The sequence below is a fragment of the Flavobacterium profundi genome, assembly GCF_006491645.1.
Lineage (GTDB): Bacteria > Bacteroidota > Bacteroidia > Flavobacteriales > Flavobacteriaceae > Flavobacterium > Flavobacterium profundi.
Window position 1 is genome coordinate 115,344 of the sequence record NZ_VDCZ01000003.1, and the last position, 57,671, is coordinate 173,014.

51 protein-coding genes and 3 tRNA genes (1 of these 54 only partly in view) are annotated in these 57,671 nt (G+C 31.8%); 13 read left to right on the plus strand and 41 right to left on the minus strand.

Features of this window, described 5'->3' with window-relative positions:
* The first annotated feature begins 274 nt into the window (after nt 1-274).
* The 3 genes from FHG05_RS05665 (at nt 275) to FHG05_RS05675 (ending at nt 2,494) form a co-directional block, all read left to right on the plus strand.
* Entirely contained in the window at nt 275-1,192 is a 918-nt protein-coding gene (locus FHG05_RS05665) for a hypothetical protein (protein WP_140997048.1), read from the plus strand.
* Nucleotides 1,193-1,488: 296 nt separating this feature from the next.
* Nucleotides 1,489-2,007: a contractile injection system tape measure protein gene (locus tag FHG05_RS05670; RefSeq protein ID WP_140997049.1), complete on the plus strand. Its 519-nt coding sequence runs from the start codon at nt 1,489-1,491 to the stop codon at nt 2,005-2,007.
* Nucleotides 2,008-2,083: 76 nt separating this feature from the next.
* Nucleotides 2,084-2,494, plus strand: a complete 411-nt coding sequence (locus tag FHG05_RS05675; protein ID WP_140997050.1) for a hypothetical protein — start codon at nt 2,084-2,086, stop codon at nt 2,492-2,494.
* 70 nt (nt 2,495-2,564) lie between these two features.
* Here the strand turns inward: FHG05_RS05675 and FHG05_RS05680 are convergent, their stop codons facing one another.
* The 6 genes from FHG05_RS05680 to FHG05_RS05705 all read right to left on the minus strand — a co-directional run bounded on the left by FHG05_RS05680 (nt 2,565) and on the right by FHG05_RS05705 (nt 7,175).
* Nucleotides 2,565-3,365, minus strand: a complete 801-nt coding sequence (locus tag FHG05_RS05680) for a hypothetical protein (RefSeq protein ID WP_140997051.1) — start codon at nt 3,363-3,365, stop codon at nt 2,565-2,567.
* Nucleotides 3,366-3,425: 60 nt separating this feature from the next.
* Complete coding sequence (locus FHG05_RS05685) at nt 3,426-4,472, minus strand: ligand-binding sensor domain-containing protein (protein WP_140997052.1); 1,047 nt, start codon at nt 4,470-4,472, stop codon at nt 3,426-3,428.
* 161 nt (nt 4,473-4,633) lie between these two features.
* Entirely contained in the window at nt 4,634-5,464 is an 831-nt protein-coding gene (locus FHG05_RS05690; RefSeq protein ID WP_140997053.1) for a tetratricopeptide repeat protein, read from the minus strand.
* Nucleotides 5,465-5,495: 31 nt separating this feature from the next.
* Entirely contained in the window at nt 5,496-5,912 is a 417-nt protein-coding gene (locus FHG05_RS05695) for a hypothetical protein (RefSeq protein WP_140997054.1), read from the minus strand.
* A 443-nt stretch (nt 5,913-6,355) separates the two neighbouring features.
* Nucleotides 6,356-6,429 (minus strand) — tRNA-Arg (locus tag FHG05_RS05700).
* Nucleotides 6,430-6,536: 107 nt separating this feature from the next.
* A complete protein-coding gene (locus tag FHG05_RS05705) occupies nt 6,537-7,175 on the minus strand; it encodes a response regulator (RefSeq protein ID WP_181369146.1) in 639 nt (212 codons plus the stop codon).
* Between the two features lie 355 nt (nt 7,176-7,530).
* On the opposite strand from FHG05_RS05705, the gene FHG05_RS05710 reads away from it, so the two are divergent.
* Nucleotides 7,531-8,481 carry a hypothetical protein gene (locus FHG05_RS05710; RefSeq protein WP_140997056.1) on the plus strand — a complete coding sequence of 317 codons (951 nt, stop codon included), beginning with the start codon at nt 7,531-7,533 and terminating at the stop codon, nt 8,479-8,481.
* A 164-nt stretch (nt 8,482-8,645) separates the two neighbouring features.
* Nucleotides 8,646-10,541 carry a tetratricopeptide repeat-containing sensor histidine kinase gene (locus tag FHG05_RS05715; protein ID WP_140997057.1) on the plus strand — a complete coding sequence of 632 codons (1,896 nt, stop codon included), beginning with the start codon at nt 8,646-8,648 and terminating at the stop codon, nt 10,539-10,541.
* Nucleotides 10,542-10,613: 72 nt separating this feature from the next.
* Here FHG05_RS05715 and FHG05_RS05720 read toward each other — a convergent pair whose 3' ends face one another.
* The 14 genes from FHG05_RS05720 to mraZ all read right to left on the minus strand — a co-directional run bounded on the left by FHG05_RS05720 (nt 10,614) and on the right by mraZ (nt 26,825).
* Entirely contained in the window at nt 10,614-11,063 is a 450-nt protein-coding gene (locus FHG05_RS05720; RefSeq protein ID WP_140997058.1) for a GatB/YqeY domain-containing protein, read from the minus strand.
* Between the two features lie 178 nt (nt 11,064-11,241).
* Entirely contained in the window at nt 11,242-13,209 is a 1,968-nt protein-coding gene (gene ftsZ / locus FHG05_RS05725) for a cell division protein FtsZ (protein ID WP_140997059.1), read from the minus strand.
* Between the two features lie 11 nt (nt 13,210-13,220).
* Nucleotides 13,221-14,579, minus strand: a complete 1,359-nt coding sequence (gene ftsA / locus FHG05_RS05730; protein ID WP_140997060.1) for a cell division protein FtsA — start codon at nt 14,577-14,579, stop codon at nt 13,221-13,223.
* 9 nt (nt 14,580-14,588) lie between these two features.
* Nucleotides 14,589-15,314, minus strand: coding sequence for a cell division protein FtsQ/DivIB (locus FHG05_RS05735; protein ID WP_140997061.1), 726 nt, complete (start codon nt 15,312-15,314; stop codon nt 14,589-14,591).
* Nucleotides 15,301-16,650: a UDP-N-acetylmuramate--L-alanine ligase gene (murC, locus tag FHG05_RS05740; protein ID WP_140997062.1), complete on the minus strand. Its 1,350-nt coding sequence runs from the start codon at nt 16,648-16,650 to the stop codon at nt 15,301-15,303. The genes FHG05_RS05735 and murC overlap by 14 nt, the downstream gene beginning before the upstream one ends.
* Before the next feature lie 41 nt (nt 16,651-16,691).
* Nucleotides 16,692-17,783, minus strand: a complete 1,092-nt coding sequence (gene murG / locus FHG05_RS05745) for an undecaprenyldiphospho-muramoylpentapeptide beta-N-acetylglucosaminyltransferase (protein WP_140997063.1) — start codon at nt 17,781-17,783, stop codon at nt 16,692-16,694.
* A gap of 1 nt (nt 17,784) precedes the next feature.
* Nucleotides 17,785-19,065, minus strand: coding sequence for an FtsW/RodA/SpoVE family cell cycle protein (locus tag FHG05_RS05750; protein ID WP_140997064.1), 1,281 nt, complete (start codon nt 19,063-19,065; stop codon nt 17,785-17,787).
* Nucleotides 19,066-19,071: 6 nt separating this feature from the next.
* Entirely contained in the window at nt 19,072-20,403 is a 1,332-nt protein-coding gene (gene murD, locus FHG05_RS05755; RefSeq protein WP_140997065.1) for a UDP-N-acetylmuramoyl-L-alanine--D-glutamate ligase, read from the minus strand.
* Between the two features lies 1 nt (nt 20,404).
* Nucleotides 20,405-21,622 (minus strand): phospho-N-acetylmuramoyl-pentapeptide-transferase, encoded by a 1,218-nt coding sequence (gene mraY, locus FHG05_RS05760; RefSeq protein WP_140997066.1) that lies wholly within the window; start codon nt 21,620-21,622, stop codon nt 20,405-20,407.
* A gap of 30 nt (nt 21,623-21,652) precedes the next feature.
* Nucleotides 21,653-23,116, minus strand: coding sequence for a UDP-N-acetylmuramoyl-L-alanyl-D-glutamate--2,6-diaminopimelate ligase (locus tag FHG05_RS05765; protein WP_140997067.1), 1,464 nt, complete (start codon nt 23,114-23,116; stop codon nt 21,653-21,655).
* On the minus strand, nt 23,113-25,095 hold the full coding sequence (locus FHG05_RS05770) for a penicillin-binding protein (RefSeq protein ID WP_140997068.1): 1,983 nt from the start codon (nt 25,093-25,095) through the stop codon (nt 23,113-23,115). The genes FHG05_RS05765 and FHG05_RS05770 overlap by 4 nt, the downstream gene beginning before the upstream one ends.
* Nucleotides 25,086-25,445 carry an FtsL-like putative cell division protein gene (locus tag FHG05_RS05775; RefSeq protein WP_140997069.1) on the minus strand — a complete coding sequence of 120 codons (360 nt, stop codon included), beginning with the start codon at nt 25,443-25,445 and terminating at the stop codon, nt 25,086-25,088. The genes FHG05_RS05770 and FHG05_RS05775 overlap by 10 nt, the downstream gene beginning before the upstream one ends.
* A 26-nt stretch (nt 25,446-25,471) precedes the next feature.
* Nucleotides 25,472-26,380, minus strand: a complete 909-nt coding sequence (gene rsmH, locus FHG05_RS05780) for a 16S rRNA (cytosine(1402)-N(4))-methyltransferase RsmH (protein ID WP_181369147.1) — start codon at nt 26,378-26,380, stop codon at nt 25,472-25,474.
* Nucleotides 26,355-26,825, minus strand: coding sequence for a division/cell wall cluster transcriptional repressor MraZ (gene mraZ, locus FHG05_RS05785; protein ID WP_140997071.1), 471 nt, complete (start codon nt 26,823-26,825; stop codon nt 26,355-26,357). The genes rsmH and mraZ overlap by 26 nt, the downstream gene beginning before the upstream one ends.
* A gap of 362 nt (nt 26,826-27,187) precedes the next feature.
* Between mraZ and FHG05_RS05790 the strand changes: the two genes are divergently transcribed.
* Together FHG05_RS05790 and yihA are read left to right on the plus strand one after the other, a co-directional pair.
* Nucleotides 27,188-27,943 carry an alpha/beta fold hydrolase gene (locus tag FHG05_RS05790; protein ID WP_140997072.1) on the plus strand — a complete coding sequence of 252 codons (756 nt, stop codon included), beginning with the start codon at nt 27,188-27,190 and terminating at the stop codon, nt 27,941-27,943.
* Between the two features lie 38 nt (nt 27,944-27,981).
* Nucleotides 27,982-28,602, plus strand: coding sequence for a ribosome biogenesis GTP-binding protein YihA/YsxC (gene yihA, locus FHG05_RS05795; protein ID WP_140997073.1), 621 nt, complete (start codon nt 27,982-27,984; stop codon nt 28,600-28,602).
* Between the two features lie 37 nt (nt 28,603-28,639).
* On the opposite strand, the gene gldC is transcribed toward yihA, so the two are convergent.
* Both gldC and gldB read right to left on the minus strand, forming a co-directional pair.
* On the minus strand, nt 28,640-28,972 hold the full coding sequence (gldC, locus tag FHG05_RS05800) for a gliding motility protein GldC (protein WP_157504181.1): 333 nt from the start codon (nt 28,970-28,972) through the stop codon (nt 28,640-28,642).
* Entirely contained in the window at nt 28,972-29,928 is a 957-nt protein-coding gene (gldB, locus tag FHG05_RS05805) for a gliding motility lipoprotein GldB (protein WP_140997074.1), read from the minus strand. Before gldB ends, gldC begins: the two co-directional genes overlap by 1 nt.
* 100 nt (nt 29,929-30,028) lie before the next feature.
* Here gldB and nadE point away from each other — a divergent pair, with 100 nt between their 5' ends.
* Entirely contained in the window at nt 30,029-30,835 is an 807-nt protein-coding gene (nadE, locus tag FHG05_RS05810; protein ID WP_140997075.1) for an NAD(+) synthase, read from the plus strand.
* Nucleotides 30,836-30,932: 97 nt separating this feature from the next.
* Entirely contained in the window at nt 30,933-31,562 is a 630-nt protein-coding gene (locus FHG05_RS05815; protein WP_140997076.1) for a response regulator transcription factor, read from the plus strand.
* Here FHG05_RS05815 and dnaG read toward each other — a convergent pair.
* The 10 genes from dnaG to FHG05_RS05865 all read right to left on the minus strand — a co-directional run bounded on the left by dnaG (nt 31,559) and on the right by FHG05_RS05865 (nt 45,108).
* Nucleotides 31,559-33,541 (minus strand): DNA primase, encoded by a 1,983-nt coding sequence (dnaG, locus tag FHG05_RS05820; protein WP_140997077.1) that lies wholly within the window; start codon nt 33,539-33,541, stop codon nt 31,559-31,561. The two genes, FHG05_RS05815 and dnaG, sit on opposite strands and share 4 nt — an antisense overlap.
* Nucleotides 33,542-33,643: 102 nt before the next feature.
* A complete protein-coding gene (locus FHG05_RS05825; protein WP_140997078.1) occupies nt 33,644-34,930 on the minus strand; it encodes a hypothetical protein in 1,287 nt (428 codons plus the stop codon).
* A gap of 280 nt (nt 34,931-35,210) precedes the next feature.
* Nucleotides 35,211-36,494, minus strand: a complete 1,284-nt coding sequence (locus FHG05_RS05830) for a hypothetical protein (RefSeq protein ID WP_140997079.1) — start codon at nt 36,492-36,494, stop codon at nt 35,211-35,213.
* Between the two features lie 351 nt (nt 36,495-36,845).
* A complete protein-coding gene (locus FHG05_RS05835) occupies nt 36,846-38,126 on the minus strand; it encodes a hypothetical protein (protein WP_140997080.1) in 1,281 nt (426 codons plus the stop codon).
* Nucleotides 38,127-38,304: 178 nt separating this feature from the next.
* Nucleotides 38,305-39,408: a hypothetical protein gene (locus FHG05_RS05840; protein ID WP_140997081.1), complete on the minus strand. Its 1,104-nt coding sequence runs from the start codon at nt 39,406-39,408 to the stop codon at nt 38,305-38,307.
* Nucleotides 39,409-39,450: 42 nt separating this feature from the next.
* Nucleotides 39,451-40,188 (minus strand): hypothetical protein, encoded by a 738-nt coding sequence (locus tag FHG05_RS05845; RefSeq protein WP_140997082.1) that lies wholly within the window; start codon nt 40,186-40,188, stop codon nt 39,451-39,453.
* Nucleotides 40,175-40,744, minus strand: a complete 570-nt coding sequence (locus FHG05_RS05850; RefSeq protein WP_140997083.1) for an RNA polymerase sigma factor — start codon at nt 40,742-40,744, stop codon at nt 40,175-40,177. Before FHG05_RS05850 ends, FHG05_RS05845 begins: the two co-directional genes overlap by 14 nt.
* A gap of 346 nt (nt 40,745-41,090) precedes the next feature.
* A complete protein-coding gene (locus FHG05_RS05855) occupies nt 41,091-42,074 on the minus strand; it encodes a polyprenyl synthetase family protein (RefSeq protein WP_140997084.1) in 984 nt (327 codons plus the stop codon).
* Between the two features lie 242 nt (nt 42,075-42,316).
* Complete coding sequence (gene rlmN, locus FHG05_RS05860) at nt 42,317-43,357, minus strand: 23S rRNA (adenine(2503)-C(2))-methyltransferase RlmN (protein ID WP_140997085.1); 1,041 nt, start codon at nt 43,355-43,357, stop codon at nt 42,317-42,319.
* Between the two features lie 50 nt (nt 43,358-43,407).
* Complete coding sequence (locus tag FHG05_RS05865) at nt 43,408-45,108, minus strand: carbamoyltransferase family protein (protein ID WP_140997086.1); 1,701 nt, start codon at nt 45,106-45,108, stop codon at nt 43,408-43,410.
* A 78-nt stretch (nt 45,109-45,186) separates the two neighbouring features.
* On the opposite strand from FHG05_RS05865, the gene FHG05_RS05870 reads away from it, so the two are divergent.
* The gene (locus FHG05_RS05870; RefSeq protein WP_140997087.1) at nt 45,187-45,828 is read left to right on the plus strand and encodes an O-methyltransferase; all 642 of its coding nucleotides are present in this window, start codon (nt 45,187-45,189) and stop codon (nt 45,826-45,828) included.
* A 1-nt stretch (nt 45,829) separates the two neighbouring features.
* Here FHG05_RS05870 and FHG05_RS05875 read toward each other — a convergent pair whose 3' ends face one another.
* The 6 genes from FHG05_RS05875 to FHG05_RS05900 all read right to left on the minus strand — a co-directional run bounded on the left by FHG05_RS05875 (nt 45,830) and on the right by FHG05_RS05900 (nt 51,247).
* Entirely contained in the window at nt 45,830-46,405 is a 576-nt protein-coding gene (locus tag FHG05_RS05875; protein WP_140997088.1) for a phosphatase PAP2 family protein, read from the minus strand.
* Nucleotides 46,405-46,764: a twin-arginine translocase TatA/TatE family subunit gene (locus tag FHG05_RS05880; protein WP_140997089.1), complete on the minus strand. Its 360-nt coding sequence runs from the start codon at nt 46,762-46,764 to the stop codon at nt 46,405-46,407. Before FHG05_RS05880 ends, FHG05_RS05875 begins: the two co-directional genes overlap by 1 nt.
* A gap of 100 nt (nt 46,765-46,864) precedes the next feature.
* Nucleotides 46,865-49,132: a M1 family metallopeptidase gene (locus FHG05_RS05885; protein WP_140997090.1), complete on the minus strand. Its 2,268-nt coding sequence runs from the start codon at nt 49,130-49,132 to the stop codon at nt 46,865-46,867.
* A gap of 16 nt (nt 49,133-49,148) precedes the next feature.
* A complete protein-coding gene (locus tag FHG05_RS05890; protein WP_140997091.1) occupies nt 49,149-49,652 on the minus strand; it encodes a DUF6702 family protein in 504 nt (167 codons plus the stop codon).
* Complete coding sequence (locus FHG05_RS05895) at nt 49,642-50,493, minus strand: peptidase associated/transthyretin-like domain-containing protein (protein ID WP_140997092.1); 852 nt, start codon at nt 50,491-50,493, stop codon at nt 49,642-49,644. Before FHG05_RS05895 ends, FHG05_RS05890 begins: the two co-directional genes overlap by 11 nt.
* Entirely contained in the window at nt 50,480-51,247 is a 768-nt protein-coding gene (locus FHG05_RS05900) for a hypothetical protein (RefSeq protein WP_140997093.1), read from the minus strand. Before FHG05_RS05900 ends, FHG05_RS05895 begins: the two co-directional genes overlap by 14 nt.
* A gap of 115 nt (nt 51,248-51,362) precedes the next feature.
* Between FHG05_RS05900 and pepE the strand changes: the two genes are divergently transcribed.
* Entirely contained in the window at nt 51,363-52,070 is a 708-nt protein-coding gene (pepE, locus tag FHG05_RS05905; protein ID WP_140997094.1) for a dipeptidase PepE, read from the plus strand.
* Between the two features lie 31 nt (nt 52,071-52,101).
* Here pepE and FHG05_RS05910 read toward each other — a convergent pair.
* A tRNA-Gly gene (locus tag FHG05_RS05910) sits at nt 52,102-52,174 on the minus strand.
* A gap of 33 nt (nt 52,175-52,207) precedes the next feature.
* A tRNA-Gly gene (locus tag FHG05_RS05915) sits at nt 52,208-52,280 on the minus strand.
* A 557-nt stretch (nt 52,281-52,837) separates the two neighbouring features.
* Here FHG05_RS05915 and FHG05_RS05920 point away from each other — a divergent pair.
* On the plus strand, nt 52,838-54,421 hold the full coding sequence (locus FHG05_RS05920) for a L,D-transpeptidase family protein (protein ID WP_140997095.1): 1,584 nt from the start codon (nt 52,838-52,840) through the stop codon (nt 54,419-54,421).
* Here FHG05_RS05920 and FHG05_RS05925 read toward each other — a convergent pair.
* Nucleotides 54,410-55,141: a murein L,D-transpeptidase catalytic domain family protein gene (locus FHG05_RS05925; protein ID WP_140997096.1), complete on the minus strand. Its 732-nt coding sequence runs from the start codon at nt 55,139-55,141 to the stop codon at nt 54,410-54,412. The genes FHG05_RS05920 and FHG05_RS05925 overlap by 12 nt on opposite strands.
* A gap of 186 nt (nt 55,142-55,327) precedes the next feature.
* Here FHG05_RS05925 and FHG05_RS05930 point away from each other — a divergent pair, with 186 nt between their 5' ends.
* On the plus strand, nt 55,328-57,671 hold the 5' portion of the coding sequence (locus FHG05_RS05930; RefSeq protein WP_140997097.1) for a DUF5916 domain-containing protein. It continues 89 nt past the right edge of the window; 2,344 of the gene's 2,433 nt are visible here — the first part of the coding sequence; it begins with the start codon at nt 55,328-55,330; the stop codon falls past the right edge of the window.

The following is a 57,671-nucleotide window of genomic DNA, read 5'->3' on the forward strand; positions in this document are numbered from 1 at the left end:
TGAATACTTTGTTGTGGGAAGTGAAGTGAGCTGGAACAGAAAAGTCTTATTTATACTTCCCAGATAAAAATCCTAATCTGTTTAGCATCACTTTTTTAGAAGTAGTTTTGTACATTTGTTCTTATCGCGATAAAGAACAAGAACTAATTCTGAGACAAAGATTGTCCAATTTTGTGGTAGTGTTGATATGGAATTCTGATAGTTCTGATAGTTCTTAAAAAATCTGAAAAAATCTACTAGAATCTGAAAAATCTGAAAAATCTAAATAGAAAATATGGAAAAAGATTACTTTGATGAATACAGAAAATGCATAAGAAAAAAATATGAGCTTGAAAAAAATGGAATTCATGCTAAATTTCTATTTAAGCCTACAGAAGCAAAACTCAGAGACTTATGTATTATGCTTTTTAGAGAGCAGGAGAAAAAAGATGACTTACAAAGTTTTAAATTATATTTTGGTTTTGAATTTTCTATAAACCAAACATCTGAATTGAATAAGAAAGAGCCAATGAATAAATTTAAAACTATTGGCAAATTTTTCATTAATGGTGAATCGTTTCTTCAAGACATCAATGGATTAGACTTAGCCGCTATGTTAGTAGGCTTTGATATAAGACCTTTCAATAAGTTTTCAAGATTTTCATTAAAAGAAATAGAAAATTTTTATAACTCTTTAGAATCTCAAAAACAAGAAAAAGAAGATGATGAAAATGAACCTATAGAACCTATTTTAGTAATTCCAGAAAAACCTGAAGAACCTGAAGAACCAAAACCTCAAATAGTTCCACCCAATCCTAGTTGGTTTCAAAAATATAACGTATCTATTCTTATAGGAACTATAATTCTACTTACAGCTATTATTGGAATTAATTATTTTACTACAGAAAAGGAATGTATGGCATGGATAAAAGACCATTATGAAGAAATAGATTGCAATGCTATTACTGAAAATAAGGAAATAGTTATCGAATCTAAAAAAGAAGATTATTTAAAATATTTTAAAAAAATTATTCCTTGCGATACGACTCAATATGAAAAAAATGGAAAAGCGTGTTTGTGGTATGGAAAATCTGCAAACGGAAATGAATATGAGTTTTTTACTTTTCATGGTCTTCATCCAGAAACAAGAAAAACTTTAAAAGAAGTAACAGCAAACATTATGGATAATTATGGTAAAGGACCTTGCCAATAAATTAAAACCTCTACTTCAAATAAGACCATTATTCTTTTACGATGGTACTTTTTAGTAATAATAGAAATTACAAAAACAGCATAAAGTTGTGTCAGTCAATTTTGTGTCTCATCAAATAACACAAATAGTTTGCCACACTTTTTGTGGCAATGACTTTTTTTAGAAAAAATTTGACACGGAAACTAATAAAACCTCAAAAATCACTAAGTACATCACCTATTTAAAATACAATATTCTTCCTATCTTAGCAGAAAGTAGTTTTTTACAAACAACACTTTCTCACTAAAGTAAATCCTATGGCTCTTGTTCAAGTTTTTCCAACTAAAAATGCAGGAATTGTAATTCTAAATAATTACATTCAAATGTTGTTTAAAAGGTTGCAATTAACAATAGAAGACCAATTTGTAACTCCAACCGCTCAAGAAAAAGCCGTCTTTTGTCTACAATATCTTGCCACTGGACTAACAGATACGGAAGAAATTTTCCTACCGCTAAACAAAATCCTCTGTGGCTTACCCTTAACCACTCCACTTCACAACACAGCTATCACGCTAACCGATACCGAACAACAACTTATGGAAAGTCTATTACAGGCAGTTATTGGTCATTGGCCTGCCATTGGTTCTACTTCTATAGAAGGTTTTAGAGGAAATTGGTTGGTACGTGACGGGAAATTACAAGAAAATGAAGAGTGTTGGGAATTGACGGTTGAAAAGAGAGCCTATGACCTCTTATTGAACCAATCACCCTTTTCCTTTTCTATCCTAAAATTTCCATGGATGCCAAAACCTTTACATGTTACGTGGTCGTATTAACTAGTATGTTAAAATAGAAATTGGGTTTTGAAAAATAATGTGTAATTTCGTTTACCAATGCTAATTTGATTCTGCCATGCAAGACCACTATGCTTTTTCTGATACTGCTTTTGAAGCCCAATTTAAAGCGGGCACTTTTCCAGCCGAATTATTTACACATGAAGCACATTTGCGATTGGCCTGGATTCACATTCACCACTATGGTGTCGCGCAAGCGGAAGAAAACATCGTACAACAATTACAAGATTATGTCGCGCATTTGGGTGCTACAGATAAATTTAATATGACGCTCACCGTTGCGGCGATTAAAGCGGTCGCGCATTTTAAAGCGAAAGCCAACCACACCCATTTTAAGGATTTTATCACAGCCTTTCCTCGTTTGCAAACACATTTTAAGGAACTACTAGCACAGCATTATCAAAAGGTGAGTTATACTTCTGAAGAAGCGAAAAGGGTGTTTGTGGAACCTGACGTGATGGGGTTTTGATGGGTAGAGTATATCTTACAATTAATATATTGAAGTGCTTAAAGGTTATTATAGTAGAAAAATCCTTTATTTACTCCGTTCCCCTTCTTTGATTTTCTCTATCGTTTACTGTAATATTCTCTTTTTCAAGAATAAATATTCCATTGCTATAGTTAAACTGCCCTTGACGTATTGTGTCTATATCAATGTCATGAGAATAACCATAATTATTCCCATATAAATAAACAAGTTGGTTTTTATCTATATCATATTTTATATAGGGACTTTCCTCCATGTCAACACCATTTTCTTGGCAAAACCCAAATGAATTTTCTGGTTTGGATTGAATAATGGGATGTTTTACAATAGAATCCAAAGAAAATGAAATGAGATGTGCTGACTCGCAGTATACGCTTATCACACCTGATCTTCCTCCACTTTCATCTAGAACCAAATATTTATAATCAGGAAGTTTGTAAATAGCTTGAATCGTGTTCAAATCAATGGGTTCAATTTTCTCTTTCGTATTAAGATTGAAATGAACCCAGCTTTTCCAATTGGAATTGCAGTACGCTCCACAACTTTCCATTTCAATGGTAAAAATTTTAAAAGATTTGTCTGGTGCATACGTAACCTTTCCATCAACAATTCGCATTCTATTTTCATACAAAATACTATCTAATTCCTCTTTAGATATTGAATCGATATCTTCAAGATAGTCTCTCACCATTTCGAGTTCATATTTTTCTAAAAGTAATGAATCTGATATGTGCGTAAATGATGTTTCTTCAAAATTAGAATGGCTTACCAAACTCTCTTTTGTCTCTGAAGTTTTACAACTCCAAAAAGAGAAAAAAAGTAAAAGAAAGACTATGTTTTTAATGTGTTTCATGTTAAGGTTAGCAATAGCCTGCCCGCTTGGCAAATACCAGATTAAAAGCAATTTCTTTTTCTATTCTATTTTAAATTTTTCAAATCTCAGTCCGTTATATGTATAAGCTCCGTTTTCGTGTGTTCCAAGCCAAAGGGTACCCTTATTATCTTTGTAAATGCTAAATAGCGTAATGTCTTTTGAGTTATCTTGAACGGCATAATGAGTAATTTTCGTTCCGTCGAATTTCCAAACACCACTTAGATAAGTTACAAACCACAAATTATTTTCGTTGTCTTTTACGGTTGAAAGATACTCATTTAAACCACTTGTATTTTTTCCATCTAAACTACCAATACTTTCGTGTCTTGTATAAAACGTATTACTTTTTAAAGTTTCAGTATCGTAAATACTATAACGGTTTTCGGTATTAAACCAAAAGTCACCATTCTTATCTTCGATGATGGAACGGACTCCGTTTGCTCCTTCATTACGAAATTCGGTCACATCTTCTTCGGTTATCCATTCAAATGATTTTCCATCGTATCGACAAACACCAACTGGGTTAGTTCCAAACCAAATATTTTCTTTACTGTCCTTATAAATGCTGTAGATTCCAAATGGATTAGGTAAATTTGGTGGATGCGGTAGTTGTAGTTCATGTAAAGTCTTACCATCATACCGATAGACTTTGTTTTCAAATTCGTAAGAATTTCGAAACCATATATCTGTAGATTTAAGTTGCCAATTATTACTCAAAACAGGTAGTACTGCTTTAAATACATTTCCGTCAAACTTAACAATCGTATGTTTTGGGTGGTAACTGGCAAAATATAAATTGCCAAATTCGTCCTCTTTTATTTCATCAATTCTATTGTTAGGCAAACCGTGTTCGATTGTATAATTAACCATAGTCTTTCCATCATATTTATAAACACCTGTTTTCCAACTACCAAACCAATAAACACCTTTATTGTCTTGGTAAACAACCATTATATTATTTCCTAGTACTTCTACTATATCTCCTTTTACAAATTGATTTGCGTCTTTTTTCTTATTCCTTGTCTGTCCGTTGCAAGAAGTTAATATAATTAAAATGCTTTGGAATAAAAATAGGTTTAATTTCATTACTAGTCTGATTAAGTATTGGTAAGATTTTTAAAATTACAGATAATGTTTTGTAGTTTTAAGAAATAATGGATTTCAAATTATCAAACCACCTAAAAACACTTCACTTATATAAGCATCAAAACCATTTAATTTACTACCTTTTAACAATTATATATGTTTTATTCTTTCGAAATGTTATGTAATACAAATTTTGCCATTTCTATATTTCCGTAAGTTGAATTAGGGTCGAAAATTACACTAGTTAAAATCTTTGTAGCATTTTCAAATTCCCCGTTTTTATTTATTGCTAATGCTTTATTGATTAACAACACTCCTTTAGTTTCTATATCAGGCTTTTGTTCAAGTCCTTTTTCAATTGCATTTATTCTTTCTTGACCTTCTAAAAATTTTGAATACTCTTTCCAAGCTGGTGCGAAAGAAGGAAATTTCTCAACAAACAATTCAATCATTTCCCTTTTTTCGGATTCATTGCTAATCCATTCTATGTAAAGATAATACTTATAAAGTCCTTTTTGTAACTCTCCCGATTTTTCTCTTTCCAGAGTATGTAATGCTGTTTTGGAAGTGTAAAATCCTTTAGGAGCAACTTGATCCGTTAATTTGTAATATTTTAAAGCATTCTCATAATCATCTTGAAGAAGATAGGTGTAGGCCAAATCATAAAGCGGATAAGCCCAATTTGGTGCTTCTTTATTTGCTTGCTCTAAAAGCGCAATAGCTTTTTGATAATCCCCAGTCTGACCAAATTGTCTTGCTTGATTATGTAAGGACTTAGCTAAATCAGAAACTCCTTCGATACCATAAAATTCGTAATTATAAGTTCCAGTAGCATTTTCTATTTCTTCTTTTGATATTCTATTTCCTTTTTGGTCTGTAAATTCTATTCTCACTTTATTATCTAATTCAGTTTTATTTTTGTTTTTAGTTTCATTTTTACATGAAGACAAAATTCCTATTGCTATTAAAATTCCAACTATTTTATTTTTCATACGATTGGTTTTGCGGCTTGTAAATAACGTTCTATTCAAACTCTACTTTACCATAATTTATTTTTTCAATATCATAAGTAAATCTATTATAAGAATCTACTTCCCATTTACCACCTCGGTAAATAAATGATAAATACTTTCTAGTGTATTTATCAGGATTATAAATTTGAAGATTATCTCCTTCGTTTGGATTATAGTTAAAATCAAAGCAGTTTCTCCGGTTAAGTTCTTCTACCATCTTTTCTGCAGTGAGAGCTTCAGATAAAACATCTTCAGGATAAATTAGCATCCCATCCATAGGGTATTGAGTAAGACCAACATATTTATACAATGTCCATGTATATTTATTTTTGTTCTTTTTTTCTTCTTTTTTTTTATTATGGATAATTGTATTCAATCCATTTGTAATACAAGTACAAAATTTAATTTCATTTACTTTTTCACACATAAAATTTAATATTTAAAGGGCTATCCTAAATACTACATATCTTCTCTATAAACTATCTAATAACATCAATCCATCAAATTTAGGCTTATATAGTGATGTTACATTGATAGTTTTCATTTCTCAAATGTAACTTTTTGATTTTTAAATACTACAAATTATCTATACAAATTGTAAAAAAGAGAGAAAGACTAAATAAGATGAGAATGGTTTCAATAAGTCATTTAAAGCAGGGTTGACTCCGTCTTCCCTGTAAAGCTCCGCTTTGAGAATAAAACAAAAGCTAAAAAAACATTTAAAGTAAACTTAGTATTAGTACTAGTAAGCTGTCACGAAGCAGGGTTGACTTCGTCTTCCCTATAAAGCTCCGCTTTGAGAATACTTTAAAAATAAAAAAAAACAGCTTAAGCGAGCTTGCTGTTTTTCATTTTTAAAGTATTCATTCGTGACCTCGGCAGGGTTCGAACCTGCAACCAACGGAGCCGAAATCCGCCATTCTATCCAGTTGAACTACGAGGCCATTGCCATTGTGGTCGCAAAAATACCAAATTATATGGGCTGTTGTATGGCTTCAACTATTTTTTTATTTCGATTTTACATAGAATATTGATAGTCAGTGGGATATCCTTACCAAGTTACTAAAGCGTTTTCCACAGCATACCGCACTAAACCAACTACATTTTTGGAGCCCGTTTTGCCAAACATACTGCTTCTATGGGTTTCAATCGTACTCACACTTATAAATAGCTTTTCGGAAATTTCTTTGTTGGAATACTCCTTGCAAATCAAATCTAAAATTTCCATTTCTCGAGTGGTTAAATAATTGGAAGACACATTACTTTCCGAACTGTTTTTAATAAGTTCCATCATAATAGCGGTAATTTCACTACTATAATACGTACCTCCATTGACTATCTTTTGTATGGCTTTGCACAATTCTTGCTTGCCTGCAATTTTTAGCATAAAACCTTCAGCACCTGCATTTAAAATTTGCTTTACTTCTTTGCGATCACAATCCATACTCAAAACCAAAATGGGAATCTCAGGTTTGGCTTTTTTAATTTTCAAAATTAAATCTACCCCACTAATGTCGGGCAAATTCAAATCGGTAATCAAAAAGTCAACGTCACTATTTAAAATAATGTCGAGCGCTTCTTTTCCTCGGGTAACCGGTGGCAACAATTCTAATCCTTCGTGGGATTCTAAAATAGAACCAAGTCCGTCTAAAAATAACATGTGGTCGTCTACTAGCAGTGTTTTTAACATTCTTTTACACATAGTTGAAAGATTAAACGTATTCCAATAATAATTTTAGTAAACAGCAGTAATTACATGAGAAAAGAAGATAAATGTTCATAACGCTACTACTAAAGTAGCCTTATGTCTTACTCAAATGTAAGAAATATATCTTATATTTTTTATTCCATTTGGGGCAATTTAATAAGAAAACCCAGAAATTTCTTTGCGGGCAAATGATGAAAAAAACATCTTAGTGTTAAGAAATTATTTTCACATCAAGCACATATCATGGAAAACCACGAGGCAATTTCATGGTAAAACGCTATTCCTTTTTTCGGTATAAAACTTCAATTTTACATCAAACAAATAAATACTTAATAACATGAAAAAACTTTTTTTAAACAAGCTACACCTAGTGTTGGCTTTAGTCGTATTCTCATTGGTGAGTTGTGAAAAAGAAAATGATGACATTACTTTGGATCAAGAGCAAGCAACTGCAACTGTTGAAACTTTAAAAGCTGTATTAGTAGCACCAACCACGCAAGAGTTACCAAAAGCGGTAGGTGACCAACTTAACGAAAGTAAAGCAAACTTGGCTTTATATGCTAACAGCGGAATCGAAATTGCGGAAGTAAAAGTATTAGGAACAATTTCTTCAGACGCAACTTTAAACTTATCAAAAGAAGTGGTTTCGGGTTCTGAAAGTGTAATCGCTTCTGGTGATTTAACACAACCTAATTCGATTACGACAGGAAAATTAAAAAATGTATACGCTGGTAATGAATTAGCAGAAGTACAAAAAAACATCCAAGAAGTAGTAACTAACGAAGTAAAAGTTAACGATCAAGTTCTTGAGATTACTTGGAACATCCAAAATCAAAAAGTAAAAACCTTATGTTTTTACAATAACGATGGAATTGTTTGGGATAACGTAATTGGCGGCTTAATCATTTCAGCTGATGTAACAATTGACGATAGCGAATCATTTGATACGCAATCAAGATTGGCTTCAAGATGGAGAAGTTTAACATGGACAGCGAACTGGCTTTGGGGATCTAAAAGAGGTGAAATGGGTGCTAAAATCACTATTTACTATTCTGGATCAACTGTAAGCAGCACAGACCGTTCTGATTGGGCGTATATTTCTTTAGGTAAAGCAAAAAGCGAAAGCAAAACTACTAAAAACAGTGGTTCGTATGGAAAAATTCAATATGCTTTAGGGCTTTGTACTCCAGTAGGTTCTTTAAGCTTTAACAGCAGCAACTTTACTGTAAGTTTCTCTGGTTTAGGAAGTAATGTAGTAGCAAATGGTACTATAACTTTATATCCATAATACAAAAGGCGTTAAAGAAGGGTTGTCTGATGAGTTATTCATTGGGCAACCCTTTTTGCATTTGTTTTTCAGTATCATTTAAAAATAATATATTTAAACTATAGAAATAAAAACTGCCCCTTAACCTACACTGGTACGTATTCTATCTTTTCAATTACGATGGCATGAAAAAAAAATTGCTTTGGGCACTATTCCTATTCTCTTTCATTGGGTTTACCCAAAAACAAATAGATAAAACAACTTTATACCAACAAATAGACACACTCAGTCATTATATACAAAAGAACCAAATGGGGTTTGCCAATGAAAAAACAGCTGCCATTCAAAAGCAAGCGCTATCCTTTGATCTCAATACCCAATTGGATATTGCGTTCAAATTGAGTTTGTCGTATTTGCATCATAGTTATAATGAGGAGGCCAAAAGAATTCTCTTAGCGAGTGTACCCAAAATTAAAAACTCCACAAATCACGAAATCAACGGAAAACTCTACAAGCAATTGTGTTACATTGGTATGGTAGAATACGACGTCCCATCTGCTACCAAATACTACGAATTAGCAAAAGACAATTTTAGCAAAACAAAAGAACCCAACTTGCGCTACAACTTGGATTTGTTAGTGTTTAAAATGTATTTGAATTTGAAAAAATACGATTCTGCCTTAGAAATTGTTTCCACTTGCTATGCACGAAGTGTGCAATCGAAAGACAGTACCCAAATGATTAATGCCTTCTCTTCCTTAATTGATTATTACAAAGCCGTAAATGATTATAAGAATGTTTTAAAATATGCTAAAAAAGGAGCCGATTTAAGTGCCAATGGATTTCAGAATTCGCATTCTTATTTTTTAGAAGAACAAGCCAATGTATACGTTCATTTGAAAAAGTACGATTCTGCAACACTATTTTTCAAGAAAGCTGATGATGCTGTGGTTAAGGATACGTCTTCCTTTCATAATTATAAAACTTGGCGTATAAATAAATTAGGAGCCGAATTGTATGCGCTTTTGAATAACAAAGAAAATGCCTTGAAATATTTAGCGTTAACGCGTGATTATCCTTTTGAAAATAATTTAAAAGAACAAAGTGAGTATCTTTTTTTTAAAGCCAGTATTTATGAAAAATTAGGAGATTATGATTTGGCTCTCAAAAACCTCAGACTTTATTTGAATTTGAAAGAAAAAATTGATAAAAAAGAAGCCCAACGCTATTTAATCAAATACACTTCTTTGTATGAAAGCATTGAAAAAGAGAAGAAAATCAACGCGTTAATCAAAGAAAACCATGAGAAAGAAAATTTAATTTACAAAAGTGATTTAAAACGGAAATTCATTTTGTTTTACTTTTCGATACTCTTCTTATTCTCCATTTTATCGTTATTGGTTTGGTATCGGTTTAAAACCAAAAAAATTCTCATTAAGGCAGAAAATTTACGCTTTCAGTCGGTGATTGATGCACAAGAGAAAGAACGCATTCGCATTGCTAAAGATTTACACGATGGCTTAGGCCAAAATATATGCGCTATTAAAATGATGTGTTCCAATAGTTTGGACTTAGAAGACCCATCTAATAAAAAACTCACGCATATTATTGATGAAACTTATGAAGAAATCAGAAGTATTTCTCACAACATGATGCCTAGTGTTTTGATTAAAAAAGGATTGGTACCAGCCCTTCAAGAAATGATTCAAAAGATAGAAGACCATAGCAACATCCATTTCGATTTCCAACATGATTTTCCAGATACTATGGAAGAAAATGTAGCCATTTCTATTTATCGTATTGTTCAAGAAGCACTTTCTAACATTGTAAAACATGCCCAAGCCAGCAAGGTAACGATTCGATTAGGGAAAGAGAAAAAAAATTATATCCTATTTATACAAGATAATGGAGTAGGTTCTAAAGAGTTGGCCCAATTTCATTTAAATAGCGATATAGATCATAAATCCCAACCAACAGGCATTGGTTTAAAAAATATTTTATCGCGTACCAAAATGATTGAAGGAACTATTTTTATAGACAGTATTCTTAATGAAGGTACTACTTTGAAAATTATTTTTTAAAAATAAAAAAGGTATAAAATACCATTTAAAACAGTACGTTATACCTTTATATATCATTTGAAAGTAAAAGAATTATACCAATAATTTCTTTACAATTCCAGAAATTACTTTTCCTTCCGCCTGACCTCCAATTTGTGCAGATGCTAAGCCCATTACTTTACCCATAGCAGCAATTCCATTAGCACCTGTTTCAGCGATAATTTTTGAAATGATTGCTTCAATTTCAGCTTCTGATAACTGAGCTGGTAAAAACTTCTCAATTACTGCAATTTGTGCCAATTCTGGTTCTGCTAAATCTGCACGCCCTTGATTGGTATAAATTTCAGCACTGTCTTTACGCATTTTCACCAAACGTTGTAATAATTTAATTTCATCCGCTTCAGACAAACCTTCTGATGCTCCTGCTTCTGTTTTGGCTAATATAATAGCTGCTTTAATCGCTCTTAATGCTTCTAAGGCAACTGTATCTTTTGCTTTCATGGCTTCTTTCATTTGATCCATGATTTTTGCTTCTAAACTCATATGCTTTTTATTATATGTTGGATGTTATTTTTATTTTATTTTTTTAAGGCATCTCGACTGCGCTCGATGTGACAACCTATGTTAAAGCTATTTTTTGTAAAATCTGTTGCAAAAATAGTAAAAAAAATCCCGAAAATGTTACTTCTCGGGACTAAGGTTAGGTTAGTTATAAGCAGATTTAATCTACGTTATCATGCAAGAATGAATTGTTAGATCGCAATTGTAAATCGTCATTGCTATCTGTCCCTAGTGACATTCTTGATTTTGCATTAGAATCGGTTGGTGCAGAGGTTACATCAATTCCCATTCTTTTATATGCTGGCTCTTTTTCGATTTCATCGATATAAGTTGCACTATTGTTGAACTTATAATTAAATTCTTTCATTTTACGTTTGCGCTCTTCAGAGCGTGCTTTTAGCGTTTCTTCAATCGTCATTTCAAAAGGAGATTCGGTTTCAAAAACAGGTGTTTTTTTAACTTCAGGCTCCGTCTTTTTAACTGCAAAATTCAATTCTTCATCGATTGGTTCTTTTACTTCCGCTACCGGCTTAGAAGATAATAATTCGTCTTCTTTTTGTAAATAATCCTCTAATGAATATTTGATAACGCCTTCTTTATTTACTTCCGTAACTGGCACCACATTAATTGGATCTTTTACCTCCATTTGTTTGGTTTCTTCCGTTAACTGGAATTTCTTCTTAGGCTCTTCTTCTATAGTTTCATTCGCAAATAAATCTAACGAAAAAGAGAATTTATCTTCTTTTACAACAAATTCAGGATCCACAACCTCCATATTTTTAATTTTTGGAGTTATGATTTCAAAAACAGGATCCACCATTTCTTCTTTAGCCGCTACAATTTCAAAAGTAACATCTAAGTTTTTAATCCATTCTGAAGTAGGTACTAAATCCATGGTTGGAGTAACCTCCTGAATTTCAAACTGAATTTCTTTTTCTTCCACTTCCTCATCTAAATTGAAGATCACTTTATCTTCCACTTTAGTTTCCGCTACAGGTTTCTTTTCTTCTTTAGGAGCAGTCGTTTCAAAAACTGGATCATTAACCACCATATTTGAAATGGTTTTGTTGGTTAAGTCGTGTACAATTTTTTGATCGTCTTCTAAAGAGTGAATTATTTTTTTAGGTTCAGAATTTACAATTTCAGCTTGTTGTTCAATATTAAAACCCGTTGCAATAATGGTTACAGCCACAGCATCACCTAAAGTTTCATCTTCACCCACACCCATAATGATGTTGGCATTGAAACCAGCTTCCGCTTGAATGTAATCGTTAATTTCACCAATTTCATCAATGGTAATTTCAGAAGTACCTGAAACAATTAACAACAATACGTTTTTAGCACCGGTAATTTTGTTATCGTTCAACAATGGTGAATCTAATGCGCTCATGATTGCTTCTTTAGCTCTATCTTCTCCAGAAGCTGTTGCAGAACCCATGATTGCCGTACCACTATCTGCTAATACGGTTTTAGCATCTTTTAAATCGATATTTTGAGTATAGTGATGTGTAATAACTTCTGCAATACCTCTAGCCGCAGTTGCTAATACTTCATCCGCTTTTGAAAACCCAGCTTTAAAACCTAAGTTCCCATATACTTCTCTTAATTTATTATTGTTAATTACGATTAAAGAGTCCACTTGTTTGCGCAGTCTTTCTACACCTAACATCGCTTGTTCCGAACGCACTTTTCCTTCAAATTGGAAAGGGATCGTTACGATTCCAACGGTTAAAATGTCTCTTTCTTTCGCTAACTGAGCAATTACAGGAGCAGCACCAGTACCTGTACCTCCACCCATTCCAGCAGTTATAAAAAGCATTTTTGTATTGGTATCCAACATCTTTTCAATGTCCATGATACTTTCTAAGGCAGATTGTTGCCCAACTTCCGGATTAGCACCAGCACCAAGACCTTCAGTCAAACTTACACCCAACTGAATTTTATTTGGCACCGCACTATTTTCAAGTGCTTGCGAATCGGTATTACAAACAATAAAATCTACTCCTTTTATTCCTTGCTTAAACATGTGGTTGATGGCATTACTACCACCTCCTCCTACTCCAATAACTTTGATAACGTTGGATTGGTTTTTCGGTAAATCGAATGATATGCTTTTAAAATCTTCCATAGTTGTACTTTTTATTCTGCGTTATCTAAAAACTCTTTAATTTTTTCTATATACTTGTCAAAAAATGATTTTTTGATTTTGCTTTCTGTGGTTTCTATTTTTTCTACTTCTTTTTCTTCTTCCTGTTCTTCGATTGTTTCTGCCACATTTTTTGGCTCGAAAACAGGCTCTTCTTTTTTCATTTCAACTAAAGGTGTCGCACTTTTCGTATTATTTCGAATACTATTCATTACTAAACCTACCGCTGTAGCATATAACGGACTTGACAATTCTTCATCTGAGTTACCCGCTAAGTGCTCGTTTGGATAACCAATACGAGTATCCATCCCTGTTATGTATTCTACTAATTGTTTGATATGTTGCAACTGAGAACCTCCCCCTGTTAAAACAATACCTGCAATTAGTTTTCTTTTTGGATCTTCGTGTCCGTATAATTTGATTTCCGCATACACTTGCTCAATGATTTCTACTACACGAGCATGAATAATTTTAGACAAGTTCTTTAACGAAATTTCCTTTGGCTCTCTTCCTCTTAATCCAGGAATAGAAACAATTTCATTGTCTTTATTTTCTCCTGGCCAAGCAGAACCAAAACGAACTTTTAATAACTCTGCTTGCTTTTCGATAATCGAACAGCCTTCTTTAATATCTTCTGTAATGACATTTCCTCCAAAAGGGATTACTGCAGTATGTCGAATAATCCCATCTTTAAAAATGGCTAAATCGGTAGTTCCACCACCGATATCAATTAAAGCTACACCTGCTTCTTTTTCTTCCTGACTTAAAACTGCATCGGCAGAAGCCAACGGTTCCAACGTAAGTCCAGACAATTCCAATCCTGCACTTTTTACACAACGTCCTAAATTGCGAATAGATGCCGCTTGTCCAACTACAACATGAAAACTCGATTCTAATCGACCACCATACATTCCGATTGGCTCTTTAATTTCTCCTTGTCCGTCCACTTTAAATTCTTGCGGTAAAACATGGATAATTTCTTCCCCAGGTAGCATGGCTAATTTGTGCACTTGTCCAATTAAAGCATCAATATCCACATCATTAATTACTTCTTCAGCATTGGGTCTACTGATGTAATCACTGTGTTGAATACTACGAATATGTTGTCCTGCAATGCCCACAACAACATCATTTATTTTATATCCCGAATCACTTTCTGCTTCTAAAATAGCTTGTTGAATGGATTGAATTGTTTGCGTAATATTGTTTACAACACCTCTATGAACACCTAAACTTTTGGATTTTCCAACACCTAGAATTTCCAGTTTCCCGTATTCATTTTTCTTACCAATCATCACTACAATTTTTGTAGTTCCGATATCTAATCCTACTGCAATATTATCTTTGTTCATAATTCACTTCTATTTCTTACAAACTACTTGTTCGGTAAACATTACGTTTACTTCTTTATAATTCTTAATCAATGTATCTTTAACCGCATGTTGAAAAAAAGCTTTGTAATTCTTTAATTTCTTTTCAACATATACTGGTTTACCAAAAATTATTTTATAATTATAATTTCTGCTGGTCAAAATAACGCTCCCCGAAGGCAAAACTTTAATTCCTGTGATGTTCTTTTTCAAGAAATCATCTTTGTAAATTTCGTTACACAACAAGACATAATTATCTCTCTCTTTTTCATCAAAAGTGCCCATAAGAATAGGAACTCTTGCAGAAAAGTTTTCAGACAAAGGTATTTCAACACCTTTATTGTCAAGATAATACATCGTATTACCTGACACGTATCGTACAATTGGGGTCTTTTGTGTTATATTAGCATTTAGAGAACCATCTATCGTTGAAAAAATTTCACATTTTTCAATCATCTTGTGATTATTAAGAGCAGTTTCTAAAGACTTCAAATCTACTTCTTCTTTTTTAATAGTTAACGAGCCTCCTAAATTTTGTTTCAACAAGTTATTAACTATTTCGTGAGTTATGAACAAATTTTCTTCTCCACCATAAAAAGAAATAGTAACACTTTTTAACCTCCTTTTCTCATTTCTATGAGATGAAAAAGAGTATAAAAACACCATTACGATGAGTATTACAATTAAGCGTATATTTTGCCAATTAATACTTTTCATGTAATTCTTTTTTTATTTCCTTAACCAATTCACCGATATCTCCAGCGCCAATAGTAACATAGACATCTGCGTCTGTATTTTTTAAATGTATTGCCAAATCTTCCTTGGCTATCAAACACTTATTTTCATTGGTAATCTTATCCAACAACCAAGCTGAAGTTACTCCTTCGATAGGCAATTCTCTTGCTGGATAGATATCCAACAAAATAATTTCATCAAATTGAGACAAACTTTCTGCAAATCCATCAATAAAATCTTTTGTTCTTGAAAACAAATGAGGTTGAAAAGCAGCCACAATTTTTTTATTGGGATACAATTCTCTAACCGCCTGATGCACTGCATTTATCTCTGTAGGATGATGCGCATAATCATCGATATACACTAATTTCTCGGTACGTATTTGAAATGAAAAACGTCTTCTTACTCCTTTGAATGAAGCTAAAGCATCAATTATTTTTTGATTTTCAACCCCATAACTTTTAGCCATAGCGAATGCAATTAAGGCATTGGATAAATTATGATGTCCTGGTAAACCAAATTTAACATTGGTAATCAATTCATTATTCGTTTTTACATCAAAAACATAAAAACCATTTTCTATGCGAATATTTTGAGCCGAATATGCAGCTTCTTCTTGTACACCGATAGTATTTCCTTCCAACGGTAAACCTTTAGCAACAAATAAGTTTTGAGGAGTTACTTTTTGCGCAAACTCCACAAAAGAAGCCTCAATAGAAGCGGTATCTCCATAAATATCTAAATGATCAGCATCCATTGAAGTTACACAGGACAAATTAGGATGTAGATGTAAGAAAGAACGATCAAATTCATCTGCTTCCACAACGGTAACTGTTTTCCCTTCACCAATAAGATTGGAATTGTAATTTTCCACAATTCCACCTAGAAAAGCAGTTACATCTACACCACTTTGAAACAATATATGTCCCAAAATACTTGAAGTTGTTGTTTTTCCGTGTGTTCCTGCTACTGCAAAACAGAAAGTATCTTTGGTTATCAAACCTAAAACAGCAGCTCTTTTCTTTACTTCAAACCCATTTTCAAGGAAATAATTCCATTGTGAATGCGATTTTGGAACAGCTGGTGTGATGACTACCAAAGTAGTTTCTTTATCTAAAAATGGAGTAGCAATTAATTCTAGTTTATCTTCGAAATGAATCGGCATTCCTAAAGCTTCCAATTCATCTGTTAATTGGGTTCTTGTTTTATCATAACCTGCCACATTTTTACCAATATTCATAAAATAACGAGCCAGGGCACTCATTCCAATGCCTCCGATTCCTATGAAATAGATATTTTGTATTTGGTTAAGATTCATTTTTTTTATTTGTTGTTGTTTTTGATTTTTTATTATTTCTTTTAGAGCAATTTTTCTATTTCATCTACAATTTCATTCGTTGCATTTGGCAAGGCCAATTTGTATATTTTCTTACTTAATTTGGCTTGTTTTTCGTCGTTTGAAATAAGGTCGGCAAAGATATTCTTAAAATCGATATCTAGATCTCTTTCTTTCAACAAAATCGCAGCTTTTTTATCCAAAATAGCTTGTGCATTCTTAGTTTGATGATCCTCAGACACATTAGGAGAAGGAATAAAAATTGTTGGCTTCCCTACAATACACAATTCGGATACCGATGAAGCACCAGAACGTGAAATTATGACATCTGCTGCCGCATAAGCAAAGTCCATTTTATCAATAAAAGCAAAAACGTGTACGTTTTCTTTTGTATTAAAATGGTTGTATTCTTCAAAATATAATTTTCCGCACTGCCATATAATTTGGACTCCCAAAGCCAATAGAAAATCAATTTCTTTAGCTATAAGTTGGTTAATTCTTCTCGCACCCAAACTTCCACCTAAAACCAACAAAGTTCTTTTAGTACTATCTAATTCGAAGTAAGTTAATGCTTCAAATCTTTTATCATCACTATTTAATAAATCCTGACGGACTGGATTACCAGTTATGATTAATTTTTCTTTAGGGAAGAATTTTTCTAATCCTTCATATGCTACACAAATGGTATTCGCTTTTTTTGCCAATAATTTATTTGTAATGCCTGGAAAAGAATTTTGTTCTTGAATTAACGTGGGTATACCCAACATAGTTGCCACTTTCAAAACGGCACCACTCGCAAAACCACCAGTCCCAATAACCACATCTGGTTTGAACTTTTTGATGATACGGTACGATTTCCACAAACTAGAAGTTAGTTTAAAAGGAAACATCACATTTTGCAGGGTTATTTTCCTTTGAATTCCAGAAATCCAAAGTCCTTTGATATCATAACCTGCTTGAGGCACTTTTTGCATTTCCATTTTATCTTTGGCACCCACAAATAGAAATTCGGCATCATGAAAACGATATTTTAATTCGTTTGCAATAGCAATTGCAGGATATATATGTCCTCCTGTTCCACCACCACTGATTATAAATTTCAATTTCTTTTCCATATTACTGATTCAAAATGGGTTCTAAAGGGTTAGCCACTTCATTTTCCTCTTCTTTATGTTTACTATCTTCTAATTCTATTTCTTTATCAATAATGCGTTGTAAAGCCTCTTCTCTTTTCTTCTTTTCTGCTTCATCTAAAGCAACTTCAGCTTCTTTTTTGGTTACACTTAAAATAACACCCACAGCTACACAAGTCATCCAAATTGAAGTTCCTCCACTACTAACAAGCGGCAAGGTTTGTCCGGTTACCGGTAATAATTCCACAGCCACAGCCATATTAATTAACGCTTGAAAAACAATTGGAAAACCAAGGCCAATAATTAATAATTTACCAAATAATGTAGGTGCTTTTTGTGCATTTATGATAAACCTAAAAAACAACAACAAGTACAAGAATAGAATTCCTACTGCTCCAAGCAGACCGTATTCCTCTACAATAATGGCAAAAATAAAATCGGATGAAGACTGAGGAAGAAAGTTTTTCTGTACACTTTTTCCAGGACCTAATCCATAAATTCCACCTGAAGCAATGGCAATCTTTGCTTTTTCAATTTGATAATCATCTTCATTGGGTTTATCATCTAGGAATCGTTCGATTCTATTTCCCCAAGTATTTACCCTGCTAAATAATTTATTCGTTGGGAAAGCTTTAGCTAACAATAAAAACAATAATAAAGCTGCGATTCCCAAACCCATTACTGTTGCTAAGTATTTTAAAGGATAGTACCCAACGAATATTAGCATACATACCATTGAAAAAATAAGTGCTGTAGTGGAAAAGTTCGTTGGTAAGATTAAAACCAAAACCCCAAAAACAGGCAACCACAACTCTAGAAACGACTCTTTAAACGTATATTCTTTATCGCTTACTTTGGCTAAATAACGTGCTACATAAACCATTAAAACTGTAAAAGCCAAAGTAGACGTTTGAAAACTCACTCCTACAAAAGGGATTTGGATCCATCTACTCGCATTTGCACCACCAATAGTTGTTCCTTGAAATAAGGTATAAAGTAAAAGAACAATTACGAGAGGAATTCCAAAAATGGATAAAGCTCTAAAATAATGATAGGGAACTTTGTGTACAAAATAGATAATAGCAAACCCAAGGAACAAATGCCCAAGATGCTTTACTAAATACCCCATGGTAGACCCTTTACCAATTACATAAACGAGATTAGTACTAGCACTATAAACAGGCAAAAAAGAAATGAGAGCCAATAGAAAAACTATTGCCCAAATTACCTTATCTCCTCTTAATCTAGCTACTAATGCTTTCATTTTTTCTTATAAATTATGTACTGCGTTTTTAAATTGACGCCCTCTATCTTCGTAATTTTCAAATAAATCAAAACTTGCGCAACATGGCGATAGTAAAACAGTATCTCCTTTTTCAGCCATTCTTTGTGCAATTTTAACTGCCTCAGTCATTGAAGTTGTTTCTATCATTACATCTACCACATCATTAAAAGCGTTGAATAATTTTTGGTTATCCACACCTAAACAAACAATACCTTTTACTTTTTCTCTAACCAATGGCATTAATTCGTCATAATCATTCCCTTTATCAACACCACCTACAATCCAAACCGTTGGACCTGTCATACTATCTAATGCAAAAAAAGTAGCGTTTACATTGGTTGCTTTGGAATCATTAATGTATTGTACATTTTGTATTTTTAACACTTTCTCCAAACGATGTTCTGCACCTTGAAAGTTACTTAGACTTTCCCTTATCGTTTGTTTTCTCACTTTCATTAACTGAGCAACCGCAGTTGCAGCCATTGCATTTTTAAGATTGTGTTTTCCTTCTAAAGCTAATTCGTTGATTGGCATGGTAAATAGGTCGTTATTAATTTTACTGTTCAAATTGTTATTTTCTTCAAATCCTCCTTCTTCAACTGTCGTTGTTAATGAAAAAGAAAGTTTTTTTGCTTTTGTTTTATTATTTTGAAACCATCTATTGATTTCTACATCATCATGGTCAACAATTAAAAAATCGTTTTCCGTTTGATTTTTTGTGATTCTAAATTTAGATGCGATATACAAATTATAATCATAAGCATAACGATCTAAATGATCCGGACTCAAATTGGTAATTACAGCGATATCTGGTCTATAATTTACAATCCCGTCCAATTGAAAACTGCTCAGCTCTAACACATAATAATCGTGATTATTTTCAGCGACTTGCCAAGCAAAGCTTTTTCCAATATTTCCTGCTAACCCTACATTTAAACCGCCTTGTTTTAAAATGTGATACGTTAACAAAGTCGTGGTCGTTTTTCCATTACTTCCCGTTATTCCAATAGTTTTAGCATTGGTAAACGGAAAAGCAAACTCTATTTCAGAAATTACCGGTATATTTCGTTCCAATAATTTTTTAACAATAGGCGCTTTCTCTGGAATTCCAGGGCTTTTCATGACTACATCTGCATCTAAAATTAAAGATTCAGTATGCTTTTCGTCTTCCCAAGGTATTTGATTAATACTAAGAATTTCTTTGTAATTTTCTTTTATTTTTCCAAAATCAGATACAAATACTTCATATCCTTTTTTCTTTCCTAAAATTGCGGTTCCTACTCCGCTTTCTCCTCCTCCTAAAACAACTAACTTCATGCTATCTTAGTTTTAATGAGACTAATGAAAATATGGCTAAGAGAATTCCAACAATCCAGAAACGCGTTACAATTTTACTTTCATGAAACCCTTTCTTTTGATAATGATGATGCAAAGGTGACATTAAAAAAACACGCCTTCCTTCTCCATATTTTTTCTTTGTATACTTAAAATAACTCACTTGTATCATTACCGATAAATTTTCTGCTAAGAAAATACCACACAAAATAGGAATCATCAATTCTTTACGAATAGCAATTGCAATAACAGCTATAATACCACCAATAGTCAAACTACCCGTATCGCCCATAAATACTTGAGCAGGATAGGTATTGTACCAAAGAAACCCAACTAATGCTCCTACAAAAGCTGCAATATAGATGGTCATTTCACCCGAATTGGGGATATACATGATATTGAGATAATCCGAAAAAATGATATTACCAGAAACAAAAGCAAAAATACCTAGCGTAAGCACTGAAATAGCCGAAGTACCAGCCGCTAAACCATCAATTCCGTCTGTTAAATTGGCTCCATTAGAAACCGCAGTAATGATGATAACTACCATCGGTATAAAAATAATCCAAGCCCAATTTTGATATCCGTCTCCTAAAAAAGACAATACCTCAACATAATCAAATTCATTGTTTTTTAAAAATGGAATTGTCGTAGCCGTTGATTTTTCATGTAAACTGGTTGGATCTATATTTTCCATTTTTACTCGTTCTCCTATAGTGTCTTTACGAATGGTTACGTTTGGATGCAAATACAAAACACAACCGACAATTAACCCTAAACTTACTTGTCCAAATACTTTAAAAATTCCTTTTAACCCTTGTTTGTCTTTTTTAAAGACTTTAATATAGTCATCAATAAAACCAATGGTTCCCATCCAAAGCGTGGTCACAATTAATAAAATGATATAGATGTTTTCCAGTTTTGCCAATAAAAGCACAGGAATAAGTGTCGCTAAAATAATGATAATTCCACCCATAGTAGGCGTACCAGCTTTTTGACTTTGCCCTGCTAAGCCTAAATCACGTACGGTTTCACCTACTTGTTGTTTTCTTAAAAAATTGATTATTTTTTTACCGTAAATAGCTGCAATTAATAAAGATAAAATAAATGCAAAAGCCGATCGAAAAGTAATATATTGAAACACTCCTGCTCCAGGAACATCAAATGTTTTGTCTAAATATTGAAAAATATAATATAACATATCTTTATTTTTAAATTCTGTTTTTAAAAATTACTTTCCTAATTCTTGCAACATTGTTGTTACAATTTTCAAATCATCAAAGTCATGTCGTACACCATTAATTTCTTGATACGTTTCATGTCCTTTTCCTGCTATGAGGATAATATCGTTTGCTTCTGCTAATTGACAAGCTGTTTTAATTGCTTGTTTTCTATCTAAAATAGACAGTGTTTTTTTATAATTTTGAGGTTCCACTCCTTTTTCCATTTCTTCCAAAATTATTGCTGGATCTTCTGTCCTAGGATTATCTGAGGTAAAAATGGCTTTGGTACTCAATTCTGAAGCAATTTGAGCCATGATAGGCCTTTTCGTTTTATCTCTATCACCTCCACAACCAACAACCGTGATTAATTGTTCATTTTTAGTACGAATATCTTCTATTGTTTTTAATACGTTTTCCAATGCATCAGGAGTATGCGCATAATCTACAATCGCTGTTATTTTACTAGACGAAACAATATATTGAAATCGACCTGAAACACTTTCTAAATCAGAAAGCAATCGTAAGGTTTCTTGTTCTTCAATTCCCAATTCAACAGCCGCTGCATAAATCGCTAACAAATTATATGCATTAAAAGAACCAATCAATTTTGTCCAAACTTCATTATTATTAATTTTCATCAATAATCCTGTAAATTGATTCTCTAAAATTTGTGCTTTATAATCTGCGTAAGACTTCAAAGCATATGTTATTTTCTTGGCTTTGGTATTTTGGAACATAATTGCTCCATTTTTATCATCTATATTAGAAATTGCAAATGCCGTTTTAGGCAAATCATCAAAGAATTTCTTTTTTACATCTCTATATTCAGCAAAAGTCTTATGATAATCCAAATGATCATGGGATAGATTTGTAAAAATACCCCCTTGAAATTGAAGTCCTTCTGTTCTTTTTTGGTGAATTCCGTGAGAACTGACTTCCATAAAACAAAACTCACATCCCATTGCTACCATTTCATTTAAATAGTAATTGATAGTCAATGAATCTGGAGTGGTATGCGTTGCTTTGTATTCGGTTTCATCCACAAGAATTTTAACCGTAGAAAGCAAACCCACTTTATAACCTGCTTTTTTAAACAATTGATACAATAAAGAAGCGATAGTGGTCTTTCCATTTGTACCTGTAACTCCAACCAATTTTATTTTTGACGAAGGATTTTCATAATAGTTTGAAGCCATAAAAGCCAATGCTTCGTTTGAATTTGCAACTTTAATATAGGTTACACCATTCACGATAACTTTAGGAAACTCTTCACAAATAACAACACTTGCTCCTAAGTTCAATGCTTTTTCAATAAAATCATGCCCATCAGAAACAGCACCACGAATTGCCACAAAAACATCATTCAATTCTATTTTTCTAGAATCGAATTCAATTTTTTGGATAACAACATCAGTAGCACCTTTAACGGCTTCTATACCTACTTTATACAATATGTCTTTTAAGACTTTCATGACAATTCGATAGTTATGGTTTGATTTTTTTGAATTTTTTCTCCAGGCTTCACCGATTGAGAACTTACTTTACCTATTCCTCTAACCGTTACTCGTACTCCTAAATTTTCCAATAATGCAACGGCATCCATTCCATCCATTCCATTTACATTAGGTATTAAAGAAGTTGCTTTATCTACTTTATTATAATACGTATTATATGCCTTTTCAGTTACTACAATTTGTTTCTCTAAATCCTGTATATGATTTGTAGGAGGAGAATCAGTATAAATTTTTTGAGCAATACGTTTAAAAACTGGTCCCGCCACATCTGCTCCAAAATAACCAGCTGAAACATTGGGTTTATGAATGATTACAATACAAGAATACTTGGGATTCTTTGCAGGAAAATAGCCCGCAAAAGAAGAGATGTAATGCAATTTGGATTTATCTCGATAGTTGGCTTGCGCTGTTCCTGTTTTACCTGCCATTGAAAAATCTTTAGAATACAACTTAGAAGCTGTTCCTTTTTTAACCACATTTTCTAAAACCGCTCTAACTTTTTCCAAAGTTTCATCGGATGCAATTTTAGGATTGATAATTTCTGTATCGTATTTCTTTATCGTTTTATTCCATTCTTTAATTTCTTTCACAAAATAGGGCTTTACCATAACTCCGTCATTTGCAACTGCATTATATAAGGCCAATGTTTGTAAAGGGGTTAATGAAATATTATATCCGAATGCCATCCATGGCAGGGTTGTTCCATACCATTTTTTATCACCTGGTTGTGGTACGTAAGGTTTCCCTTCGCCAATTAATTGTAAACCTAAAGGCTTGTTTAAACCATAACTGTTAATTCTGTCAACAAATTGTTTCGGATCATCCTTATAATTATCATATACTGCCTGAACTAAAACGGTATTAGAAGAAAGTTCAAAACCACGAGCTAAGGAAATTTTACCATAACCTCCTCTATGAGAATCCCTTACTTTCTTTTTATAATATTCAACGACTCCATCATGTGTATCATAAATCTTACTAGTATCTACCTTTTTATCATCAAGCAGTGCAATTAAATCAAACAATTTAAAAGTAGAACCGGGTTCATGTGATTCTGCTACCGCATAATTTTGGGTTTCATAATAAGACCCATTATTAGCTCTACCCAAATTAGATATGGCTTTAATTTCACCTGTTTTCGTTTCCATTACTACTACACAACCATGATCTGCTTCATAAATTTCCAATTGTTTCAACAAAGCATGATGCGCAATATCTTGTACATAAACATCTATTGTAGATACAATATCATATCCGTCTTGTGGTTCTAATTCGTTATTATCATTAATAGGCTTCCATTGATTTTTTGCAATTTTTTGCATCATTCGATGCCCATTTTTTCCATTAATGTATTTTTTAAAGGCAAACTCTAAACCCTTTCCATCACTTTCGGTTCTCTCATAGCCAATTGTTCTTTGTGCAATTAGCCCTATTGGGTGTTCACGAACCGTTTTTTGTTCAACAATAATTCCTCCTTTATAAGGACCTTTATTAAAAAGTGGAAAACTTTTAATACGCATGTAGTCGGTATAGCTTAATTTACTAGCAACCAAGTAATACCTATTTTGATTCGATCTTGCTTTTTGTAATGCAGCTTGATAATAACCTGTAGACTTTCCAAACATCACCGATAAGGAATCGCTTAACGGCTTGATATTCTCTTGGAAATTTTCTTTAGAAGGTGAAAGCGCGTCAAAACGTATGGTATACTCAGGAATTGAGGTGGCAAGCAAACTTCCATCCGCAGCATAAACATTCCCTTTATTTGCTGGAATAACAAAATTCTTAACCGTTCTTTCTTTAGCCAATTTACGGTAATAATCTCCTTCTAACCATTGGATGTTATTGAGTTTTATCATAACTAAAATAGCCATCACAAACATTGTGAAAGCCACTAAATACATACGGTAGTTACTATTTTTTTCTTTTACTGCCATATTTTTAATTTGTCTATAAAACTCTTTTTATCTTCTTTTTTAGTTTTTACAATAATTTTTGTAGGTGGAACATCCGCAGAAAAAATACCTCTAACTTCCATCTTCTTAGCCACCGTAGATTCCATCTTTAACTTCATCAATTCAGAGCGCCTATCAACAAATTCAGAACGAAGCTCTTTTACTTTATTCGTTAACTCTGTAATCTTATAATTCTTCGCATCATATCGATGATTATTCGCAATCATAATCATGGCTAGAAAAATTAAAAAAACAATAAACTTCCAGTTCTTTAAAGCATCATCACTCACTAGAAATTTTGCTTTGAGTAAACTATAAATACTGTTTTTCATTTTTTATTATGATTACAAATCTTACCTTATTTTTTTTCAGCAACCCTTAACTTGGCACTTCTAGCTCTATTATTACTTGCAATTTCAGCTGCATCTGGCACAATCAATTTTTCAATAATTTTAAAGGGAACTTCGTAATTACCAAAAAAATCTCGCTCAGGTTCTCCTTCAAACATTCCATTCCTAAAAAAGCGTTTCACCAATCTATCTTCTAAAGAATGATACGAAATCACACTCATTCGTCCTCCTACTTCTAATAATTCTAAAGACTGTTCTAAAAACTCTTTTAAAACTTCCATTTCTTGATTAACCTCAATCCGTATGGCTTGATATATTTGAGCTAAAATTTTATTGCTTTTGTGAGCGGGTAAAAATTTAGCCAACACTTGCTTTAAATGTTCGGAATCTTTTATCTGTTTGTCTTTTCTAGCAGAGACAATTACATTTGCCATTGCACCTCCATTTTTCAACTCTCCATATTCCAAAAAAACACGCTTCAAATCGTGTTCATCATATTCATTTACTACATGATAGGCACTTATATCGCCTTTTTGATTCATTCTCATGTCTAATTCTGCATCAAAACGAGTAGAGAACCCTCTTTCTGCAACATCAAATTGATGCGACGAAACACCTAAATCTGCTAATATTCCATCTACTTTTTTAATCCCATGAAATCTTAAAAAACGTTTGATGTTTCTAAAATTTTCATTAATCAATAAAAACCGATTATCATCAATTGCATTTTGCAAAGCATCTACATCTTGATCAAAAGCAATTAATCTTCCATTGTCACCCAAACGCGATATAATTTCTCGAGAATGACCTCCGCCTCCAAAAGTCACATCCACATAAACACCATCAGGTTTTATATTCAAACCATCAACCGTTTCTTTTAATAAAACCGGATTATGATATTCCATGCTCATCATCATTTAAATTACCCATTACTTCTTCTGCCAAATCTGCAAAATCATCAGTTGCATTTTCAATCACATTTTCATACAAATCTTTGTCCCAAATTTCTACGATATTCACTGCAGATGACAACACTATATCTTTTTCAATCTTAGCAAAAACGACTAAGTCTTTTGGAATTAACAATCTACCATTTGTATCAATCTCTACCATTTTAACTCCAGCCGTAAAACGACGTATAAAATCATTGTTCTTTTTTACAAAACGATTTAATTTATTGATTTTCTGCATCATTTTATTCCATTCATCCATTGGATACAATTCTAAACAAGGCTGAAAAACAGAACGTTTCAACACAAAACCCTCTTCCAAAGAACCAAATTGTTTCTTCAGAGATGTGGGTAGCATCAACCTTCCTTTAGCATCTACCTTGCATTCATATGTACCAATAAATGACGTCAATTGCACATTTTTAATTAGAATATGGACAAATTTAAAAAAAAATTACCACTTTTTACCACTTACTCCCACTTTGTTAATAAGTTTTTCCACTCATATCATTAAATGAAATTGCTAAAAACGAACTCATTAGTACTAAAATAAAGCCAAAAGATCTTTGATGAACAATTAAAAAAACAATAATTTTAGACAAAAAAACCTATAAGAACCCACTATTATTCTTCAAATGTGTTGAAAACTAAAAACTTAACCCTATACACTATCCCTTAAAAAAGGTTTTCAAATAGTTTTTTTCAATTGCTTTTAATTCCTATAGAAAATCTTATATTTGTCAAAATTTCAGAAATAAATTTGAGATTCATTTTATGTTAAAGAAAGAAAAGAAATACACCTATTTTGAAGCTGGTGAAGGCACACCAATTATTGTGCTACATGGTTTAATGGGTGGTTTGAGTAATTTTGAAGCCGTAGCTGATTTTTTTCCTAAGAATGGATATAAAGTAGTTATACCAGAACTACCCCTTTACACACAGAACATTCTTAAAACCAATGTAAAAGCTTTTTCAAAATTTGTAAAAGATTTTATTGTTTACAAAGGCTATGACAAAGTAATTTTACTTGGGAATTCTTTAGGGGGGCATATTGCGCTTTATCATGCAAAAATGTATCCAGAATTAATGAAAGGATTAGTAATTACAGGTAGCTCAGGTTTGTATGAAAGTGGCATGGGTGAAAGTTATCCTAAAAGAGGCGATTATGAATATATCAAAAAGAAAAGTGAGGATGTATTCTATGACCCAAAAGTAGCTACAAAAGAGATTGTTGATGAAGTATTTGCTACTGTAAATGACCGAATTAAGTTAATAAAAACGTTAACCATTGCTAAAAGCGCGATTCGTCATAATATGGCAAAAGATTTACCCAATATGCAAACACCAACTTGTATTATTTGGGGTAAAAATGACAAAGTAACTCCTCCAGAAGTAGCAGAAGAGTTTAATAAATTACTACCCAATTCTGAATTGTTTTGGATTGACAAATGTGGTCATGCTGCTATGATGGAACATCCAGATGAATTTAACAGATTATTGTTACATTGGTTAGAAAAAAATAATATTTAATAAATTCCCCTTCTTGGGGAATTTCAGTTTTTAAAAAGATGAAAATAACAAGTGCTGAATTTATTATTAGTAATTCTGACGCTAGTAAATGTCCGAATGAACCGTTACCAGAATATGCTTTTATTGGAAGATCCAATGTGGGTAAATCTTCTCTAATAAACATGTTAACCAATCATAAAAATTTAGCCAAAACCTCTGGAAAACCCGGAAAAACACAACTTATCAATCATTTCAAAATAAATCAAAACTGGTTTTTAGTTGATTTGCCTGGTTATGGATATGCACGAGTTTCTAAAAAAACAAAAGAAACCTTTCAAAAATTCATTACCGATTATTTCGAAACGAGAGAACAATTGGTTTGTGCATTTGTTCTGATTGACATTCGATTGGAAGCTCAAAAAATTGATTTAGAATTTATCAATTACTTAGGAGAAGCTGGTGTTCCATTTTGTATTATTTTTACAAAAGCAGACAAAATTGGAAAAGTAAAAGCACAACAAAATGTAGCTGCTTATAAGAAAAAAGTACTTGCTAATGGCTGGGAAGAAATGCCTCAACATTTTATTACCTCTTCATCAGACGGAACTGGAAAAGAAAGTCTTTTAACGTTTATCGATCAAATTAACGAAGGAATATTCAAAGAAAAAGGGTTTATTTAAAAACCCTTTCTTCATATTTTATTGTTTTTAATAAAATCTATTTTAGCTCTAATTTTTCGGCAAAATAGTCGCAAAAGTCTTTCATAGTAGCAGCCATTTTTTCATCGTTTGTAGCTCTTTCAAATGTATCAGCCATAGCCACTAAAGTTTGATGAAAAAACACTTTCATTTCATCTACTGGCATTTCTTTTGTCCATAAATCAATACGAAGTGTTTCTTGTGCTTTTGCATCCCAAAGAGAAACCATCATCGCCTTCGCTTCTTCCTGTTCCACTCCGCCATCTTGTGCGGTCCAAGTTAATTTTTCAGGTATTCTATTTTCGTCAAGTTCAACTAAAAATTTTATTTCCGACGTTATTGTTTTTGCCATTATTTATTAGGTTTATATTTTGATTTTTCAAAAATGGTTTTAGCATCAGTTACTAATAATTGATCTAAAGAAACATCATTATTTTCCATATAACTTCTCACAATTTGCCAACCTAACCATTGTCCGACTCTTCCAGGAGATTCGTTATCAATTTCTAAATAAAATTTAGAAAATGGAGCTTCATTGATAAAGCGAAATTCATTTTTAACATTACTTTCGTAAAGCAAATTATTTTCAATAAAATAACTCCACATATAATATTCATTTTCTTTACACCAAGCTAATTGTTGTTCGGTATATCCAATTTTAGCTGCGTCAGAGTATTCAGGAATTAATTTATCTTTCAAATACAATTCTTTCCCATAATAAATCATAATAGAAAGTAATGTTCTATCTAAAGGTTTGCTAATTTTTCCATAACTGAAACTAGTAACCAAATCGGGTACTATTTGATTTTCTTCGAAGCCTAAACGTTGGTAATCGGAAAAATCAACATAAAATGGATGCTCTTTACCCAAATAACAATCCAAAGAAATTAACGCAATGGAATCGGCATAAATGGCTTTCGCTTCTCTATCCACCTCAGAAATTACCGCAATGACTCTAGGGGTTTTATATTTTGGAAAATAATATTGAACGTGCTGAAACAACGCTTCTAAATCCTTATCAATTTTAGCTGTAGTGGGATATTTTTGTTTTACTTCTTTGTACAAATCTTGTAATAAAGGGTTTTTTAGTTTATTCAACCAAACCGAATCTTCATTGCCTTCTGGAAATAAAAAAGGATATTTTGCTTTAACTGCAGGTAAATTTGAAGTATCCGATTCATAGAACATTTTATCAAATCGTTCCACTTCAAAAGCAACGGGAATAGTAGCCACTTTCTCTTCAATTTTATTTTCTTGCTTACAAGCAAATATCAAAAGTAAAAGACAAGCCAAAAAAAGCTTTTTCATATGGTGTATTTTTTATAATTTTAGACCAAATAAGAATACCAAATTCTTTGAAAATAAAAGCGCAAATATACAGTTTACACAATTAAATTCTCTTAAAAAAATGACAAATTCAACCTCTTTCCATGCTGAAAAAATCAATCAACATATTGTAAAATGGTTATTAGACTATGCTACTAACGCAAAAGTTAAGGGATTTGTTGTAGGCATTTCAGGAGGAATTGATAGTGCTTTAACTTCTACTTTATGTGCGCAAACTGGATTACCTACACTTTGTGTAGAAATGCCAATTCATCAAGCAGAAAGTCATGTTTCAAGAGCAAATGAACACATCCATCAATTAAAAGAAAGATTCCCCAATGTAAGCAAAGAAAGAGCCGATTTGACTCCCGTTTTTGAAAGTTTTAAAAAACAAGTTAGTACTACCTCAGATGAAAAAGCACTTCATTTATCTCTTGCTAATACTCGTGCAAGATTAAGAATGACAACTTTGTACTATTTTGCAGGAATTCACGGTTTATTAGTTGCGGGCACAGGTAATAAAGTTGAAGATTTTGGTGTTGGTTTTTATACCAAATATGGAGATGGTGGAGTTGATGTAAGTCCGATTGCAGATTTATTAAAAAGTGAAGTACGCTTACTCGCAAAACACTTAAATGTTCCAAAAAGTATTTTAGAAGCCAAACCAACTGACGGGCTTTTTGGTGATGACAGAAGCGACGAAGATCAATTGGGTGCTAATTATGACGAGTTAGAATGGGCAATGCAAGAAGCTGAAAAAGGGAAAACAGCTGCTGATTTTTCCGGTAGAGAAGCTACAGTTTTTTCCATTTATAAAAGACTAAATCAAATGAATCAACACAAGATGAACCCGATACCTGTGTGCCTTATTCCAAAAGGATATAAATGATTTTCAATAGATTACTAATTAATTAACAAGTAATTACATTTTTTTTTCTTAACTTTGAATATTAAGTTCACTGTTTTTTAATTAACACTTTAGAGTCATGATAAAAATTTGTGTTGCTGATAACCAGCCTGTGGTTGTTCAAGGTATAAAGTCCTTTTTTAATAATCATCCGACCATTCATATTATGGCTCATGCCTATGATTTAAAAAGCTTAATTTCTCATTTACAATCCAGGCCAACAGACATTGTTTTACTCGAATTTGAACTTTCAGGCATTACAAGCATTAGAGATATAAAAGCCTTATTAAAAGAATTTCCCAGCACAAAATTTGTCCTTTTCACATCGGTTTCAGAAAAGATGTATGCACCCACTGCTATTAAAGCTGGTGTTTCGGCTTACATCCAAAAAACAATTGCCTTAGAAGAATTAGAAAGCGCCATTATTAAAGTATATCAAGGTGTTGTTATTTTTAGCGAAGCGGTAAAAAAGAATATTGATATTTTATCGAAAGGAAAAAAATCGGATCGCTTATTTAAAAAGTTATCTACTCGAGAAATTGAAGTTTTACGCTATTTAAATGACGGTAAAAAGAATAAAGAAATAGCTGAAATTTTAAGTTTGGATGAAAAAACCATTAGTACTTACAAACTTCGTCTTTTAGCCAAATTAAATGTCACGAATCTTGTTGATTTACTTACGAAAGCAAAAAGCCTAGAAATCATTTAAGAATATCTACTCATTACACGCCCTAATTTTTTGGAAAACATATTGGTTAAACCTAAATAATCCATAACCATAGCTAATGTTTCGGCATTATCCTCTTTATTTTGCGTAACAACTTCGGTTTTTAATTCGTCTATAATTTTATTGACCCAATACCATCTTAATGTTAAAATGGTTTCTGTCACATATTGTCCAATGGTTTTATCTTTAAGCTTTACAATAATTTGTTGTGATTCCCAATTATGTAAAACCTCTCTTTCTTCATGCATTAAAATAGAAGTTACCTCATTGGCTATTTCAGGTTTTATTTGTTTCAGATAGTCTTCTATTTCGAAATGCTCTGTTTGATTATAATAGGTAATAATATCGTTATATATCGACTTAAAAACAGGATTTGCTAATTCAATTTCATCTTCTTGCAAACTCAAATAAATGCGATGAAATACTTTGTAAAGATTCTTTTCTTTCACCTCAATTAACTCGCCTTCATCATTAGCCTTAAGAAGTACATCTTCAAATTCTTCCTCCACACTTCCATACAGTAATAATATTTCAATTATTTTTCGTTCCAGTTCATCTTGAATATCGATTTTAGCAGTAGCGTTTTCCGCTTCATTTTTAAGCACTTCAAATGTTTTAGACTGCTGCTGCTCCTTCAGTTTTTTACCTGTATCAGCCAAATCTTTTTTATCAATTTGAGCCAATGTATTAAACAAGACATCTTCTGAAATATCCATAATTCTAGAACATTCTTGCAAATACACTTCTTGTTTAATTCGATCGGGAATCTTAGAAATACTAACTACCATATCTCGAATTAAATCTGCTTTTTTAATAGGATCATTTTTAGCTTCATTCATTAAGAGAGATGCTTTGAATTGGATAAAATCTTTAGCATTCTCTTCTAAAAAAGCAACTAATTTTTCATAAGGTGTCTTTTTAGCAAAACTATCTGGATCTTCTCCATCGGGAAAGGCACAAACTTTTACATTAACACCTGCTTCTAAAATTAAATCAATACCACGAATGGAAGCTCGTAAACCTGCAGCATCTCCATCAAAAAGTACGGTTATATTTTTGGTCAAACGACTAATTAATCGAATTTGATCTGGAGTTAAAGCGGTTCCAGATGATGCGACAACATTTTCAATGCCGGCTTGATGAAATTGAATTACATCGGTATACCCTTCTACCAAATAACAATTATCGTGTTTTGCAATCGCTTGCTTGGCATGATAAATACCATATAAGACTTTGCTCTTATGGTAAATTTCACTTTCTGGAGAATTTACATATTTGGCTGCTTTTTTATCATTTGTAAGAATACGGCCACCAAAACCTAAAACTCTTCCACTCATACTTTGTATGGGAAACATCACACGACCTTTAAATCGGTCAAATTGTTTGTCTTCTTTTACAATAGTTAAACCTGTTTTTTCAAGAAATTCAAGTTTATAGCCTTTCCCCAGAGCTTCTTTGGTAAAAACATCCCAAGAATTTGGAGAATACCCTAAACTAAATTTAGCTATCATATCATTGTTAAACCCTCTTTCTTTAAAATAAGTTAAACCAATTGCTTTTCCTTCTTCAGTATGAAGTAAGGTATTATGGAAATATTTGTTCGCAAATTCGGAAACCAAATACATACTTTCTTTTTCATTAGCCACAGCCAACTCTTCATTATTTGGCACCGTTTCTTCAATTTCAATATTGTATTTTTTAGCCAAATATTTAATTGCTTCAGGGTAACTAAAATGCTCATGTTCCATTAAAAAAGTAACCACATTTCCTCCTTTACCTGAAGAAAAATCTTTCCAAATTTGTTTTACAGGAGACACCATAAAAGAAGGTGATTTTTCGTCTACAAAAGGACTTAACCCTTTAAGATTACTGCCCGATCTTTTGAGTTGTACAAAGTCGCCAATAACTTCTTCTACTCTTGCAGTTTCAAATACATTTTCTATGGTTGTTTTAGAAATCAATTTTTTTCCTGTTTTTTTTTGATAAGAAGCAAAGATACAAAGTTGAAACTAAAAAAGCACCTCTTAAAAGAAGTGCTTTTTTTATGTTACTATATATTTTTTTTATTTATTATTCAACACTACATTACTGCTGTTTCTTTGAATTTTAAGATATCTAAAATCTGGAGTTATAGAAAAATCTGGAGTTTTGAAGTAATCGTTGATTAATCCATCTGAAGTTTCAATTCCGTTTTTAGAAGTAATGTAATCCGTATCTAAACCTAATCTTTCACCATTCATACTAGAGAAAATATTAGTACAATGACCTACTACTAGATTTTTAAGTTTTATAAACTTTTCAAACTCATCCATCATTGGGTATTTGTCTAACATTAAGAAGTCTCTAAAGCCATACACCACACTATTTGATAAGCTTAGATTTGCTTCATTAGACACATAAACAGCTTCCTTAATAAGTCCTTGTTTGTTATCTTCCACATTCACTAAAGTAATATTAGTTGCTTTCACATTTGTTTTACTTCTTTGCGGATCAAATTTTTCGATTTCATTATAGGATTTCACTTCCATACATCTTGGATTTCCAGGATTAGAAGAAAATGGATGTCTTAATGCGATACTATTAGAAAATTCTGCTTGAACCCCTTGTGTAAAGTCGAAATCATCGTCTGCAGCTCTAAAAGAAACTAATTTTTGAGCTTTTACATTTCCGCCATAGAATTCAAAAGAATCGTTATCTGAATAACTTACTTGTATTCCTTCTATTACAGTTCCACTTCCTACACCAGCAAAAGTAATTCCAGCGATTTGTCTTTTGGTAGCCGATTTTCTACCTGCATATTCCACACGAATATGTTTTAACACACCAGCAGATCCTGCAGCATTTTCACCTCCAAAACGATTGTATTGTGGTTCTAAATCGTAATTCAGAACGCTCATTCCCCCAAAACCACTTACTGGAGCATCACCCATAACAACAATACCACCCCAATCTCCTGGTTTTCTAGAATATTCGTCATTATTAGAAGTAAAAACAATTGGGAAGCTTTCAGACCCTTCAGCCATGATTTTTGCTCCTTTAGTAATAATCAGTGTACCACAAGTTTTAGAATCACCTCTTAAAAGTGTTCCTGGCTCAATAGTTAATACTGCGTTATTCGTTATATATACATTACCTTGTAACAAATAAGTATCTCTGTTAGATAATGTAGTATTTTGAGAAATGACACCTGTTAAGATTTTTTGAGGGTCTCTATAGTCTTCTTTTTTAGGATTAAATTCTGTCCAATATCCTAACCAATTTTCTTTTTCACTAATTCCTAATCCAGACTGCGCATAACTTGCAAAACAAAAGTTGCAAATAACTGCTAATAAAAGTAGGTTTCTTTTCATAATAACAAATTTTGTAATTAAACATATCCTGCACTGCTACAAAATTCAAGTGATTTCACCTGGAGTTTTCAATACATTCAGCTTTACTACAAATTCAAGTATGGGCTATACTCATATAGAATTCTATTAAGCTGTAACGAAGATACGCAATCTTTTTCAGATAATCAAAAAAAATCATCGAAGAAATGCACTTTTTTTCGTTAAAATGTTAATCGACCCCTATTTTCTTACAAATACTGGATGTTTATTAAGAAAAGAAACCTAATAATTTTTTAAAATATTATTTATTTACCAAATTATTATTGGTTCTTTCAATTTTTAAATATCTAAAATCTGGAGTTTGTAAAACATCAGAATTCATAAAATAGTCTTCTATTTTTCCATCTGAAACTTTTACATTATTTCTTGAAAATAAATAATCTACATCTAGGGTTAGTAAATCTTTAGGTTTCAAACTTGAAATCGTGTTATCGCAATGACCTACTACCAATTCTCTCAGTTTTATATGTTGTTCAAATTCTTCCAATATTGTAAAATCTTTTAGCATTAATAGGTCTTTAAACCCAAAAACAACACTATTGGTAAAGTTCAACATACTTTCATTAGAAACAAAAATAGCCTCCTTAATAAGACCCTGATTGTTGTCTTCTGTATTCACCAAAACCATATTTGAGGCTTTTACATTAGTTTTTTTACGTAGAGGATCAAACTTTTCAACATCATCATTGGAATTAATTTCCAAACATCTAGAGTTTTCTAAATCAGATGAATAAGGATTTCTAATAGCAATACTGTTTGTAATATCAGCTTGCACACCTTGTGTAAAATCGAAGTCATCATCTGAAGCACGATAGGAAATTAGGTTTTTTAATTTAACACTACCTCCATAAAACTCAAAAGAATCATCATCAGAATAACTCACTTGTACATTTTCAATTTTAGTTTGACTACCTACTCCTGCAAATGATATTGCATTAAACTCTTTTTTAGAACTTGCTTTTTTTCCAGCATATTCCACTCTAACATATTTCAGCACACCAGCTGAACTTTCAGCATTTGTTCCACCGTAGCGGTTGTACGTTGGGTCTAAATCAAAGTTTAGAATTCCTACACCACCGAAATTATTAATTGGAGCATCGCCCATAATTATAATTCCGCCCCAATCCCCAGGTTTTCTGGAATAAGTATCTTTATTAGTTGTAAAAACAATAGGAAAACTCTCAGTTCCTTCAGCAATTATTTTTGCTCCTTTAGTGATTACCAAAGTTCCACAGGTTTTAGCATCACCACGAATTACGGTTCCTTGTTCAATTGTTAAAACTGCATTATTTACAACATATACCGTACCTTCTAACAAATAAGTATCTCTACTTGAAAGGGTAGTATTTTGAGAAATGTAACCTGCCAATATTTTTTTAGGTTCTCTATATTCTTTCTTTTTAGGATCAAATTCGGTCCAATATTCAAGAATGTTTTCTTTTTCGTTCAACCCAAGTCCGGATTGTGCATAGATAGAAAAAGACAGACCGAAGACAATAGTCAGGAATAGTAGGTTCGTTTTCATAATAATTTTTTTATAGTTTTTTTTTGCTTTATTTTAAACAATTTAGATTGGGCAAAGTAAACTGTTGTTTTGTTTCTGTATCAAATTAAGCTTTAACAAAGTAACTAAAAGGGATTGAGTTAGTTTTACAACAAAATTAGAAAAAATGTTAAAATTTAAAACATGCTCTTAACATTTTAAATCTTGTTAAAAAAAATTAAATAATTAAAAATCAATTATTTATATTTTTAAATTTCGATTATTTACAATAAAAAATCTGACAAAATGTTAAAAAACAGAATGTCAGATTTTTCAAACAACCATTAAACGATTAATATTACCGTTTAAAGAATATAATTAATTATATCCCAATTATTTATTTACCACAGGATTGAAGTTTTTCACCATCTTAGTATATCTAAAATCTGGTGTTTCCTCGAAAGAAGGATTTTTAAAAAAGTCAGCTATTTTCCCATCTAAAGTACTAATCGCATTTTTTGAAAAGAAATAAGAATTTACAGTGATACTTCCATCTCCTTTTAAAGTTCTTAAACTATTGTCACAATGCGCAATAACGAGGTTCTTCAATTTCACATATTCTTCTACTTCATCAATTAAAACATAATCTTTTACCATTAAAAAATCTTTAAAACCATAAATTACACTGTTATTTAAAGTAAAATAACTATCTGTTGCTACATAAACTGCCTCTTTTATCAATCCTTGATCATTATCTTCTGTGTTAACTAATGTAATATTGGTTGCTTTTACATTGGTTTTATTTCTTTGCGCATCAAATTTTTCAAGCATATCATAAGAATCAATCTCCATACATCTTGATTTTTCAGCATCAGAAGAATAGGGATGTCTAATAGCGATACTATTTTTAAGATCTGCTTGTACACCTTGTGTAAAATCAAAATCGTCATCTGAAGCTCTGTAAGAAACTAAGTTTTCCATTTTTACGTTTCCTCCATAAAATTCAAAAGAATCATCATTAGAATAACTCACTTGAATATTTTCAATTTTAGTCTTATTTCCTACTCCAGCAAATGAAATCCCATTTAATTCTTTTTTTGCGCTTAATTTTCTCCCAGAATATTCAATACGAACATACTTTAAAGCTCCTGATGAACTTTCTACATTATCTCCTCCATAGCGATTGTATTTTGGGTCCAAATCAAAATTTAAAATACCAATTCCTCCAAAAGTATTTACTGGAGCATCACCCATTACTATAATACCACCCCAATCGCCTGGTTTTCTTGAATAGGTCTCTTTATTAGTTGTAAATACTATAGGAAAACTTTCTGTTCCTTCTGCTATTATTTGAGCGCCTTTAGTTATTACTAAAGTACCACAAGTAGCATAATCACCTCTTATAATGGTTCCTGGTTCAATGGTTAAAGTCGCATTATTGGTTACATAAACCACTCCTTGTAACAAATAAGCATCTCTACTATATAAGGTTGTGTTTTCGGTAATATAACCTGTAAGGATTTTTTTTGCTTCTCTATACTCTTTCTTTTTTGGATTAAATTCAGTCCAATATTCTAAGGTGTTTTGTTTTTCATTGATTCCTAAACCTGATTGTGCATAAGCAAGGAAAAAAGTGTTTAGAAAAAAAGCTACAAAAAGTAAATACTGTTTCATGATACTAAAGATTGGTTTGTTTTGCATCCCAAAACTAGTTCTACTCTTTTATTATAATCTTTCTTCTATTTTATGGTTTTGTTACTTTCTCTTTCCAATATGAAATAATTATTAAATTAAAAAGATGCCTTATTTTCATAAGACATCTTTTTGTATGAAACCCTAACCCAAATTTATTTTAATTAAAATCGAAACGTACTCCTAAGGAAATATTATTTTGATCCACTGCATTATTTTTAAAAACAGGATTCAAATCATATTTTACATAAATACTAGTTTGACGGTATCCAATATAGGCACTTAAACCATATATATAATTAGACATATTAAAATCGCCTTTCTGTTTGTCTTTTATTTTAGTATCGTCTATTTCGTATTTTAAAATTTGTTTTGTTTTAATACGCACACCACCATAACCACCTACACCTAATCTAAGGGATTCATGCGTTCTAAAATAAGTATTACCTTCTTTATTGGTTTTTTTAGGAGTAAAATCAAATTCTAAATGTAAAGGCGCTACTAAATAAACATTTCGAATACGCGATTCATTAAAATCTACTGCTCCTGTTTGCAATTCGGTTTGTGCTCCGTTTTTTACAAAATACCTGTTTTCTGTTGGTCTTAAATTATTATACATCACTGAAAAACCATACTTAGTATGAAGTAAATTATTATTTTGAAAAATTCTTGTATTGTAGGTTAAACCCCATTCGTAAAAATGCGAACCCCAAACACGGAAATCTGAATTTTCAAAATCTTCTCCTTCTGTTATTAGATTATTCAATCCTCCAGCAAAGACAAACTGAGAGGTTGTTCTTTTTGATTTTCTTCTTATTTTTTCCTTTTCACCATTATAGATTTTAAAAGAACCTAAGTTTATTTCAGTAACATCGCTAATTGAATCGGAACTACTACCAATAATAATAGTTGTGCCACTTCTTTTTTTAACAGTATCATATTGAACCAATCCATTGATTTTATCTTGAATAAGTATTTCTAACTTTTGTTGTTCCAAACTTACTTTTTCCTCTATCGCTTTAGCAGATTCATCGGCTGCTTTTTGCTTCAGATTCATCGCTTCACTTTTGTTAATAATACCGTCTTCTAAGTTTTTATCAATTACATAGACTTGTTCTTTTAAAGCTTCTTTTTCAGCTTTTACAATAGAATCGATTCGTTTAGAAATTAGCTTTGCTCTTCCTTCAAAAGAGTTTTCTTGAGCCATTCCTTTCGAGATTAAAGTCAGCAAGAAGATTCCTGCATAAAAAATAATTTTTTGCATAACTGTTCGTTTTTTGATTAAATGATTATTTGATTGAGATGATTACTCTTCGTAATTTCTATTGGCCAGTGCCGATTTTACTTGTTTAAAATTTCTAGACAATTTATCTAAAGTCGTTTCTTTATGATTTTCATCTAACTCTTTTTCAACTGTAGTTAACAAGTTAGAAGTATTGACTCTTATTTTTGTTTGCGCTTCAGTATTCAAGGTTTCTTTTTTTTCCAGAGGTCTATTTTCAACTGCAGCTAACATCATTTCGCCAGTAACATATTTATTAGTAGTTTTCTTAATTGCTGTTGTTTCTTGGATTTTATTTTTAGCATCAACCTCAGCTACAGTAGTTACTTCTATTCTATTAGAGTTTATAGTACGATTATTATCCATTTGTTTTTTCACTTGCTTATGTAAAGGTACTTCAACCACCATATTCTTTTCTTGCACTATTTTATCTTGTTGTTTATGTTGTTCCAATGCATTATTATCTATAATCTCTTCATTATCAATATTATTCTCTTCTATAACCACATTATTTTTTGGTTGTATCGGAATTTCTAATGAATTATTAATATTGGCTTGGTATAACCAAAATCCCAAAGCAATAAAAAGCAAAACAGAAGCAGCGATTCCTATATATTTATATAGGCTAAAAACTTTTTTAGGTTCTTTTTTTTCAGCCAAAGAAAGCATCGCATCTAATCGATCCCAAGCTTGATCCGTTGGCTTGATTTCTCTTGAACCTAACTGCTCTCTAATTTTAGTATCTAATTTATTTGGTTCCATTGTCTTGTTGCTTTAATAGGTTAATTTGATTTTGAAGCATTTTTCTGGCATGCGACAATTGCGATTTTGAGGTTCCTTCACTTATATGAAGCATCTTAGCAATCTCATGATGCTTATAACCTTCGATAGCATATAAATTGAAAATCATTCGATACCCATCTGGTAAGCTATCAATTAACAATTGTATGTCATCTACTGAAAAAGTATCCATTTCAATACCACTTTCACTTTCAGATACAATTACAGTTTCAATTTCCTGATAATTAAAAATATTTTTTTTAACTCTAACAAAATCAATACACTCATGAACCATAATGCGTCTTATCCAACCTTCAAAGCTTCCTTTGTGTTCAAACTTATTTAAATTCGTAAAGACTTTCATAAAAGCAGTAATCATAACGTCCTCTGCATGGTGCACATCTTTTATATATTGTCTACAAACACCCAGCATTTTAGGAGAAAATTGAGTGTATAATTGATGTTGGGCTTGTCTATTATTTAAAATAGCTTGCTCTATCAATTGTTTTTCTTCTCTATGTAAGTGTATGACTTTCATTTTTAAAATTTAGAAATTAGAATTCAGAATTTAGAATTTATTTCTTTTTTATATAGACGAGATGGTTTTTAAAAAGGTTGTATCAAAATTAAAAAAATTAAACAAGCTTTGTTCATCCGTTCTAATACTAAAGACGAGGTGACTCGAAAAAAGGTTGCATGAGAGATTAAAATTCAACTAAAAAAATCCAAATTTCAACAAACCTTTTAATAACACACTCCATTTATAGAGACGAGATACATTTTAAAAAGGTTGTATGTATAGGTGACAATTTGTTAATGTGTCAATTTGATGATTTATAAAACTTAGTATCTATTGACAAATTGCCAAACTGATAAATCAAAAATTATATTTTACGTTCAATAACGTAATTAACCATTAATTCTAATGCTTCTTTATAAGAGGAAGCAGGGAAGTTTTGTAATAATGCTAAAGCTTCTTGTTGAAACTGTATCATTTTTTGTTCGGCATACACCAATCCGTTTTTATCTTTCACAAATTGAATGACTTCTTTCACTCTTTTTTTGTCTTTATTGTGATTTTTAACCGAATTAATTACCCAACTTTTTTCTTTTGGAGTACAATTATTCAAAGCATAAATTAGAGGCAATGTCATTTTTTGCTCTTTAATATCGATACCGGTAGGTTTACCAATAGCATCTTCTGTGTAATCGAACAAATCGTCTTTAATTTGAAAAGCCATTCCTATAAGCTCCCCAAATTTTCGCATTCTTTCCACAATTTCTTTATCTTCAGGAACAACAGAACACGCTCCTAATGAACAACAAGCAGCAATAAGAGTTGCTGTTTTTTGACGAATAATTTCATAATAAATGGCTTCTGTAATATCTAATCTTCTAGCCTTTTCAATTTGCAACAATTCTCCTTCACTCATCTCCCTTACGGCTACAGAGATAATTTTTAACAAATCGAAATCATTATTATCTATGGATAACAATAAACCTTTAGACAACAAATAATCACCAACCAAGACTGCAATTTTATTTTTCCAAAGCGCATTGATGGAAAAGAAACCGCGTCTTTTATTACTGTCATCAACTACATCATCATGTACTAAGGTTGCAGTATGAATTAATTCGATAACGGAAGCTCCTCGATAGGTACGTTCATTGACTTCATTGCTATTTGCCACCATTTTTGCAGTTAAAAAAACAAACATGGGTCGCATTTGTTTTCCTTTTCGGTTGACAATATAATGGGTAATTCTATTTAGCAAAGCTACTTTTGAAGACATTGATTCTCGAAACTTCTTTTCAAAAAGTTCCATTTCTTTAGCTATCGGTAGTTTTATTTGCTCTACTATTTTCATCGCGATAGCAAAAGTAATTAAAACATAATTTGTAACAAAGCAAAAAAAGATTTTATAGCCCAGATAGAAATGAAAAGTTTTTTACTGTAGCATAGCCTTTTTTTGTAGGCGTACAAAAGCGACCTTTGGAAGCTCTTTTTACGACTTACAAAAATGGTTATGCTGTAAAAAAATTGAAATGTATAGCTGGAAATAGCTTCTAAAAAAGAAAGACTAAAGCAAGTTCAGCATGACCATCTACTTTAGGATTTATTTGCCAATTGCCCGCAAGCCGCATCGATATCTTTACCTCTACTTCTTCTAACTTTTGCTACTATATTGTTTTTTTCCAATGCAGCAATATAAGCATCAATTACTTGAGGAGCTGCTTGTTGAAATTCGCCATCATCGATAGGATTGTATTCGATAAGGTTGACTTTACAAGGTACATATTTACAAAACTTTACTAAAGCGTCAATCGATTTTTTATCATCGTTAATACCTTTCCAAACCACATATTCATAGGTTACTTTGCTTTTAGTTTTTTTGTACCAATATTCCAAAGCTTCCCGCAATTCGTCTAACGGAAAACTTTTCGTAAAAGGCATAATACGATTTCGGGTTGCTTCGATAGCAGAATGTAACGAAACTGCTAGTTTAAATTTTACCTCATCATCTGCCATTTTTTTAATCATTTTGGAAACTCCTGAAGTAGAAACGGTAATTCGTTTCGGTGACATCCCTAATCCTTCGGGTGAAGTAATTCGATCTATGGCTTTCATGACATTAGGATAATTCATTAAGGGTTCTCCCATTCCCATGAAAACAATATTAGAAAGCGGTCGATCATAATACAAACGACTTTCATTATCAATAGCCGCAACTTGATCGTAAATTTCGCCTGGTTCTAAATTGCGCATTCTCTTTAAACGAGCCGTAGCACAAAAATTACAATCCAAACTACACCCAACCTGACTTGAAACACAAGCAGTAGTTCTGGTTTCTGTTGGGATTAAAACAGATTCTACAATTAAATTGTCGTGCAAACGAACGGCATTTTTAACAGTTCCGTCTTCACTGCGTTGCATGGTATCGACTTTGATATGATTGATAACAAAATTAGCTTCTAACATGGCACGTGTTTCTTTTGAAATATTTGTCATGTCTTCAAAAGTATGGGCGCGCTTTTGCCAAAGCCATTCGTATACCTGATTTCCTCTAAAAGCCTTATCTCCATTAGAAACAAAAAAATCTCTTAATTGTTCTTTGGTTAATGCTCTAATATCTTTCTTTGTCGTTTGCATGGTGCAAAAGTAATGAATTTAGTGTTTAAAAGTAAGTCCTCAAGCAATGTTTAGTTTTTCAAGAAAACGAAATTTTCGATTACCAAAACATCTAACGCGGTTTCTTTAAACAAATCAAATGCTTCTTTTGGGGTTTCTACAATAGGCATCCCTTTTTTATTGAAACTCGTATTTAAAACAACAGCAATTCCACTTAATTCATAAAATGCTTGTATTAAATTATAAAATTTAGGATTCCAAGAAGCTTCAACTGTTTGCACTCTTGCCGAACCGTCTTTATGAGTAACATTTTTTAAGTTTTTCAAATGTTCCTTTTTCGTTCTGTCTACTAAAATCATATACGGACTCTTTCTTCCAACTTCAAAATAATCTTGTACTTTTTCTTGTAAAACTGCTGGTGCAAAAGGACGAAAATCTTCTCTAAATTTAATAGTAGCATTGATATGGTTTTTCATGTTTTCTCTTCCTGGATGTGCCAAAATACTTCTTCTTCCTAATGCTCGAGGTCCAAACTCAGAACCCGATTGAAACCAGCCAATAGTTTTTCCGTGAAGCAATGCTTCTGCACTATACTGTAACAGTTCGGGCTCTTCAAAGAAGGCTATCATTTTCAATTCTGGTTTATATTCCTCATACGCATGTAGAATAGTTTCCTTTGAATAGTGCTTACCAAAACATGTACTAGAATTAGGTTGTTTTTTAGGTTGTTTTAAATAGGATAACCAGCCATAAAAAGCACAACCGAGCGCCAAACCATTATCGCTTGCAGCGGGTTCAAAATAAATAGATTGGGCAACATTACTATCTTCTAATTTTGCATTAGCAACAGCGTTTAAAGCCACGCCACCACTATAACATAAATTTTCATGTGGAAATTGCTTTGTTCGTAATTTTATACATTGCAAAACAGCTTTTTCTACTTGCTCTTGTGCCCATTTTGCTACATTGGCATAATACTCAAAATGCTCTTTAAAAAAAGTGTAGCCATTTGAAGGTGTGTCTAAAAAGGGTTTCCAATCTTCTTTTATAAATAAGCGGTCATTTATGAATTCAAAAACTTCATAATCATATACACCACTTTTACCGTAAGGTGCCAATCCCATCAATTTACCTACATCATCCATGTTTCCAAAAACATAATTACTAATTGTCGCGTAAAAACCTCCAATGGAATGTTTGGTTGTAGGTAAAGTTATTTCAGATGAAGAAAGATCTGACATCTCACTAAAATCTTTAAACAAAGGAATCATATTTTGACCGTCGAAATGATAAAAACTATCTTTTTCACATTGCATTTGTACGACATTAAAAACATCTGACGCTATACTTTCTTTTTGATTTTGATCTAATAGCAAATACTGCTCTAATGGACTTCCACAACCATCAATTACCATTACATTACAACTTGTAAAAGGAGAAGTTCCCACCGCACTGTATGCATGCGCTAAGTGATGTGAAATACTAATAAGCTTTGGTACCTCATTTCCCTTAAATAACCTTTCTCCTCTAAAAAAATCTCTAGGAGGAATTTCAAAATTTTCACATTGCACTATTAAATCCACATCAGATAACTGTATCCCTTCTGTTTCTAAACAATATTGGATTGCTGCTGTATCATTTCCTCCATCATGTTTGATTCTGGTAATTCTTTCTTTCTCAATGGCCACACATATTTGACCGTCTTTCAATAATACTGCCGAACCATTATGTGAAAGTCCCGTACCTAAAATATAAATAGGTTTTTTGTTCATTGTTATCTTTTGATAATTTACCGAAAACTACAAAAAATAATTTGATAACTTTGACTAAAATTTAAACTCAGCGTTATCATGCATTTTATTTCAGAAGAACTAGAGAATTATGTTGCCAATCATAGTCAGGACGAACCCGAATTATTAGCAAAGTTAAACCGAGAAACGTATCAGAAAATTTTACAACCAAGAATGCTAAGCGGACATTTTCAGGGTCGTGTTTTAAGTATGCTAGCTAAAATTATTCATCCAAAGCATGTTTTAGAAATTGGAACTTACACAGGTTACGCAACTTTATGTATGGCTGAAGGTTTAGCACAAAATGGAACTATAGACACCATAGATATTAATGAAGAGTTGGCTGATTTTCAAAAGAAATATTTTGATGCTTCAGAATGGAAAAATCAAATTTTTCAACATATTGGAAACGCTTTGGAGATTATCCCAACCTTAAACAAACAATTTGACTTGGTTTTTATTGATGCCGATAAAGAAAATTACATCCAATATTTTCATTTAATAGTTCCAATGATGCGCAAAGGAGGTATTATTTTATCGGATAATGTACTTTGGAGTGGAAAAGTAATTGAAACTTTGGATCCAAAAGATACGAGTACAAAAGTATTACTAGAATACAATGCTTTATTAAAAAACGATCCAAGAGTAGAAACTGTTTTATTACCCATTCGTGACGGATTAACAGTAAGCCGAGTAATTTAAGTTAGTCATTAATATAAGAAGGAAAATATTTTCTTAAGAAATAGACATACAGCTTATAGAAAGCAATCCCAGTTAGTAAACCATACGTATACCCAACTAGAATATCTAACGGGAAATGTAGCCCAAGATAGATTCTACTATAGGCAAACACCAAAGGAAACAAATAGATTACAAAAGCATATTTATAGTATTTTCTCAGGATTAAAAATAAAAAAGTCATGGATGCACAAGAACTAGAGGCATGTCCTGAGAAGAAACTAAGTGTATCACTATGCTTTACAATTCTTATAATTCCTTTAATCTCCAAATCATTACAAGGTCTCAAACGTTGAAAATAGTATTTAAAGAGATTGGTAGTTTGATCCGTAAAAGCAATTAAAAGTGCAATAAAAAGAAGTGCAATTCCTAAATTTTTCCAACCAATTTTACGCTGAAGAATAAATAGTAACAATAAAAAATAAGGTGTCCAATTGAACTGTTTGGTAATTATTAACCAAAAAGCATCATATTTATCAGAACCTAAACCATTAAGAAAAACAAATAATTCCTTATCTAAAGATACAATATGTTCCAGCATTAAAATTGTCTTTTTATAGGTCCTGAAAGATTTTCGATATCTTCTTTTACCTCTTGAATGGGCTTATTGATATCATCTACGATTTCAGATGACATATCTTTTAAAGGATTAATAGCACTAGATATATCTTCTTTAGCTCTTCTTATTTCTTCAGAAATACCACCAGTAAACGAATTCACATCAACACCCGTATGTTTTGCGCTATTATGAATTTCATTCTTAATTTCGTTAGTTGCATTTTTTAATTGTGCCATTGTTTTTCCTAAGAAGCGTGCCATTTGAGGAATCTCTTTTGACCCAAAAAGCATTAAAACGGCTACAAGCACAAATAAAAGCTCTGAAAATCCGATACCAAACATGTGTTATAAAATTATTTGAGACAAAGTTACAAAGAAAAAAATAACCTATGCCAAACTTTTATTTTTTGACATAGGTTTAACTATTTTTTACAGTCGTATTTTATTTATCTAATTCATCAAATTTTGAAGTAGCTGCTTCCGCTGGCCAAACATTATTTGTGGTATCAATATCTGCTGTTTCTAATTTTGGATCCAATTGTATTTTTACAATTTTCTTATCTGTTGCAAAAACACGTTTTGCAGTATCATTGTTTTTTCTCCAAATTTGAACTGGGAATTTTTGCATTTCAGTAGTTCCATCTTCAAAATGTAATTCTACAATAATTGGCATCATTAATCCTCCTGGTTTACTAAATTCTACTTCGTAAAAATATTTAGGAGTTGCTAGTTTTTGTTTCTCTTCTGCTGAATAATTTTTAGACACATATTCATCAAGAATTTGCACATCTTTTACTTCAAAAGATTTTTTCGTACTTGGATTAAATTCTTTGTGATTTTCGTCAATTAAATAAATAAAAGGTCCTGTATCTCTTAAAAATCTACCTCTTCTTGCTACAAAATCTTTCATTTCTTGAGTAGGTTCTAATGAAACATAATATTGTTTTACGTCATTAATTCCTAAATCTACATAATCTGTAGAATAAAACCAACCTCTCCAAAACCAATCTAAATCTACTGCAGAAGCATCTTCCATTGTTCTGAATAAATCTTCTGGAGTTGGATGTTTGAACATCCATCTTTGTGCATAGGTTTTAAATGCATGATCAAACAATTCTCTTCCCATAATGGTTTCACGAAGAATATTTAAACCTGTTGCTGGTTTACCATATGCATTGGAACCAAATTGGAAAATATTTTCAGAATTTGACATAATTGGCGCAATAAATTGTTGGTTTCCTTTCATATAAGGCACAATTTTAGCTGCTGGTCCTCTATCTGTTGGAAAATTAGGATCAAATTCTAATTCTGTTAAATATTCTAAGAACGTATTCAATCCTTCATCCATCCAAGTCCATTGTCTTTCATCAGAATTAACAATCATTGGAAAGAAATTATGTCCTACTTCATGAATAATAACACCTAACATTCCATATTTCACTCTGTCAGAATATTTTCCATCTTTATCCGGACGTCCAAAGTTCCAACAAATCATAGGATATTCCATTCCTTGGTCTTGAGCAGAAACCGAAACAGCTTTTGGATAAGGATAATCAAAAGTATGTTTTGAATACGTTTTTAAAGTTTGTGCTACAGCTCTTGTAGAATATTCTCCCCATAAAGGATTTGCTTCTTTTGGATAGATTGAAATTGCCATTGGTTTTTTCGTATCCAATTGTACAGACATTGCGTCTAGCATAAACTTCCTTGAAGTTGAAAAACCAAAGTCACGCACATTTTCTGCTTTAAACTTCCATGTTTTTTTAGCTTCAGAAAACCCTTTTTCAGCTCTTTCAGCTTCTTCTTGCGTTACAATAACAACAGGCTTATCAAAAGTATTTTCCGCTTGCGCCCATCTTTTCATTTGTTCCGCAGTATACACCTCTTTTCTGTTGGTATTCACTCCAGTTCCTTCCATAATATGATCTGCTGGAACTGTAATACTTACATCAAAGTTTCCAAAAGTAAGTGCAAATTCACCTCTTCCCCAAAATTGCATATTTTGCCAACCTTCCACATCGCTATAAACTGCCATTCTTGGATAAAATTGAGCAATTACATATAAACGATTCCCGTCTTCAAACTGTTCGTATCCTGAACGACCACCATCTACCTGATAATTATTGATATTGTACCACCATTTAATTGAAAAAGTAACTTTTTGTTTCGATTGTAAAGGCTTATCTAAATTAATACGCATCATGGTTTGGTTGATGGTATAACTGATATCTTTACCCGATTTATCTTTTACATATTCAATATGAAAACCACCTTGAAAAGGTTCTTCCATAAATCTTTTTGCAAATTTATCTGGAGCCAAAGCTGGATCCATACGTTGACTTTCTACTAAAGGCGTTTTGGAATCTGCGGCTCTAACATTTTGATCCAATTGAACCCATAGGTATTCTAGTGGTTCTGGAGCATTATTGTAATAGGTAATTGTTTCTGAACCGTATAACTTTTTATTTTTGTCATCTAGCTCAATATTCATTTTATAATCTGCTTGCTGTTGATAATAAGCAGGTCCTGGTGCTCCAGATGCTGTTCGAAACATATTTGGAGTAGCCATCAAGTCATACATTTGACGAAATTTATTTTCGTTATAATGACCTGGTTCTCTTTTTTTGTCCTCAGTTTTGTTATCTTGAGCTGTAGTACTTAAAACAGCTAAAAAAAGAAAAACAGAAGAAAATAAAATTCTTTTTTTCATGGTAGGCTAATTAATTTTAAAATTCTTGAAAGGCAGTAGTTTCTGAATTAGTTAATAAAAAACTACTCTTTTCATCATTAATATTTGTATGTACTAAATTTTGTTGTTCTCTGAACATTTCAGTAAGAACTGAATTTTCGATTCCGAAAGTAGTAATTTTTTCAGAAAAACTAACTTTTAAGTAACAAATTAACACATCATTATCAATTTCAGTTCCCAAAAATTGTAAATCGTAAGTTTTTTGATTAATACTTACTCTAATTTTTTCTTTAAGATAACTTTCAACGAGTTTAGTAGCCCCTTCAATTTGCCTGTTAGAACCCAAATAAATTTTCTTATTGTATTTTTTTTCAAGTACCTTGTTAAAATCATCAATAAAGATTCTTGAGGTAATCTCCACTCTTTTTTTAGAAGGCACATAATCGATTTGGGTAACAGATACATAAAACTTATGCACTCCAAAAGAAGACAATAAAACAAGAAAGAGAAAACTTAAAACGAGTATCTTATTATTTTTCATGTTGCAAAAGTATTGATTCTTCATTAGTTTCTTCATAAAATGAATTTGCTTTTTTTACTAAATGTTCGATTAGTTGTAACTCATTTTCTGGTTTCAAAAATTCTGCCAATTCTTGACTCGAAATTTCTGCATAAGCTAAAAAACGAGTAATATCATCTTTCTTTATCTTTAAATTAGATACAAAAAATTGATATGAAAAACGTTCTTTCATATGATCAGCAAAGGATTTAGCTTGAATATCATGCAATCTTCTTTCTGCCATTACGCGAGTTGCATTTTTTTTAGGATCATTTTTTATTCCAATCCATTTTCCAATTTGTTTCCCAATGGCTTTTAGATTGATTCCAGATCCATTAGGAGCAAAATGATCTGGTGAAGTCGTTATCTTTGTTCCTTTTGAAAAGCGTGCGTCTTCATAATAAACAACCTTACTTACATCTACTGGAGACAACTCATAGGTTTTTATTCTTCGGATATCTTCTTTTAAATTTCCAGTTAAACTAGCTGGTGTGATTATCACTTCATTTAACTCATTAATGTTTACATTCAATTGAATTTCTAATTCCTCAGCCAAAATATCACTCTCAGTTACTATATACTTTTTAGAAACAAAAGCAAGCCCTTGAAAAAACAAGGTATCAGAAACCCTAGCTTTTATTGAAAATTTTCCTTTAAAATCCGAAACCGCACCCACATTAGAAGAAATGTTAAAAACAGTTATATTTTCAACATCTAATGAATCCGATATTATTTTGCCGTTTACAACCTCTCTTTCTTTACTTTGAGAAAATATAAATTGTGTCACTATAATAAATGCTAGTAGTAGATTATTTCTTTTCATTATTTTCTTCTAATGCTTTTAATTTCAGATATTCATCTGCTAACTGACTTAAAATAAAAGTTGCCATAGTTTTATTGTCTCTTTTCATTTCTGCAGCAAAGGAAGCGTCTTCCACCACATAAAAAAGAAAACCTTCTACATAGTCTTCAGGAATATGTAAGGTATTTATCATATATTCTTTGGTAAAAATACTCGTGGTTTTTTCTTGTAGCATTTCTTTACCTTCAACAACTAGTTCTTTCTTAAGCATAGCAGTTCTTCCACTAATAGCATTAACCAAACCATCTACACTCATTCCTCCTACAGGAATCAATAAAGGACTATACCATTTAAAATCCCCTGCCGTTACTAACTTGCGTTCCGCAGGAGTATAGGTTCTTTGTCCTTTTGGGACAATTCCTAATGATTCCGCATTTATATTTTTATATTTTGTAAGTGTGATGCCTGCTAATTGGTTTTCATAAATTTCCATAGGAATAAAAACCAACTCTTTATTAAAATCCTGAGAAGTAACTACTCTTTGATATCCTTTCAAATGTACTGCACTAAACATAAGAGTATCATTCTCAGATGCGAGGATTTTAAAATAACCTCCTCTTTCAGATAAAACACCAATCTTTTTTGATACATTTATAATATGAATATCCTCTAGATAATTCGATTCAGACACAATTTTACCTTTAAAAATAGTATCATTTTGAGACCAAATTAAAATAGGAAATAAGAAAAGTAAGAAAAGTAGTTTTTTAATCATTTTTGAACTTTAAAAAGTATGATGTAAAAATAATGGATAGGGCTGCCAATTAAATACTAACAAGATTATAAACTTTTGTTAATTGAAAAATAGTAATTTTGAAAAAAAATGAATCATGAAAAATATTATTATAGCAAGTACTTCAACACTACACAACGGAAGTTACCTAGACTATTTATTACCTGAATTAAAACAGCATTTTAGTAAAGCAACGACTGTTTTATTTATTCCATATGCAAGACCAAGTGGCATTTCTCATGATTCTTATACTGAAAAAGTGAAAGAAGCTTTCGCTAAAATAAATAAAAGCATTATAGGAATTCATGAATTTCAAAATCCTATTGAAGCCATTGAGAATGCACAAGGAATTTTCACAGGAGGTGGTAACACTTTCGTTCTTGTGAATGAATTATACAGAAACAATGTTTTAGACGTATTAGAAAAGGTAATTAAATCTGGCACTCCTTACCTTGGAACAAGTGCGGGGAGCAATATTTGCGGCCTCACTATGAATACAACCAATGATATGCCAATAGTTTATCCTCCTAGTTTTCGAACTTTAGGATTAGTTCCTTTTAATATTAACCCTCATTATTTAGACCCAGATACCAATTCTACTCATATGGGAGAAACGAGAGAAACGAGAATCAATGAATTTCATTTTTTTAATCCACAACCTGTAATTGGACTTCGAGAAGGTAGTTGGCTAAAAGTAGCAGGCGATTCTATTCAATTAAAAGGGAGTTTAACAGCTCGAGTATTTCGTAAAAATCAAATTCCTGAAGAAGTACTTCCTGAAACGGAACTAAAAGATTTAAAATAAAAAACCTCAAACAATGTTTGAGGTTTTTTAGAGCGGAAGACGAGGCTCGAACTCGCGACAACCAGCTTGGAAGGCTGGAGCTCTACCAACTGAGCTACTTCCGCAATGATTCTTTTACAACTTTCATTAAAGTTTAGAGCGGAAGACGAGGCTCGAACTCGCGACAACCAGCTTGGAAGGCTGGAGCTCTACCAACTGAGCTACTTCCGCATAAAATTCAATCAATTCACAACTGATTTCCTTTTGTGGGTGCAAATATACTCTAATTTTTTTCTTAGTTGCAAATTTTTTTTAGAAAATTTCATACTTTATTTTCAGCAATAACAAACCCTCAGACACCTACCTATATAAAACCTTAATAATGAATATTTTATATTATAATTACTTTTTTAATAATTTCAATTCTAATGTTTTTATTACTAAAATTTAAATTTTGGCACACTTATAGCTATGTCATTAAGGAGGTTTTTAGGATACTTTCATCCAAGATTTAAAATAAATTTGTAAAACTGTAAAAAAGGAGTTTCTTTTTTATAATTATTCTAATTACACGATGAAATGTTTAAAATTATTGATAAAAACCAATATGTGTAGCAATACAGTCATAAAAAAAAACTGTATATTAGTTAAATAAAGTAGGAGTAAAAAATCACTATTTATAATGACACTTTAAATAAAATGTGTGTGTATTTTTGCACTGTATCATTTCAGATTATAGAATTAATATTTATTCCAATAAAATTGCAATTAAAATAGTTAGCGCTTTTATGATAAAATATGTACCCTTTATCTTTTTGTTTTCCCTTTTGATAGGTTGTAAAAACAACTCTAATGAAATTGCTATAGACGATAGTTTAATAAAAGACGCGACCACTCAAGAAGTTGTAAGACCATTATCAGTAGAAAACATTGAAAGTTTAGAAGATAGTATCAAAATTTACTATCAAAAACTAAACAATTATGAAATTTGGTATAGTCTAAAAAACAGAACCGAATTAATTAACGAAATTAAAAATTCTTACAAAGAAGGTTTAAATCCCGAAGATTATGACCTAAAAAACATTCTTGTTTTAGAAGAAAAAAGGAAAAAGCTAGAAGATGAAGAAGTAATACAATATGACATTCTTTTAACGAAATCTTTTGAAAAATTAGCATTACACTTATATAGAGGCAAATTAAATCCAAAAAAATTATATACCGATTGGGATTTAACTCCAAAAACCATAAGCCTTTCTCCCTATTTAGAAAAAGCAATTAAAAACAAAGCAGTAGCCGCTACATTTGAAGAATTAAAACCAAAACACTTCGTGTATGCTAAAATAAAAGAAAGTTTAGTCGTAATTGAACAGTTCCCTGAATATAACTTTGATAAAACAGACGTTAAAGATAAAATTCAATTACACGACACTATTAATGAAATCATTGCTATCAAAAAGAAATTGGCCTATTGGAACGATTACACCCGAAAAGACAGTATAACTACAGCAATTTATGACACAATCACCTATTTAGCTGTTAAGAAATTTCAATCAAGACATGGTCTAAAAGCAGATGGTGTAATTGGCAAAGGCACCATTCAAGCTTTAAATTACACAAAAGAAGAACGAAAACAGCAAATTATAGCCAATTTAGAAAGATGGAAATGGTTCCCAATTGATTTTGGTAAAGAATATCTTATGGTAAATCTTCCTAATTACAATATTGTTTACGTGAAAAAGAACGACACTATTGCTACTCACAATATTGTAGTGGGAACACCAAAAAGAAACACACCTGTATTGATTTCTAAGTTATCTAATTTGGTATTTAATCCAACATGGACAGTTCCTCCCACTATCATTAAAGAAGACCTAACTCCATCAGCAAAGAAAAATTTAGAATATTTCAAAAAAACCAGATTAACCATCTATGATTCTACAGGACAAGTAGTAACACCAGAAGAATGGAATTCTGACGCATCCAAATCCTATCGCTATGTTCAGGTTTCAGGATATAACAATTCCTTAGGGCTTGTTAAATTTAATTTCCCAAATAGACACACGGTTTATTTACATGACACCAATCATAGAGATTATTTTTCTAGAGAATATAGAGCTTTAAGCTCAGGGTGCGTTCGTGTTGAAAACCCGTTACTCTTAGCCGAAAAAATACTTTTCAATGAAGATGAAGGTTGGACAAGCGAAGAAATTGACAGTATTATAAACAAAAAAAACATTAAAACTGTTCCGATTAAGAACACCATTAATGTTTATTTATTGTATTGGACCAATTGGTTAAACAAAGACGGCTTACAATTTCGGGAAGATATTTATCATCTCGACAAGAAACTGTATGCTGCTTTACGAAACTAATTTGGATTTTATAATATAATTTCTTGAAGGATGATAGATAAATAAGCATGATTTATCTTTAATCAACTCAATTAATTCTTTTGAAATTTCATTTGGAACAGCTGGACATCCTTGACTTCTTCCTAAACGACCGTTTGCTTTAATAAAGTCTTCAGAAACATAATCAGCGCCGTGAACAACTACAGCACGATCTCTTGCATGATCATTAATCCCATATTCTAAACCATCTAAACGCAATGACAAACCATGCTTACCTACATAAGTTTCACCTGTAGTGTAAAAGCCTAAACTACTTTGGTATGATTCTGATTTGTTTGAAAAATCATTTGCAAATAATTCTCCAGAATTTCTTCCATGAGCAACCAATGAACGAAGAATGATTTCTTTAGTAGTCATATCAATTACCCACATTCTTTCTTCATTTGAGGACAAACTAAAATCTACAATTGTTAAAATTTCTTTTTCAATAATCCCTTGTTTTTTCAATTCATTATACCCTTCAAAAGCTTTTGAAAAGCTCTCATAGTTAGGCAATGATAATTCATTAGATTGAATTGAATTATAAAATGACTTGCATTTAGCTTCTAAAGAAACTTTCGCATTTGAAGCGACTAATTTTGGGTCAGTTGGATTATTTTTTATTTCTTTGCTAGTGCTTAGTGAATTAAAGCTTAAGCAAATAAAACTAAGGGCAAAAAGAGAAAATAATTTGTAATTCATTGTTGTTCTAATAGTTATTCGGTTGATTTGAGGTTCCAAATATATTTAAAATTTTTAACCAAACAAATTTTTTTATGCTTTTTGTCGAAAAAAAATGCATTTAGTCGATTTAATATCAAAAAGTTAAAGATTTTATAATTTGTTTCCCTCAAAAATGAATAATCCTAAATTTGTAAAAAAGATTTCATGCATAATAACTTCGTTTTCTGCCTTTTATTGTTCTTATTTTCAAATTATTTCTTTGGACAAGAAGTTTTAAACACAAAAAGTGTTAAAAAAATCACAAAAGCAGAAAAAAACACTTCCCTTATTTCAATTGATGGTCAACTTGATGAAGAAGAGTGGACAAAAGTTTTACCTGCAAAAGATTTTTATACTTTATCTCCAGACAATGGAAATCTAGAAAGTCCTGAACTACGAACCGAGGTTAAAGTACTTTATGACAATGATGCAGTCTATATTGGAGCAATTTTATATGATAATCATCCTGAAAAAATTTTAAAAGAAATAACTGAAAGAGATAATTTTGGAACTTCTGATTCTTTTGGAGTATTTATAAACGGTTACAACGATGGACAGCAAGACTTTCAATTTTATGTAACCGCTGCTAATGGTCAAGCCGATTGCAACTTTACATCACAAGATGGTGAAGATTATTCTTGGAATGCTATATGGTCTAGCAAAGCTAAAATAACCGATTTTGGTTGGGTAGTTGAAATAAAAATTCCGTATGCAGCTTTACGTTTTCCCAAAAAAACAGAACAAGTATGGGGAATTAATTTTTTTAGAGAAGTAAGAAGAACCCGTCAAAAATACACTTGGTCACCAGTTTATAATAACATAGGTGCTTTTTCACAACAAGCAGGTATTTTAAAAGGAATAGAAAATATAGAACCTCCTACTCGATTATTTTTAATTCCTTATACATCAGCTTATTACAATGCAAATAAAGAAGATTCTGAATTGACACTGAAAGGAGGTTTAGATATTAAATATGGTATTAATGACGCTTTTACGCTAGATGCTATTTTAATTCCAGATTTTGGTCAAACCAAATTTGACAATGTGGAATTAAACTTAGGACCATTTGAACAACAGTTTAATGAAAACAGACCTTTTTTCACAGAAGGAACCGATTTATTCAACAAAGGAAATCTACTCTACACAAGAAGAATTGGTGCATCACCTCAGTTTTATCCAGATTTGAATGACAACGAAGTCATTGAAGAATATCCAAAAACAACCAATTTACTCAATGCAATCAAAGTTTCTGGTCGTAATAATGATGGTTTAGGAATAGGTTTTCTAAATGCGATTACCGAAGAAACCAAAGTAGTTATAAAAGATAACGCTTCTGGAAATACTAGAGAAGCTATTGTTGCTCCGTTAACCAATTATAATGTTACCGTGTTTGACCAACGTTTCAATCAAAACTCTTCTGTAACTTTTATAAACACCAATGTTACTCGAAATGGCAGTTATAGAGATGCCAATGTAACTGGTTTGGTTTTTGATTTAAACACTCCAAAAAACACCTATAATTTATCTGGAAAAATAAACTTGAGTAATACCTTTGACATTGAAAACAAAAACGGAATTGAATCTACTCTTGCTTTAGGAGAAACTTCTGGAAATTATCGTTTTAGTATCGGTGGCGAATACCTTTCAAAAGATTTTGACAAAAACGATTTAGGAATTGTATTTCTTAATAACTATTATAGCTATTATGCCAACGCTTCTTATCGCATTTTAACACCAACTAAAACTTTTAATTCGTTTAATATTGGTTTATATACTTATATGGAACACAACAATGCAAGTAATGAAATACAAAACAATAATTTTAGCTTAGATGTAAACACCACTTCAAAAGACAATCATTATTTTGGTTTTGGTTACAGAATAAAACCTTTTGAACGTTATGATTATTATGAACCTAGGCACGAGGGAAGATACCTTATTTTACCTAGATTACAAAGCTACTGGGCTGGTTTTTCATCAAATTATAATTACAAATTTGCTTTCGACCTGCAGCTCTCTAATTTATTTTATGATCAAAGTGGTCGTTATGATTTAGATATATTTATCAGTCCGAGATACCGTTTTAGTGATAAATTTTCTTTAATTTACTCTATTAATCCTTACATTCAAAAAAATAACATCGGTTATATTGATTACTTAAGCGCTTCAGACGAAATTATTATAGCACAAAGAGATCGTCATACCATTAATAATGCACTAACTAGTAAATTTTCGATTAATAGTCGAATGAACTTCAATCTTTCCGTTAGACATTATTGGTCATTTGCTGAAAACAATACGATTTACGCACTTCAAGACAATGGAAGACTCCTAGAAAAAAATGATTACACTGAGAATAAAAATTCTAATTTTAGCACTTGGAATTTAGACTTATCTTATTCTTGGTGGTTTGCTCCTGGTAGTCAAGCCACAATTCTTTATCGAAATAATGCAGCGAATTCTTCTAATGCTATTGACAAAAATTTTAAAACTAATTTTGACCAACTCT

Bases quoted from the DNA above. Each gene is read 5' to 3' on its own strand.
- FHG05_RS05665 (WP_140997048.1), top strand. From the start codon at position 275: ATGGAAAAAGATTACTTTGATGAATACAGAAAATGCATAAGAAAAAAA.
- FHG05_RS05670 (WP_140997049.1), top strand. From the start codon at position 1,489: ATGGCTCTTGTTCAAGTTTTTCCAACTAAAAATGCAGGAATTGTAATT.
- FHG05_RS05675 (WP_140997050.1), top strand. From the start codon at position 2,084: ATGCAAGACCACTATGCTTTTTCTGATACTGCTTTTGAAGCCCAATTT.
- FHG05_RS05680 (WP_140997051.1), bottom strand. From the start codon at position 3,365: ATGAAACACATTAAAAACATAGTCTTTCTTTTACTTTTTTTCTCTTTT.
- FHG05_RS05685 (WP_140997052.1), bottom strand. From the start codon at position 4,472: ATGAAATTAAACCTATTTTTATTCCAAAGCATTTTAATTATATTAACT.
- FHG05_RS05690 (WP_140997053.1), bottom strand. From the start codon at position 5,464: ATGAAAAATAAAATAGTTGGAATTTTAATAGCAATAGGAATTTTGTCT.
- FHG05_RS05695 (WP_140997054.1), bottom strand. From the start codon at position 5,912: ATGTGTGAAAAAGTAAATGAAATTAAATTTTGTACTTGTATTACAAAT.
- FHG05_RS05705 (WP_181369146.1), bottom strand. From the start codon at position 7,175: ATGTTAAAAACACTGCTAGTAGACGACCACATGTTATTTTTAGACGGA.
- FHG05_RS05710 (WP_140997056.1), top strand. From the start codon at position 7,531: ATGAAAAAACTTTTTTTAAACAAGCTACACCTAGTGTTGGCTTTAGTC.
- FHG05_RS05715 (WP_140997057.1), top strand. From the start codon at position 8,646: ATGAAAAAAAAATTGCTTTGGGCACTATTCCTATTCTCTTTCATTGGG.
- FHG05_RS05720 (WP_140997058.1), bottom strand. From the start codon at position 11,063: ATGAGTTTAGAAGCAAAAATCATGGATCAAATGAAAGAAGCCATGAAA.
- ftsZ (WP_140997059.1), bottom strand. From the start codon at position 13,209: ATGGAAGATTTTAAAAGCATATCATTCGATTTACCGAAAAACCAATCC.
- ftsA (WP_140997060.1), bottom strand. From the start codon at position 14,579: ATGAACAAAGATAATATTGCAGTAGGATTAGATATCGGAACTACAAAA.
- FHG05_RS05735 (WP_140997061.1), bottom strand. From the start codon at position 15,314: ATGAAAAGTATTAATTGGCAAAATATACGCTTAATTGTAATACTCATC.
- murC (WP_140997062.1), bottom strand. From the start codon at position 16,650: ATGAATCTTAACCAAATACAAAATATCTATTTCATAGGAATCGGAGGC.
- murG (WP_140997063.1), bottom strand. From the start codon at position 17,783: ATGGAAAAGAAATTGAAATTTATAATCAGTGGTGGTGGAACAGGAGGA.
- FHG05_RS05750 (WP_140997064.1), bottom strand. From the start codon at position 19,065: ATGAAAGCATTAGTAGCTAGATTAAGAGGAGATAAGGTAATTTGGGCA.
- murD (WP_140997065.1), bottom strand. From the start codon at position 20,403: ATGAAGTTAGTTGTTTTAGGAGGAGGAGAAAGCGGAGTAGGAACCGCA.
- mraY (WP_140997066.1), bottom strand. From the start codon at position 21,622: ATGTTATATTATATTTTTCAATATTTAGACAAAACATTTGATGTTCCT.
- FHG05_RS05765 (WP_140997067.1), bottom strand. From the start codon at position 23,116: ATGAAAGTCTTAAAAGACATATTGTATAAAGTAGGTATAGAAGCCGTT.
- FHG05_RS05770 (WP_140997068.1), bottom strand. From the start codon at position 25,095: ATGGCAGTAAAAGAAAAAAATAGTAACTACCGTATGTATTTAGTGGCT.
- FHG05_RS05775 (WP_140997069.1), bottom strand. From the start codon at position 25,445: ATGAAAAACAGTATTTATAGTTTACTCAAAGCAAAATTTCTAGTGAGT.
- rsmH (WP_181369147.1), bottom strand. From the start codon at position 26,380: ATGATGATGAGCATGGAATATCATAATCCGGTTTTATTAAAAGAAACG.
- FHG05_RS05790 (WP_140997072.1), top strand. From the start codon at position 27,188: ATGTTAAAGAAAGAAAAGAAATACACCTATTTTGAAGCTGGTGAAGGC.
- yihA (WP_140997073.1), top strand. From the start codon at position 27,982: ATGAAAATAACAAGTGCTGAATTTATTATTAGTAATTCTGACGCTAGT.
- gldC (WP_157504181.1), bottom strand. From the start codon at position 28,972: ATGGCAAAAACAATAACGTCGGAAATAAAATTTTTAGTTGAACTTGAC.
- gldB (WP_140997074.1), bottom strand. From the start codon at position 29,928: ATGAAAAAGCTTTTTTTGGCTTGTCTTTTACTTTTGATATTTGCTTGT.
- nadE (WP_140997075.1), top strand. From the start codon at position 30,029: ATGACAAATTCAACCTCTTTCCATGCTGAAAAAATCAATCAACATATT.
- FHG05_RS05815 (WP_140997076.1), top strand. From the start codon at position 30,933: ATGATAAAAATTTGTGTTGCTGATAACCAGCCTGTGGTTGTTCAAGGT.
- FHG05_RS05825 (WP_140997078.1), bottom strand. From the start codon at position 34,930: ATGAAAAGAAACCTACTTTTATTAGCAGTTATTTGCAACTTTTGTTTT.
- FHG05_RS05830 (WP_140997079.1), bottom strand. From the start codon at position 36,494: ATGAAAACGAACCTACTATTCCTGACTATTGTCTTCGGTCTGTCTTTT.
- FHG05_RS05835 (WP_140997080.1), bottom strand. From the start codon at position 38,126: ATGAAACAGTATTTACTTTTTGTAGCTTTTTTTCTAAACACTTTTTTC.
- FHG05_RS05840 (WP_140997081.1), bottom strand. From the start codon at position 39,408: ATGCAAAAAATTATTTTTTATGCAGGAATCTTCTTGCTGACTTTAATC.
- FHG05_RS05845 (WP_140997082.1), bottom strand. From the start codon at position 40,188: ATGGAACCAAATAAATTAGATACTAAAATTAGAGAGCAGTTAGGTTCA.
- FHG05_RS05850 (WP_140997083.1), bottom strand. From the start codon at position 40,744: ATGAAAGTCATACACTTACATAGAGAAGAAAAACAATTGATAGAGCAA.
- FHG05_RS05855 (WP_140997084.1), bottom strand. From the start codon at position 42,074: ATGAAAATAGTAGAGCAAATAAAACTACCGATAGCTAAAGAAATGGAA.
- rlmN (WP_140997085.1), bottom strand. From the start codon at position 43,357: ATGCAAACGACAAAGAAAGATATTAGAGCATTAACCAAAGAACAATTA.
- FHG05_RS05865 (WP_140997086.1), bottom strand. From the start codon at position 45,108: ATGAACAAAAAACCTATTTATATTTTAGGTACGGGACTTTCACATAAT.
- FHG05_RS05870 (WP_140997087.1), top strand. From the start codon at position 45,187: ATGCATTTTATTTCAGAAGAACTAGAGAATTATGTTGCCAATCATAGT.
- FHG05_RS05875 (WP_140997088.1), bottom strand. From the start codon at position 46,405: ATGCTGGAACATATTGTATCTTTAGATAAGGAATTATTTGTTTTTCTT.
- FHG05_RS05880 (WP_140997089.1), bottom strand. From the start codon at position 46,764: ATGTTTGGTATCGGATTTTCAGAGCTTTTATTTGTGCTTGTAGCCGTT.
- FHG05_RS05885 (WP_140997090.1), bottom strand. From the start codon at position 49,132: ATGAAAAAAAGAATTTTATTTTCTTCTGTTTTTCTTTTTTTAGCTGTT.
- FHG05_RS05890 (WP_140997091.1), bottom strand. From the start codon at position 49,652: ATGAAAAATAATAAGATACTCGTTTTAAGTTTTCTCTTTCTTGTTTTA.
- FHG05_RS05895 (WP_140997092.1), bottom strand. From the start codon at position 50,493: ATGAAAAGAAATAATCTACTACTAGCATTTATTATAGTGACACAATTT.
- FHG05_RS05900 (WP_140997093.1), bottom strand. From the start codon at position 51,247: ATGATTAAAAAACTACTTTTCTTACTTTTCTTATTTCCTATTTTAATT.
- pepE (WP_140997094.1), top strand. From the start codon at position 51,363: ATGAAAAATATTATTATAGCAAGTACTTCAACACTACACAACGGAAGT.
- FHG05_RS05920 (WP_140997095.1), top strand. From the start codon at position 52,838: ATGATAAAATATGTACCCTTTATCTTTTTGTTTTCCCTTTTGATAGGT.
- FHG05_RS05925 (WP_140997096.1), bottom strand. From the start codon at position 55,141: ATGAATTACAAATTATTTTCTCTTTTTGCCCTTAGTTTTATTTGCTTA.